This window comes from Wolbachia endosymbiont (group B) of Aricia artaxerxes (genome assembly GCF_964026975.1).
Lineage (GTDB): Bacteria > Pseudomonadota > Alphaproteobacteria > Rickettsiales > Anaplasmataceae > Wolbachia.
The window spans coordinates 288,357-346,027 of sequence record NZ_OZ034718.1 but is presented as its reverse complement, the minus strand read 5'-3'; the positions used below and the strand labels follow the sequence as shown (position 1 = coordinate 346,027).

The 57,671-nt window shown below is 35.0% G+C and carries 59 protein-coding genes and 6 pseudogenes (2 of these 65 cut by a window edge); 19 read left to right on the top strand and 46 right to left on the bottom strand.

Annotated features, from left to right (window positions below; all coding sequences use genetic code 11):
- Window positions 1-922: the 3' portion of an IS5 family transposase gene (locus tag AAGE00_RS01610; protein ID WP_341815149.1), read on the top strand. Its footprint begins 38 nt before the window's first position; only the last 922 of its 960 coding nucleotides appear in the window; its start codon lies off the left edge, out of view; it ends in the stop codon at window positions 920-922.
- Between the two features lie 12 nt (window positions 923-934).
- On the opposite strand, the gene AAGE00_RS01605 is transcribed toward AAGE00_RS01610, so the two are convergent.
- The 3 genes from AAGE00_RS01605 to AAGE00_RS01595 all read right to left on the bottom strand — a co-directional run bounded on the left by AAGE00_RS01605 (window position 935) and on the right by AAGE00_RS01595 (window position 2,662).
- The gene (locus AAGE00_RS01605; RefSeq protein ID WP_341815295.1) at window positions 935-1,240 is read right to left on the bottom strand and encodes a hypothetical protein; all 306 of its coding nucleotides are present in this window, start codon (window positions 1,238-1,240) and stop codon (window positions 935-937) included.
- Window positions 1,241-1,535: 295 nt separating this feature from the next.
- A complete protein-coding gene (locus AAGE00_RS01600; protein ID WP_265034245.1) occupies window positions 1,536-2,441 on the bottom strand; it encodes a patatin-like phospholipase family protein in 906 nt (301 codons plus the stop codon).
- Window positions 2,438-2,662: a hypothetical protein gene (locus tag AAGE00_RS01595; RefSeq protein ID WP_264377157.1), complete on the bottom strand. Its 225-nt coding sequence runs from the start codon at window positions 2,660-2,662 to the stop codon at window positions 2,438-2,440. Before AAGE00_RS01595 ends, AAGE00_RS01600 begins: the two co-directional genes overlap by 4 nt.
- A gap of 128 nt (window positions 2,663-2,790) precedes the next feature.
- Between AAGE00_RS01595 and AAGE00_RS01590 the strand changes: the two genes are divergently transcribed.
- A complete protein-coding gene (locus AAGE00_RS01590; protein ID WP_265015341.1) occupies window positions 2,791-3,339 on the top strand; it encodes an ankyrin repeat domain-containing protein in 549 nt (182 codons plus the stop codon).
- On the opposite strand, the gene AAGE00_RS01585 is transcribed toward AAGE00_RS01590, so the two are convergent.
- The 14 genes from AAGE00_RS01585 to AAGE00_RS01520 form a co-directional block, all read right to left on the bottom strand.
- Window positions 3,276-4,271 carry a phage late control D family protein gene (locus AAGE00_RS01585; RefSeq protein WP_265034246.1) on the bottom strand — a complete coding sequence of 332 codons (996 nt, stop codon included), beginning with the start codon at window positions 4,269-4,271 and terminating at the stop codon, window positions 3,276-3,278. The genes AAGE00_RS01590 and AAGE00_RS01585 overlap by 64 nt on opposite strands.
- A 1-nt stretch (window position 4,272) precedes the next feature.
- Window positions 4,273-4,476, bottom strand: coding sequence for a tail protein X (locus AAGE00_RS01580; RefSeq protein WP_341815294.1), 204 nt, complete (start codon window positions 4,474-4,476; stop codon window positions 4,273-4,275).
- Entirely contained in the window at window positions 4,457-4,882 is a 426-nt protein-coding gene (locus AAGE00_RS01575) for a phage tail protein (RefSeq protein ID WP_265034248.1), read from the bottom strand. The genes AAGE00_RS01580 and AAGE00_RS01575 overlap by 20 nt, the downstream gene beginning before the upstream one ends.
- Before the next feature lie 3 nt (window positions 4,883-4,885).
- On the bottom strand, window positions 4,886-7,051 hold the full coding sequence (locus AAGE00_RS01570) for a phage tail tape measure protein (protein ID WP_265034249.1): 2,166 nt from the start codon (window positions 7,049-7,051) through the stop codon (window positions 4,886-4,888).
- 112 nt (window positions 7,052-7,163) lie between these two features.
- Window positions 7,164-7,415: a phage tail assembly protein gene (locus tag AAGE00_RS01565; protein ID WP_265034250.1), complete on the bottom strand. Its 252-nt coding sequence runs from the start codon at window positions 7,413-7,415 to the stop codon at window positions 7,164-7,166.
- 16 nt (window positions 7,416-7,431) lie between these two features.
- Window positions 7,432-7,935, bottom strand: a complete 504-nt coding sequence (locus AAGE00_RS01560; protein ID WP_265034251.1) for a phage major tail tube protein — start codon at window positions 7,933-7,935, stop codon at window positions 7,432-7,434.
- A 17-nt stretch (window positions 7,936-7,952) separates the two neighbouring features.
- A complete protein-coding gene (locus AAGE00_RS01555; protein ID WP_341815293.1) occupies window positions 7,953-9,116 on the bottom strand; it encodes a phage tail sheath subtilisin-like domain-containing protein in 1,164 nt (387 codons plus the stop codon).
- The gene (locus tag AAGE00_RS01550; RefSeq protein WP_265034252.1) at window positions 9,109-9,660 is read right to left on the bottom strand and encodes a hypothetical protein; all 552 of its coding nucleotides are present in this window, start codon (window positions 9,658-9,660) and stop codon (window positions 9,109-9,111) included. Before AAGE00_RS01550 ends, AAGE00_RS01555 begins: the two co-directional genes overlap by 8 nt.
- 10 nt (window positions 9,661-9,670) lie before the next feature.
- Window positions 9,671-11,110: a hypothetical protein gene (locus AAGE00_RS01545; RefSeq protein ID WP_265034253.1), complete on the bottom strand. Its 1,440-nt coding sequence runs from the start codon at window positions 11,108-11,110 to the stop codon at window positions 9,671-9,673.
- Window positions 11,097-11,300 carry a hypothetical protein gene (locus AAGE00_RS01540; protein ID WP_264687101.1) on the bottom strand — a complete coding sequence of 68 codons (204 nt, stop codon included), beginning with the start codon at window positions 11,298-11,300 and terminating at the stop codon, window positions 11,097-11,099. The genes AAGE00_RS01545 and AAGE00_RS01540 overlap by 14 nt, the downstream gene beginning before the upstream one ends.
- Before the next feature lie 7 nt (window positions 11,301-11,307).
- Window positions 11,308-12,498 carry a hypothetical protein gene (locus tag AAGE00_RS01535; protein ID WP_265034254.1) on the bottom strand — a complete coding sequence of 397 codons (1,191 nt, stop codon included), beginning with the start codon at window positions 12,496-12,498 and terminating at the stop codon, window positions 11,308-11,310.
- Window positions 12,499-12,505: 7 nt separating this feature from the next.
- A complete protein-coding gene (locus AAGE00_RS01530) occupies window positions 12,506-14,434 on the bottom strand; it encodes a DUF4815 domain-containing protein (protein WP_265034255.1) in 1,929 nt (642 codons plus the stop codon).
- Window positions 14,435-14,440: 6 nt separating this feature from the next.
- Window positions 14,441-15,127: a hypothetical protein gene (locus AAGE00_RS01525; protein ID WP_264378050.1), complete on the bottom strand. Its 687-nt coding sequence runs from the start codon at window positions 15,125-15,127 to the stop codon at window positions 14,441-14,443.
- A 20-nt stretch (window positions 15,128-15,147) separates the two neighbouring features.
- Window positions 15,148-15,351 carry a hypothetical protein gene (locus AAGE00_RS01520; protein WP_341815292.1) on the bottom strand — a complete coding sequence of 68 codons (204 nt, stop codon included), beginning with the start codon at window positions 15,349-15,351 and terminating at the stop codon, window positions 15,148-15,150.
- A gap of 424 nt (window positions 15,352-15,775) precedes the next feature.
- Between AAGE00_RS01520 and AAGE00_RS01515 the strand changes: the two are divergent.
- Window positions 15,776-16,720: pseudogene (locus tag AAGE00_RS01515) on the top strand (IS110 family transposase).
- 246 nt (window positions 16,721-16,966) lie between these two features.
- Here the strand turns inward: AAGE00_RS01515 and AAGE00_RS01510 are convergent.
- The 7 genes and pseudogenes from AAGE00_RS01510 to AAGE00_RS01480 all read right to left on the bottom strand — a co-directional run.
- Window positions 16,967-17,881, bottom strand: a pseudogene (locus AAGE00_RS01510) (phage portal protein); the annotation flags it as partial.
- Window positions 17,881-18,912 carry a YhcG family protein gene (locus AAGE00_RS01505; protein WP_012482036.1) on the bottom strand — a complete coding sequence of 344 codons (1,032 nt, stop codon included), beginning with the start codon at window positions 18,910-18,912 and terminating at the stop codon, window positions 17,881-17,883. The pseudogene AAGE00_RS01510 and the gene AAGE00_RS01505, both read right to left, overlap by 1 nt.
- Window positions 18,913-18,938: 26 nt before the next feature.
- Window positions 18,939-19,163 carry a hypothetical protein gene (locus AAGE00_RS01500; protein WP_211908700.1) on the bottom strand — a complete coding sequence of 75 codons (225 nt, stop codon included), beginning with the start codon at window positions 19,161-19,163 and terminating at the stop codon, window positions 18,939-18,941.
- A gap of 1 nt (window position 19,164) precedes the next feature.
- Window positions 19,165-20,997, bottom strand: a complete 1,833-nt coding sequence (locus AAGE00_RS01495; protein ID WP_264376791.1) for a phage terminase large subunit family protein — start codon at window positions 20,995-20,997, stop codon at window positions 19,165-19,167.
- Window positions 20,997-22,505 carry an ankyrin repeat domain-containing protein gene (locus AAGE00_RS01490; RefSeq protein ID WP_341815291.1) on the bottom strand — a complete coding sequence of 503 codons (1,509 nt, stop codon included), beginning with the start codon at window positions 22,503-22,505 and terminating at the stop codon, window positions 20,997-20,999. The genes AAGE00_RS01495 and AAGE00_RS01490 overlap by 1 nt, the downstream gene beginning before the upstream one ends.
- An 18-nt stretch (window positions 22,506-22,523) precedes the next feature.
- Window positions 22,524-22,994, bottom strand: coding sequence for a hypothetical protein (locus AAGE00_RS01485; protein WP_264376886.1), 471 nt, complete (start codon window positions 22,992-22,994; stop codon window positions 22,524-22,526).
- Window positions 22,995-23,125: 131 nt separating this feature from the next.
- Window positions 23,126-23,596: a Holliday junction resolvase gene (locus tag AAGE00_RS01480; RefSeq protein WP_265015122.1), complete on the bottom strand. Its 471-nt coding sequence runs from the start codon at window positions 23,594-23,596 to the stop codon at window positions 23,126-23,128.
- Between the two features lie 762 nt (window positions 23,597-24,358).
- On the opposite strand from AAGE00_RS01480, the gene AAGE00_RS01475 reads away from it, so the two are divergent.
- From AAGE00_RS01475 to AAGE00_RS01455, 5 genes are read left to right on the top strand one after another with little or no spacing between them, the layout of a single operon-like run.
- On the top strand, window positions 24,359-24,850 hold the full coding sequence (locus AAGE00_RS01475) for a sigma-70 family RNA polymerase sigma factor (RefSeq protein ID WP_341815290.1): 492 nt from the start codon (window positions 24,359-24,361) through the stop codon (window positions 24,848-24,850).
- Between the two features lie 49 nt (window positions 24,851-24,899).
- Window positions 24,900-25,697, top strand: coding sequence for an ATP-binding protein (locus tag AAGE00_RS01470; RefSeq protein ID WP_265015120.1), 798 nt, complete (start codon window positions 24,900-24,902; stop codon window positions 25,695-25,697).
- 23 nt (window positions 25,698-25,720) lie between these two features.
- A complete protein-coding gene (locus tag AAGE00_RS01465; protein ID WP_265015119.1) occupies window positions 25,721-26,209 on the top strand; it encodes a hypothetical protein in 489 nt (162 codons plus the stop codon).
- A complete protein-coding gene (locus AAGE00_RS01460) occupies window positions 26,206-27,438 on the top strand; it encodes an AAA family ATPase (RefSeq protein WP_341815289.1) in 1,233 nt (410 codons plus the stop codon). Before AAGE00_RS01465 ends, AAGE00_RS01460 begins: the two co-directional genes overlap by 4 nt.
- Window positions 27,439-27,460: 22 nt before the next feature.
- Entirely contained in the window at window positions 27,461-29,476 is a 2,016-nt protein-coding gene (locus AAGE00_RS01455) for an AAA family ATPase (protein WP_341815288.1), read from the top strand.
- A gap of 12 nt (window positions 29,477-29,488) precedes the next feature.
- Here AAGE00_RS01455 and AAGE00_RS01450 read toward each other — a convergent pair whose 3' ends face one another.
- Window positions 29,489-30,598 (bottom strand): hypothetical protein, encoded by a 1,110-nt coding sequence (locus AAGE00_RS01450; RefSeq protein ID WP_341815287.1) that lies wholly within the window; start codon window positions 30,596-30,598, stop codon window positions 29,489-29,491.
- On the bottom strand, window positions 30,564-31,760 hold the full coding sequence (locus tag AAGE00_RS01445; protein WP_264377181.1) for a hypothetical protein: 1,197 nt from the start codon (window positions 31,758-31,760) through the stop codon (window positions 30,564-30,566). Before AAGE00_RS01445 ends, AAGE00_RS01450 begins: the two co-directional genes overlap by 35 nt.
- Before the next feature lie 344 nt (window positions 31,761-32,104).
- Between AAGE00_RS01445 and AAGE00_RS01440 the strand changes: the two genes are divergently transcribed.
- Together AAGE00_RS01440 and AAGE00_RS01435 are read left to right on the top strand one after the other, a co-directional pair.
- Window positions 32,105-33,835, top strand: coding sequence for a recombinase family protein (locus AAGE00_RS01440; protein WP_341815299.1), 1,731 nt, complete (start codon window positions 32,105-32,107; stop codon window positions 33,833-33,835).
- Complete coding sequence (locus tag AAGE00_RS01435; protein WP_341815298.1) at window positions 33,828-34,442, top strand: RadC family protein; 615 nt, start codon at window positions 33,828-33,830, stop codon at window positions 34,440-34,442. Before AAGE00_RS01440 ends, AAGE00_RS01435 begins: the two co-directional genes overlap by 8 nt.
- On the opposite strand, the gene AAGE00_RS01430 is transcribed toward AAGE00_RS01435, so the two are convergent.
- The 4 genes from AAGE00_RS01430 to AAGE00_RS01415 all read right to left on the bottom strand — a co-directional run bounded on the left by AAGE00_RS01430 (window position 34,359) and on the right by AAGE00_RS01415 (window position 38,241).
- Window positions 34,359-35,693, bottom strand: coding sequence for a recombinase family protein (locus tag AAGE00_RS01430; protein ID WP_341815297.1), 1,335 nt, complete (start codon window positions 35,691-35,693; stop codon window positions 34,359-34,361). The two genes, AAGE00_RS01435 and AAGE00_RS01430, sit on opposite strands and share 84 nt — an antisense overlap.
- Before the next feature lie 31 nt (window positions 35,694-35,724).
- The gene (locus AAGE00_RS01425; protein WP_341815149.1) at window positions 35,725-36,684 is read right to left on the bottom strand and encodes an IS5 family transposase; all 960 of its coding nucleotides are present in this window, start codon (window positions 36,682-36,684) and stop codon (window positions 35,725-35,727) included.
- Window positions 36,685-36,770: 86 nt separating this feature from the next.
- Entirely contained in the window at window positions 36,771-37,169 is a 399-nt protein-coding gene (locus AAGE00_RS01420) for a recombinase family protein (protein WP_341815178.1), read from the bottom strand.
- Between the two features lie 325 nt (window positions 37,170-37,494).
- The gene (locus AAGE00_RS01415; RefSeq protein ID WP_341815161.1) at window positions 37,495-38,241 is read right to left on the bottom strand and encodes a hypothetical protein; all 747 of its coding nucleotides are present in this window, start codon (window positions 38,239-38,241) and stop codon (window positions 37,495-37,497) included.
- Between the two features lie 177 nt (window positions 38,242-38,418).
- Between AAGE00_RS01415 and AAGE00_RS01410 the strand changes: the two genes are divergently transcribed.
- The 6 genes and pseudogenes from AAGE00_RS01410 to AAGE00_RS01385 all read left to right on the top strand — a co-directional run bounded on the left by AAGE00_RS01410 (window position 38,419) and on the right by AAGE00_RS01385 (window position 44,528).
- A complete protein-coding gene (locus tag AAGE00_RS01410) occupies window positions 38,419-39,372 on the top strand; it encodes a hypothetical protein (RefSeq protein WP_341815296.1) in 954 nt (317 codons plus the stop codon).
- 44 nt (window positions 39,373-39,416) lie between these two features.
- Window positions 39,417-39,755, top strand: a complete 339-nt coding sequence (locus tag AAGE00_RS01405; protein ID WP_265014711.1) for a helix-turn-helix domain-containing protein — start codon at window positions 39,417-39,419, stop codon at window positions 39,753-39,755.
- A gap of 22 nt (window positions 39,756-39,777) precedes the next feature.
- The gene (locus tag AAGE00_RS01400) at window positions 39,778-40,179 is read left to right on the top strand and encodes a helix-turn-helix domain-containing protein (protein WP_213864023.1); all 402 of its coding nucleotides are present in this window, start codon (window positions 39,778-39,780) and stop codon (window positions 40,177-40,179) included.
- A 323-nt stretch (window positions 40,180-40,502) separates the two neighbouring features.
- Window positions 40,503-43,139, top strand: a complete 2,637-nt coding sequence (locus tag AAGE00_RS01395) for an ankyrin repeat domain-containing protein (RefSeq protein ID WP_213864024.1) — start codon at window positions 40,503-40,505, stop codon at window positions 43,137-43,139.
- A gap of 154 nt (window positions 43,140-43,293) precedes the next feature.
- Window positions 43,294-44,264 (top strand): annotated as a pseudogene (locus AAGE00_RS01390) (IS481 family transposase).
- A gap of 102 nt (window positions 44,265-44,366) precedes the next feature.
- Complete coding sequence (locus tag AAGE00_RS01385; RefSeq protein ID WP_265014714.1) at window positions 44,367-44,528, top strand: ankyrin repeat domain-containing protein; 162 nt, start codon at window positions 44,367-44,369, stop codon at window positions 44,526-44,528.
- Here AAGE00_RS01385 and AAGE00_RS01380 read toward each other — a convergent pair.
- Window positions 44,523-44,702 (bottom strand): annotated as a pseudogene (locus AAGE00_RS01380) (transposase); the annotation flags it as partial. The gene AAGE00_RS01385 and the pseudogene AAGE00_RS01380 sit on opposite strands and share 6 nt — an antisense overlap.
- 60 nt (window positions 44,703-44,762) lie before the next feature.
- Between AAGE00_RS01380 and AAGE00_RS01375 the strand changes: the two are divergent.
- A pseudogene (locus AAGE00_RS01375) lies at window positions 44,763-45,599 on the top strand (IS630 family transposase).
- Window positions 45,600-45,710: 111 nt separating this feature from the next.
- Here the strand turns inward: AAGE00_RS01375 and AAGE00_RS01370 are convergent.
- From AAGE00_RS01370 to AAGE00_RS01360, 3 genes and pseudogenes are all read right to left on the bottom strand, one after another.
- Window positions 45,711-46,193 (bottom strand): IS630 family transposase, encoded by a 483-nt coding sequence (locus tag AAGE00_RS01370; protein ID WP_265015457.1) that lies wholly within the window; start codon window positions 46,191-46,193, stop codon window positions 45,711-45,713.
- Window positions 46,194-46,221: 28 nt separating this feature from the next.
- Window positions 46,222-46,557: an IS630 transposase-related protein gene (locus tag AAGE00_RS01365; RefSeq protein WP_341813349.1), complete on the bottom strand. Its 336-nt coding sequence runs from the start codon at window positions 46,555-46,557 to the stop codon at window positions 46,222-46,224.
- A 151-nt stretch (window positions 46,558-46,708) separates the two neighbouring features.
- Window positions 46,709-46,849: pseudogene (locus AAGE00_RS01360) on the bottom strand (IS110 family transposase); the annotation flags it as partial.
- 111 nt (window positions 46,850-46,960) lie between these two features.
- Here AAGE00_RS01360 and AAGE00_RS01355 point away from each other — a divergent pair.
- Window positions 46,961-47,920 carry an IS5 family transposase gene (locus AAGE00_RS01355; RefSeq protein WP_341815149.1) on the top strand — a complete coding sequence of 320 codons (960 nt, stop codon included), beginning with the start codon at window positions 46,961-46,963 and terminating at the stop codon, window positions 47,918-47,920.
- Window positions 47,921-47,932: 12 nt separating this feature from the next.
- Here AAGE00_RS01355 and AAGE00_RS01350 read toward each other — a convergent pair whose 3' ends face one another.
- The 3 genes from AAGE00_RS01350 to AAGE00_RS01340 form a co-directional block, all read right to left on the bottom strand.
- On the bottom strand, window positions 47,933-48,238 hold the full coding sequence (locus tag AAGE00_RS01350) for a hypothetical protein (RefSeq protein ID WP_341815295.1): 306 nt from the start codon (window positions 48,236-48,238) through the stop codon (window positions 47,933-47,935).
- Window positions 48,239-48,533: 295 nt separating this feature from the next.
- Window positions 48,534-49,439, bottom strand: coding sequence for a patatin-like phospholipase family protein (locus tag AAGE00_RS01345; protein WP_265034245.1), 906 nt, complete (start codon window positions 49,437-49,439; stop codon window positions 48,534-48,536).
- Window positions 49,436-49,660, bottom strand: a complete 225-nt coding sequence (locus AAGE00_RS01340) for a hypothetical protein (RefSeq protein ID WP_264377157.1) — start codon at window positions 49,658-49,660, stop codon at window positions 49,436-49,438. Before AAGE00_RS01340 ends, AAGE00_RS01345 begins: the two co-directional genes overlap by 4 nt.
- 128 nt (window positions 49,661-49,788) lie before the next feature.
- On the opposite strand from AAGE00_RS01340, the gene AAGE00_RS01335 reads away from it, so the two are divergent.
- Window positions 49,789-50,337, top strand: coding sequence for an ankyrin repeat domain-containing protein (locus AAGE00_RS01335; RefSeq protein WP_265015341.1), 549 nt, complete (start codon window positions 49,789-49,791; stop codon window positions 50,335-50,337).
- On the opposite strand, the gene AAGE00_RS01330 is transcribed toward AAGE00_RS01335, so the two are convergent.
- The 9 genes from AAGE00_RS01330 to AAGE00_RS01290 form a co-directional block, all read right to left on the bottom strand.
- Window positions 50,274-51,269 carry a phage late control D family protein gene (locus AAGE00_RS01330; RefSeq protein ID WP_265034246.1) on the bottom strand — a complete coding sequence of 332 codons (996 nt, stop codon included), beginning with the start codon at window positions 51,267-51,269 and terminating at the stop codon, window positions 50,274-50,276. The two genes, AAGE00_RS01335 and AAGE00_RS01330, sit on opposite strands and share 64 nt — an antisense overlap.
- A gap of 1 nt (window position 51,270) precedes the next feature.
- Window positions 51,271-51,474 carry a tail protein X gene (locus AAGE00_RS01325; protein WP_341815294.1) on the bottom strand — a complete coding sequence of 68 codons (204 nt, stop codon included), beginning with the start codon at window positions 51,472-51,474 and terminating at the stop codon, window positions 51,271-51,273.
- Window positions 51,455-51,880: a phage tail protein gene (locus AAGE00_RS01320; protein ID WP_265034248.1), complete on the bottom strand. Its 426-nt coding sequence runs from the start codon at window positions 51,878-51,880 to the stop codon at window positions 51,455-51,457. Before AAGE00_RS01320 ends, AAGE00_RS01325 begins: the two co-directional genes overlap by 20 nt.
- A gap of 3 nt (window positions 51,881-51,883) precedes the next feature.
- On the bottom strand, window positions 51,884-54,049 hold the full coding sequence (locus tag AAGE00_RS01315; protein ID WP_265034249.1) for a phage tail tape measure protein: 2,166 nt from the start codon (window positions 54,047-54,049) through the stop codon (window positions 51,884-51,886).
- A 112-nt stretch (window positions 54,050-54,161) separates the two neighbouring features.
- Window positions 54,162-54,413 carry a phage tail assembly protein gene (locus AAGE00_RS01310; RefSeq protein WP_265034250.1) on the bottom strand — a complete coding sequence of 84 codons (252 nt, stop codon included), beginning with the start codon at window positions 54,411-54,413 and terminating at the stop codon, window positions 54,162-54,164.
- A 16-nt stretch (window positions 54,414-54,429) separates the two neighbouring features.
- Window positions 54,430-54,933, bottom strand: coding sequence for a phage major tail tube protein (locus AAGE00_RS01305; protein ID WP_265034251.1), 504 nt, complete (start codon window positions 54,931-54,933; stop codon window positions 54,430-54,432).
- Window positions 54,934-54,950: 17 nt separating this feature from the next.
- The gene (locus AAGE00_RS01300; RefSeq protein WP_341815293.1) at window positions 54,951-56,114 is read right to left on the bottom strand and encodes a phage tail sheath subtilisin-like domain-containing protein; all 1,164 of its coding nucleotides are present in this window, start codon (window positions 56,112-56,114) and stop codon (window positions 54,951-54,953) included.
- Window positions 56,107-56,658 carry a hypothetical protein gene (locus AAGE00_RS01295; protein WP_265034252.1) on the bottom strand — a complete coding sequence of 184 codons (552 nt, stop codon included), beginning with the start codon at window positions 56,656-56,658 and terminating at the stop codon, window positions 56,107-56,109. Before AAGE00_RS01295 ends, AAGE00_RS01300 begins: the two co-directional genes overlap by 8 nt.
- Window positions 56,659-56,668: 10 nt before the next feature.
- Window positions 56,669-57,671, bottom strand: partial view of a hypothetical protein gene (locus tag AAGE00_RS01290; RefSeq protein ID WP_265034253.1) — the 3' portion only. The gene runs 437 nt beyond the window's last position; 1,003 of the gene's 1,440 nt are visible here — the last part of the coding sequence; its start codon lies off the right edge, out of view; the stop codon is at window positions 56,669-56,671.

Below are 57,671 nucleotides of genomic sequence, written 5' to 3'. Positions count from 1 at the left end.
TAACGAGTTTCTCAAAAAAAGAGGAAATGTTTTTCATTTTGTTAATCAAGCCATAGAAAATTGGTATGAAAATAGTCCAAAAGTTGCAGGTGGCAATAACACTTATAGTGATAAAGTTGTAATTTTAATACACATAATAGTTCATCTTTTTAGAATTGGCTTGAGACAAGCTGTAGGTTTTGTAAAAGGTTATATGGTACAAATAGGCAAAAAACTTAAGATTATCAGCTATACACAAGCTTCCAGAAGATTTAAAAAGCTTAATTTGAAGATTGATGACCATAGAAGCAATAAAGATGATCTGGAAAATGTTGAAATTGCCGTAGATAGCACTAGAGTTAGTATCTACAATAATAACGGTGGGCATAGTAAGCTTAATATTCGAAAAAGAAAATACAGTGGTTATGGTCAAGTAAGAAAATTACATGTTGTTTTAAACATAAATGATAAGAAAGCAATAAGCATGAACTACACTAGTGGTGTTGCTGTAGACTATTTGCCGGTCTGCGATATGTTAGAAGAAGTCAGTGATAAATATAACATTTGTTCTATTCGAGCAGATGCGGCTTATGATATAAAAAGTGTGTATAAAGAATGCAGAAAATACAATATTGTGCCTATTATTCGCCCTAGGAAGGATACTAAAATTTGTTTAGCTGACTACTTATCAGAAAGAAACAAGTATATTAGTAGAATTAGGTCATATGAGAATTATGAAGATGGTATTAATGAATGGAAGAAAAAAGTTAAGTATGGAGCACGGTCTTATATTGAAGTCTTTTTCTATAGGTTGAAGCAAATATTTGGGTTTGGCTTGAAAAATAAATCAGAGGTAAATCGTGAAAAAGAGCTGTTAATTAAGTGCTACTTATTGAACAAATTTACTGATATAGGTATGGCTGAATTTAAATTAGCTGCGTAAATTCACTGTGATTTACATGCCTATCAGTGCTATGCAACAAAGCCATCCAGTATTCCAAATATATTCCTGAACGCCTACGTCTGAGTTAGGCTCAAGGTCAAACCCTCCAAAGCAAATCTGTAATCGATTGCCGGCCGGACTAGACAATTGACTAGAAATATCTCCAATATTTCCAGCTTCTTGAATGGCTAAAATGTCTAATCCATAATTCATCAACGCTTGCACAACATTCCAGCGCGGGCCGTTGGTATTCCATGTGGCTGATGTGAACTCATGTACGTTATTTTTTTGAGGTGGCTGAGCGTTACATATTGTCATAATAAAGCATGCAAGTAACATTGTGAAAAAACATTTCGACATTTTACTTTTGTATAATAAAGATTTCACGTTTTTTAACATATTACATCCTTTTTTTGATTAGAAGATTTTTTACTATCTTTGTTCTCTTAAAGCTGAATTTTCTTTTGTAGTTCCTGCGCTTCAAGTTTATGTTATATATATACAAGATTGGTAAAAAAAACGTCCAAATTATTTTTTAAAATTCTATCTTTTTCAAAAAAGCTTTGAATTTTATAACTCTCTCATCAGAAAAAAAGTTTTTCATAAACTTATATCATGTTGATAGCATATCAATTACTCTTTGGTGACTTTCTATCATTGCCTTTGCTTCTTGCTGCAAGCATTTAATATTTTGAGGTGTTATATCATCCATTTCAGCTGATGCTACTTTCAATTGTGATTGTATTCGCATATATTTATCATCTATTACTTGCTCTAGTTGATAATCAACACAATCCAATCCAGAGGCAAACATCACATTCAGTAGTGGCTTGACCCACCCTATTTTTCCAAATCTTCTTGAATTAACATACTCTATGCTCCTATCTGTTCTGCCAGTACCTATTGATACCAGTACAATATCATCATTTGGAAATAACCTCTTAGCACTTGCATATGCACAAGCAGCTGGATTATTGGCAAACACTCCGCCATCTATCAACACTCTCTCTGTTTGGCTAATTTTCAGACGTTTTGGTGTAAAGTACGTTGGAGCAGCTGTTGTAGCTCTGAGTGCATCTTTCAACTTAATGTTTTCTTCTTTCCAACTTTTGAAGAAAAATTCACAATTGTTGTGAATGTCATAACTAGTGAGCAGTAGATTACTCGCAACATCGGCCATAGTGCTTTCGCCGAAGTATTTGTTGAGAATAAATTCCATATTTTTATATGAGTACTGAGAACCACTCAGCCAAGAAGCGATTGATTTTCTCCAAAGTGATGCTTGAAAGATATATGCTCCATACTCTTGGTAAAGTTCAACCAAATCATTGGCAGAGTATTGAAGTTTATTGCTTTTACAAAGTCCAGCAACAATAATTCCACCGGTTGAGGTACCTGCCATTAAATCAAAGATCTGAGAAATTGGCTTTTTTATCCTAGATTCAATTTCTGCTAGAATAATTGCAGGAATTATTCCTCTAATTCCTCCTCCATCAACCGATAAAATGTACTTTGTCATTTTTGTCTCTGCTCAAGCTCGTTAACTTCTTCAGCAAGGTTTTTGACTCTTTCTTCAAGACGATAGATGATTTCTGTAGTCCTTTGATTTTGCTCTATAAACCTGTCATGTATCTGCACTCTTAAGTCAAGTTTGGCCAGCCACCAGATAAATGCTATTGTTTGTATTACCATAGTAGCAATTACTGCTACAGGGATCTTTCCTGTACTTTGGTTTTTCATGTTTTTGTACAAAAAGCTGTATACTAATATATACAAGATTTGTCAAAAATACGTCCAAAAAAATCTTAAGAATTTTTCTTAAAGCTAACTCATTGCATTAAGCAAGTAATGTAAATAATATCATAGATATGAAATTCAGCATTTTTCGAAAACTATTAGTAAATTCGATAATACCAATAATATGTGTTATCTTTTTGTTTCAGCATTGTAAACCATCAAAAATTATACCAATAGAAAGTAAAACAACTAGTGAAGATAGAATAGCATTACGTATTGCAGCTGAAAGCTGCAATTTGGATAACATAAAATCCTTAATAAAAAATGCAGTAAATATCAATGACACCTACTATTTTGGTGCAACATCATTACACTATGCTACAAGTGGAGGCTGTTTAGAAGTTATAAAATTTCTGGTTGAAGAAGGCATTGATATAAATACTACTGATGCTTTTGGCTGGACAGCTTTGCATTATGCTGCACGAAAAGGACATCTAGAAATCACTAAATTTCTACTGGAAAACGGAGCAAATCCTCTTGCTAAAAACAAAGATAAAAAAACTCCTTTAGATCTTGCTGTAGAGGAATTAAATAATAATAAAGAAAAAAAAGATATCTATGAGGAAATTATCAATTTACTTTCCCGTGCCTCCGTAACAGCTGTTATCATACTACGATAGCCCAGGTTATCAATTACATGCTCAGCTTTATTTATTATCCAACCACCATAAACTCCTTTGCGAAATCCCAAAAGGTTGATCTTTGCTTCGGTAAATAATTCAGGATTTCCTGCCATTGTAATGTTGAGTGTTGCTGTACTGCTCATCAGCTGATTTAATTTTGCAGATGCTGCACTTTGCGCCAAATCACTGCTTGCATAAACATCTCGCAGAATATAGCTTGGTTCTTGATCACCTATTTTTTCTGTTATAGTCTCTGCTTTTTCATAATCATACCAATAGGCAATAACCGAGCCATATTGATTACGCTCATTAAATCTTACTTGCCAACTTGTAATATCTCTAGGTGTTAAAGTAATAGTGCTTAAAGTTTTTCCGGTAACTGATTTTGCTTTCCCTTTTGAAACAAAAAGTAAATATCCTCCTGCAGGTTTTGCTATTGCTCCATAAATTTGAGCAAGCCTGGTTAAAAAATGCATATCGCTCTCTGCAGTCTGATCAATATGCGATATCATGATATTTGCAAACTCTGCAGCAACTTTAGCTTGATAGCCATGTTTGTTTGCAATTTTTTCCACTAAATCATTTAAAGTAATTTGATGCCACTCATTAAACACTTGTTCCTTTAAAGACTGTTTTAAATCTGCTGCATAACTCTTAATCTTTAGCACCTGTGGTGGACCTTGTAGCGTAATTTCATTCACTATGTAATCTCCCATTGGCACAATACCAGTTTCCTTATACCCGAGTAAAATATTTAGCTTTGCCCCAGTTCTAGGAATCTCAAATAATGAATCACGGTCATCAAGATGAATTACAGCAGTATCACTTATTACTCCAGCTTCATCAGTAATATGCATTGATACTAATCGACTCTTTATTAGCTCAGTAATTAAAATTCCTTCTACTGAAATACTAAAGTCTGGTGTCATTTTAATCCCATAGTTTTACTACTTGCTTTTGTATCGCTTTTTGAATAACAGGAAGTTTAATGACTAATCCTGCAGGAAGAAGCTCGTACTCTGCAAGCCCAGGATTAGCTTTTAATACAACTTCAACTGTGCCAGAGCTGAATCCATAGTGTCTCCAACAAATAAAATCCAACATGTCATTTTCTTTAGTCTTGTAGTACATCATTGTCAGTTACAGTAAAGTCAGTAGTGCTATTTCGTGATGATAAATTGCTATCTAGTAATACGTTATCATAACGTTTTAAACTTAAATGAAACTCAATCTTCCTTGGTTCGCCATTTGGAAAAAAGAATTTCTGTGTTTCTTCTATTTTCACAATAACAAAATGGCCTAAAATATTACCTTGGCCATCAATTAGCAAGAAAGGTTTTTCTGAATTTCGCATATTATTTATTTGCTCCAGTCCTCCTGAATAAATTACTCCTGCAAGCTCAATAATATCCTCCCCAGGGCCAATACTTTGAAGCAATGGCTTTTCTCCAATGCGCTCAAGCGCGGGCCAACGATATTCATTTCTACGTGTGAAACCTTGCTCAGTTAATGAAAATCTATATGGACCAAGAGACAGCATAATTCAGTTTACATCGTAAAGTGCACCACTAAATTGCTCTCTAATTCGCTCCATCACTTCATCAGCAATACTGCGTGCATCTTGGCTTGAGTGAATATTAATACTAAGGTGATTATTTTGCGTTCTATTCTCTACAGTTTTACTGTGCGCTGCAATTGGGTGTTTAAGAGAATCTCTTATAACGTTATTTACAGACTTAACTTCTAGTTTAGACTCATTCCTTTTATTCCACAGATTACTGATTGTTCTAAAGGGCTGAGTAATATTATTCCAAAATTTTCCTACCCAATCAGAAAAAGACTTCCATACAATTTTCACTGATTCCCAGATAGTAACAAAAAAGTTCTTTACTGCTTGCCATTTGGTAATTATCAAAGTTGCAGCAACAGCAATACCACCAATAATCAGCCCCATAGGGTTGCTCATCACAGCAATTGTTAATGCTTTAAATCCAGCAATAATTGCTGGAAAAACTGCAGAAAGACCTATTTTTACCAAAGTAATAACAGATCCAAACACTTTCCAAGTAGATAAAAGAGCCAATAAAGAACCTTTTACAAAAGTCCAAGCATAGCCAAGAGATATAGCTGCTATTTTAATGCTAATCAACGCTGTAGTAGTACTCATGATTACTGTAGTCAATACTGGATATTCCTTGGCATAAAGTGCTACTTGTGTAGTTGCTGACCTCAGAAGATTAACAGTAAAATTTAAAGGTGGTAATAATACATAACCAAGATTCATTCCTACTTCTGCTATTGAGTTTTTAAGTAACTGAAGGTTATTTGCTGTAGTATTTGCTCTATTTTCAAACTCTCTTTGCATTGAGCCATGATATTCTTCGTTTATTAATCGCAAAGATTTTCTATATTCATCTAGACTACCAGTAAGTAGCGCTATATCATCCTGATATTCAAGACCAAAGAGGTCAAAGAGAACGCTAGAACGTTCTTGCTTATCTAATTTTGCAACTGTTTCTAAAAACTTAAGTAATGTACCTTGTGCATTCTTACCGATTGCTTTCTCAAACTCCTGAGCATTTATTTTTAGCACTTGAAACGCTTTTTGAAAATTGCCACCTTGTTTACTCGCTGTTTGCAGCTTGCTGAGCATTGCATTAATTGCGGTGCCTGCTTTTTCAGGAGTCTTACCAAGACTAATAAAGCTACTTGCTAAAGCTCCTGCTTCTACTGCAGTTAAGCCAAATTGCCTTGCTGTACCACCGATTCTGTTTAGTGTAGGAATAATGTCTTTAGCTTTTGCTGCAGTGTTATCAGAGATATGATTGATAGCATCGCCAATGTTTGCCATTTCACCAATTTCAATTTGATAAATATTAGAAAGTTTAGCAATAGCGTCTCCTGCCTCTTCTGCTGACATATCAAACGCAGTTGCCATTTTAGCTACAGTGTCTGTAAAAACCGTAAGATCTTTAGCTTCAATACCAAGCTGACCACCACTTGCAGTAATTTGTGCAAGTTCTGCCGCAGATAGCGGAATTGTCCGTGACATTTCCTTTAATGTTTCACCAAGTTTCGTTAAACCATTTACATCTCTATCTTCAAATTTTACAACTTTCTTTATATCAGCCATGGCGCTCTCAAAGCTAATTGCAGCCTTAAGTGGTGCTGCAAGGGTGAGGCCAAGTGCCATGGTATCCATGATTTGAGCTCTAAAATTTGCTCTTTGCGCTAAAACTCCTTTACGTTTTTGCATTACAGAATTTAAAGCTGTATAGTTATTTTTAAGCTTTTGAGTAGAAGAGCCAAGTTTAACTTGATCTCCAATAAGAGATTTTATATCTCTACCACTTTTACTGAACTCTGTGCGTAATAGGTGGAGAGCACTTCTTTTTTGTAAATAAGCTGTTTTAGCTTTCAGTGCTGCAGTTTTAGACCTTGTAAACTCATTTTGCAGGCTCTTACTTGGTCCTTCTGCGTTTTTTATCTGCTGAGCAAGAGATTTTGTTTTTATTTCTAGTTCATTCCAAGAACGCCGAGCAAGCAGAGCATCGTGGCTGAGCTCTTTAAACTTAGACACTGATTTACTTGATGATTCAAGTTGTTTTATCGTACTACCAATACGAGAAAGTTGCTTCGTGCTACCTGCTATCGTACTATTAAAACTGCTTTGCAGTGTTGCTCCAATTACTATAGAAATTGCCTTCATTTGTATAATTTTCCGCTACTTTCAAACCAAGTAATAAATTCTTCAATATCCATATCAAGCCACTGATTGATTCCACCACCAACCATTGAGCTAAGTGATAATATGCTCAGCCTTAAATCTTCTGCTGAGACAAAAAATCTTGTAACGCTGCTTGAATCTTACTGTAATCTGCAAGATCAAGTTCTTCTACTGCTTCTCTTGAAATACTTGCAAGATTTGCAATCAGTGCTACTTCTTTTTCTGCATCATTATTACTCATACGTTCAACAGCTAGGCGATCTCGAACTTTTGGACGGCGTAGAGTTATCTCTGAAACTAAAATTCCATCAATTTTTATTGGTTCAGTTAATTTAATGTTTTGCATTGTTTTACCTCCTCATTTAAATTCCTAGAGCTGTGCGCATAGAAGCCATTTGATCAACACCATCGATCTTGCGAATCATGTTTTCTGCATCAATTTCAATTAATTCTCTGCTATCAATAGTGAGCTTATAATAGTTGGCAGCAACCATACATTTTAGTGTTGCTTTTTCAGCAGGTTTCCAGCTACCAAAATCAAGTTCTTTAAAGAGCCCTCTTAAGTTAACTACTACCGATTCAGCTTCACTATTACTTCCTTGTAATCCTCCACGTAAAGTAAGAGAGACTGCATTATTATTTATCAAGCCGAAAAGCCTAAAGAGCTCAGAGTCATATTCAGCAAAAGTGAGCTCTGCTTCTAATTTCTCCATGCCCATGTCAATGCTGACTGGTATATCCATTCCACCTGCGCGATATTCTTCAGTTTTTATCGCAAGTTTTGGTAGGCTAATTTCATCGATACGACCAGCATAACCTCGACCATCAACGAATACGTTAAAATTCTTTAGGATCTTTGGTAACACCTCTCTTTCTCTCCTTTTTACAATATTACGCCACTCACAAGGTGTGACCTGAAAGTAACCTGTTCAGCTGGATATGGTGGCGTGAACTCAAAATCAAAAAACACTTTTCCACTTGCAATATTTATTGGTGTATTGAGTTCAGGTGTTGCATAACATTTTCCGCTAATAATCGCCCCTTGTGCTTTTAAACTTGCCAGGTAGAAATTCACCCCCTCAATCACATCATCTATATAAGTTTTGGTGATATTGCGATCAACTGCCCATAAATGAGCTCTAAGTAGACTGTCGTTAATTAAGTCTGCAGTTCTTCTCACTGACAGAAAAGCCCATTTTGAATCATCTGAACATGTTCTATTGCCCCAAAGCCTATAGCCATTTTGATGAATTATCGTTGTTACTTCACTTTCATTTAAATGGTTTGCTCTACAATTTGTATTACCGAGCGTAAAATCAATAGGCCTGCTTGTGCCAACAATACCGTTTATCTCTTTATTTGAAGGTGAGTGCCAGAAGCCTTGCTCGCTATCTACTTTCGCTATTAAACCAGCTACAAATGGGCTAGACGGTAAAATTTCTTCTTTTCCTTCAATAAATACCTTAACCCATGGATCAACTACGTAAACTCTTGAGCTGCCTACACTTTTTCTCCCCTTGATTGCTTCTTCATCATTGGTATTTGGTCCATCTGCTACTATTATAGCTCTTAATTTTTCTGCTACAGAAATTAATGCTGCAACTACTGCATCTTCTGGTAGTTGGTGAGTAAACTGAGGTGCAATTAGTATTCTAGGTAGCACATGAACTATACTTTCACTACTAAGAAATGCCTCAATTCCCTGATATTCTCCCGTTTCTTTGTCAACACCGCCAATTATATTCTTCAGCGTCTCTTCTTCTTTTAATTTTGGATCACTTTCTTTAACTCGAATAACTACTACTGTTGCCCCAATTTGGGAAAATATTCCATTTACTGCAGAAGGTAGTGTTCCACTCTTTCCAAGCTTTGCTGCTTCCTTTAAGCTTCCTGAAATTAACACTGGTTTATTTAGCGGAAATTTTTGCTCATCAGCTTCAGGTGCAGTACCAATTACACCTATCACTGATGATTTAGTTGTACGTACTGTCTTTGCTCCTGAGGTTACCTCAATAACATTTACTCCGTGTAAAAATTCTTCAGCCATTTCTTTGTATCTTTTGTTTAAAATCGTTTAGTAAGTTCTCTACACTTTTGGCTTCTGCAATTTTCTTCTTGGCAATGTCTTCCAACTCTTCACATTTAATTATTTCTTTTACTGCTTTTTTTGCTTTTTCTTCAATTATTCTTGCCATTTCAATAACTGTAATACCACGGACTTTTGCTAATGGCTCTATAATTTCCGCATCCTTTTCATTCATAGATTCTGGTGCTGCTAAAATGTTCTCTGCGGCTTTCGCTTGAATCTCATAAGATTTAGCTTTTTGGTGAGAATGACCTGCGTATTGGTGAGTATAGTTATCATAATAAGCACGAAGATTAGAAAGTGCAGAAAACTTCGCATTTTGCAGTAACTCCAATTCAATGTCTTCTTGATTTCGCTGAGCAATTTTGCCTCCTTCTGTTAAACAATAGCTTTTTTGCCAATCAAAATCTTCTGGTGCTTCATACCAATCATTTCCAGTTGGCTTGTTTTCAAGTGTTGTTGTTTCAATCTGCTTGTGGTTTTCAAAACGTATATAAATAGTCACAAATTCCTCCTCATTGCCATATTTGATCAGTTCGTTCTAATCCTGGACATTGCCAAGCTTTTAGCGTTCTCTCTACGTCCACCTCAAGCCCTGTAGTTAGAACATTGCTACGTATGTTATAAATCCCCCACTGAATAAATTGACCATAGTTGTGTACATAATTTGATGCAAGCATACCTTGACTAACTTGTGTTCTGGAATACAGATAAGATGATGTGTAAAGTAATATTGCAACTGTTTTTCCTGCTGGAATCTTCACATTACCAGATCCGGCTAACTTGCTATCAGAACTTGTGTATTGGTAAACATTTTTCCATACTATTTTTGAAATACTTGATTTATTAGAATTAGTGTTATCAGGAGTTCCCACAAATAATCCTGCTCCCCCATACTCCGTACTCGAATACGATGATCCAACAAATTCTATTGTTTTATTTATGTTCACATTGGTTGTATTTTTTACAAATACTACTCCAAGTGCAGCATACGGGTAATAGTATATCTCATCATAACTACCAGAAAAACTTTTTGTGCATAACTCTCCGTAAATAAATGTTCCTTTACTTCCCTCTATAAAACTTAGTTGTCTTGGCCGATAAAAACTAACGTAATCTGTATTGTACGTATGGCTACCTGCTAGTAGTTGTAACATATAGTCAGTTTTTGTTATATCACTACTCCACTTTCCAAGCTCTGTCGTAAAAGTTCCGTGGCCAAAATAATTATTTTTTCTGCCAAGTACACCAAATAAGAAAGGTAATGACCCTGGTTCAACCATGTTGCGCTTTCTTATTTCATTTATGAGAGACACTTTTAACTGTTCATCCCGAGTTTTTACCTCATTAGAGATGTTTTCAATTCGAGTTTCTATTTCTCCTATAATTGATGAGCCAGATGGTACATTATTAACAGCACGAAAATCTTCTACTAAACCTTTAAGACCATCTTTATGACTATTACTAATGCTATTTATTGCTGCAATATTGGCATTCTTTCTCGTATCAAGTAGTGATAAATTTGTTGTTCCTTTTTCATCAATTCTCTTTAATAACTGCTTCTCTGATTCAGAGATCACTGCTAAAGAACTAGCTTTTTTATTATCCAGATCAGTTAAGTGTTTTTTTGCACTATCAAGAAGTTCTTTTAGCTTACCATCTGTCATCTGCACAATTTCAGAAACCGCACTTTTGTCGATTATTGATTCCAGTGCTTTAGCAAGATATGCTAATTGATCTGGTGTACTATTTGCTGCTAAATCCTTAAGCCTTTCTTGTAGTGCATCAATTATTTCTTTTACTTTAGTCATTTGCGCAATATCAGAAATAGCTTTTTTACCTATCATCGATTCCAATGATTTAGCAAGGTACGCTAATTGATCAGGTGTGCTATTTGCTGCTAAATCTTTAATTCTTTGATGCAATGCATCTATGGCTTCGTTAGCAATGGTCATTCCAAAAATTCAAAAAAGTCTCAAAATTCAGTCGTTCAAATGCTTTTTTAAGCTGATTGTGCTCATTTTCTCTTTTAGCGATATCTTCATCTATTTTCTTAATTGTGGTACGGATACGAACAACATCTTCTACTGCAATATTTTCTGGATGTGGCAATGGATATCCTCGTTTGGTTTGATCAAAAGTCATTTAAATTTTATGTTACTATTACTCTGAGATTTTTGACTTTAGGACGATAAACAACCGTTCCACTTAAAACTAATTTTACTCTAGTCTCATTAGCATTAAAATTTGATAGCACATGAGTTCTCTCCACCCAATTTTCCCCTATTGGTTTTCCTGATGTTAAATTGACTAATTGCCATTCTCCCATGTTTTTCTCTACATAAGTTTTAATGTCTGCAGTGCCAGGTATCAGCGCATCATAGGTAATTGTTATCTTAGTGTTAGAACCTGCTGTAATACTTCTTGTAACATAATCTCCGAACTCTGAAAGATTACCCATAACTAGCTGTAACCCAGGATAGAGAACAGGACTTTTTTCTCGCCCTCCTTTTAGGCTTGCTTTTACCGTTAGCTCTCCAGATAATCTTTCACGCAATGCAAGTGGCAAATTATCAGACAAAAAGTTTTCTCTTCCCTCTTCATCTGTTAAGATAAATTCTACATTAGTATCAAATGCTACTTTTTCGACGTTCGTCAAAACAATTAAATCTGAAGTATTGGTTGCTGTAACTTTGCCAAGATCAATAACATGAGAATTTTCGCTAAATTTTGCAGCTAGTAGTCGAAACGTTAAATCTAAATTTTGATGTGGAGTCCACGTACTTGCATTGCTTGATGACAGTAATACTCCTACTTGATATGGCTGGCTTGTTACCCAACGGCTATTTACCGCATCATATTTGCCAAGTTCTGCTATTTTTACTGCAGTACCAGGATCATCAGTAAGTAGCACTATTGCATACTCTTGTTCTGCATGGCAAAACACTGGTGACCACTCTATACGTGTTGCTGTGCCATCTACTTTTATATCTTTCGGCTCAATATAGCTTTCAGCAATAACAGTCTGCGATGGCATTCCCACTGCTGTTTCTCTAATCTGCACAACAACACGTTTTTTGCCTTTATTTATGAACCATAGCTCTACACCTCCTATGTGTCTGCTTTCATTTAGAGTAAATGTTTGGGCTAAAGGGTCAACTCGTCTTGCTGCGATAACTCTTCTTCTTTCTTCTATGGTAATTGTTTTTTTACCAGTATAAGTTGCTTCTCCATAGCTTCCTTTATTCCCATAAAATTGCACTAATTTAGTACCGGCTGGAATGTTTGCTGGTACTTTCACCTTTCCCTTTAATTTTCCCTGGTTGTTAGCTCTTTTTTCCACTTGCCTTCTATGCTATTGGTTGAATACTTAGGCCATCAAATTTTACTTCCTTAAGCTTTTCATCTGGTTCAAAACCTTCGATCTCAAAATTCTGTATTGCTTCTCTCATAAATTCAGTTTCGTATGAAGTACTTGACAGCAGCTCTGTCGTTTCTTTAACATTAAATACTCTTGTTACTGGACTTTTCCAATTCGTGGTAACCTCTGTCCAGTGGTCAATGTTTTTATTTAGAGTAATTTGTGCCGGTACTGGATCAAAAGCTTGGTATGGATTGATCTTTTCTCCTTTAGTCTGTAAAAGCTGCTCCAGTACCGGTTCAAGTTCATACGGCAAAAGATATCTTTCCCCACCTTTTTCAATATCTGCAACTTCTACATCTATTGGCAGAACTAGCTCTCTATTTACTATTGCTGCAGACTGCGAAATTCCTTGATCACGCATATCATCATCAAAGAATGGGTCAACAAATACTCCTTTTTTGGTAGTAGGTTCTCTTGAATTTGCATCACTGCGTAGACGTTCCTCTGCAATAAGTAGCATAAGATCATTTATTCCCCTTTTCATTGCTTCAAGCTCATTCATTGGTACAGCATGAATAGCATTATTCACTATTTTCACCCCTTCTCCGTTTTTCCATGTTTGGTGAATGTAGCAGAGCAAAAGTTGTCCAGAGGGTGCTTTAGGCATTGACGGTCTCCAGGGATGGGCAATTCCCTTGATTCTTCTCACCACTCCTTTTGCATCTATAGTGATTAAATCATAGCGGGGCATTTTCCAGGTGTAATCAACCAGAACCAAGCTATTATCAACTGCTCCTTTTACTTTGCATCCCTCTTCACTTATATCTTCAGGGCTTACGTGGGTACGGCAACGATAGGTTATTTGATAACTACTTCCAGGAGCTGGCTCTTTACCTGGTAACGACCAATCAACATTTCCTGCGTTTAGTTTGTAATCTGTACTATTTTCATAGATAACATTACCTTGTTTAACTTGAATAATCTCAAGTACCGCAGAGTCAGGTATTGGATCAACAGCTCCTGAATATGAACCATGAGTAATGGTAACGGTTTTTTGAACAGTTATATCTACTTTTTTGATTTCACTTATTGGAAAATCATTAACCTTCAGTTCCATTACCCTTTGGCTATTTGGCTGAAAAGTATGTGGTTCTGATTCAACTGATTTTATATCCGGATCTTCATCAAAAGAAACACGAATACTGTGAGGAAGTTCAATCTCATAGCCATCAACATGAGCTTTGCCCTCATTAATCACAAATATTTTTTTTCCTCTTTCTCCCTCTTCCTTTTGCAGGAACATTACTTCAAGACCATTTACGACGTAGGAACCATTTGCTTCTTTGTCATAACGAGCAAGAGCAGTAGTTACTATATTTGCTTGTGGTGGCGGTGAATGTTCTATCAATACTCCATTTTCAATATGGTAAATTGGGTAAAATTCGCCATTTGTAGAGTTAACAGTAACACTTTCTATTTGGTATCCCCAAATGGTGGAAACTTTAAGCCTTGCAGCCCCTACTTCTTGATAATTTCTTGTACCAACAGCAGGATCACGAAGATCCTCATCCTCAAGTTCTGTAATAGTAGATAGGGTGAAAAAAACACCTATACGAACTGTGGTACTCAGTGGAATAATAAATTCTTCTTTTTCGACTTTTCTAACTGCTCCACGAAGATAGATTTTTCCTGATTCAAGCGTAACTTTACCAGTTTCTCTATCTATAATACAATTGCTTCCTGTTATAACATCACCATCACGAAATATTGCATCACCTATGTCTTTAAGCTTAGAAAGAGCATACTCCTGAGTCTCGTTTAATTCTGCAGATTGCAAACCTCTTCCTGCAAGAAATAAGCTTTTCTCATATTCTTTGTCAGGATTAAAGCGGTTATAATAACTATTTAAGGTCATTTTGTTTCAAAAAGTTACAACAAATGAAAAAGTTTCCCGAGTTGCAGATGTTCTGATAAGTGGCACGGTGTGTTCTAAAACTAACAAAATTCCAGGATTTTCCACGTCTTTTGGCTCAAAATATCTCTGCCCAGATGACACTTTTTCCTTTACCTTTGTACCAACCATAACCCCGAGCTCCCTTATTACTTGATTTGCTGCGTCCGTGAAATCGAAAGTAAATTTAAGATAGAGATTATTAGTTGGTACATTAGAGGGTTTAAACCTACCTGTGGGAGTTAGAAGCTCTCCATCATCATCACCAGTACAAAAGAGTATCTCATCAACAACACGACGTCCAACTTCCTTAATTAATGTTGCAGAAGTAATTAGTTCCGGTGGTGTGTCTTGAGTGTACTCTATAGTGATTACGCTATCTGCTATAATTGCACCATTTTCTACACGCTCAATAGTGCCTGAGCTACTATCAACTATATAATCTATGCTTGACTGATAAATTGTTTGCCCTGTATAAACTTTTACATCTTTAATAGTGTGGTGATCTAAACTTATCTTGCCGCCTGCTGCAAAAGTTTTTTCAACTTTGTAGCTGCTTTCCCAGGTAGAATCTCCAGATCCCCAAGCAAGATGTATCGGTTGCTCTTTTATGCTCGCAGCAATAGCTGCTCTGCCTGATTGTGTGAGTACTGACATAGTTGATTGTGCAGTTGATATTATGTATATACAAGATCCGTAGAAAAAACGTCCAATTTTTTTGCAATAATAGGATCAAAATCTTTCCAAGGGCGATTTAAGTGGCGATGTTCATGCCAAGTAACCATACCTAGATAGAATGCTGCTACGTAATTTTCTAGCTCATGAATGGGATCTTTCTGTTTTGAATCTGAATCATTTTTACAATCAACGTGATATTCCACTAAATTAGACTCTATTATTTTTTGATCAGTAAAATTCTTCGCTTCATAGTAATAAGTTATACTAAATCGCTCTAAAATTGGTGTACGTTGAAAATTCCAAATCTGCTCAGAAAGTTTATCTTCACTTAAGTGAAGTGTATGCTCTATTTCTTCATAAGTAGTTGATGCAAAACAAGCATTTATATCCCCTAAGTTCCAACTATTGTAAGTTAAAAATATGATATAAAGGAGATAAGAGGGAGATAACCCTACTCACTATAGGAATAGAGTTATCACGGGCGTGTGCGACCGACCAACTGTTGGTATTATAACCGTTCGGATCAAGGTACACTAGCCCATCTCTCGATACGTTTGAATAGTTGCATGGGACATATGTATGCACCCGTTTACAATCTTAAATTAATTAAAACTAATCGAGGTTATTATGATTACATCTTATCAAAATTTTATTGGCATTGATATTGGAAAATTTAAAAATGTTGTTGCAGTTCACAAACAGAAGAACGCTGTCGAATTCGACAATGATACTGCTGGCTGGCAACAATTGTTTCAAGATTTTTCAAATATCTTACCTAATTCTTTAGTAACTCTGGAAAACACTGGAAAATATGAGCTTGGCTTAGCACATTTTCTTGTTGATAAAGATATTGCTGTACATCGAGCTAATACTCGCAAAGTAAAAAGCTTTGTTCTATCTCATGGAACTTTAGCAAAGTCTGATCAATCAGATGCAAGAGCCCTTGCTCAGTAAGGGTTTGAACGCTATAGTACTCTATCTCTATTTGCACCTATGTCAAAAGAACAAACAACCTTAGTTGCACTTTGTCAACGTCGTGATGACATTACAAAAATGAGAGCTCAAGAGAAATCTAGGCTTGCAGCACCTGAAAACGACCATATAAAAGAAAGCTGTCAGAAAACTATTGAATTCTTTAATAGCCAGATAGATGAGCTCAACAATACCATACAAAAAATTATTGATGAGAATCCAGAGTTACAAAAGCGCCAAAAAATCCTTAAAACAGTTCCAGGAATAGGTGCAAAATTATCTCAAGATTTTCTGTGTCTAATGCCAGAACTTGGTTATGTAAGTAGGGGAGAAATTGCAAGTCTTGCTGGAGTTGCACCTCATCCGAAAGAAAGTGGTAAAACTATTGGTTATCGCAGAATAAGTGGTGGCAGAAGCAACGTTCGTGAAAAGCTTTTTACAGCTGCGATGTCTGCTTCAAGGTCTAAGTCTGCGCTTGGTGCCTTCTATTCAAGGCTTGTTGGTAAAGGTAAAAAGAAGATGGTGGCTATGACAGCTCTAATGCGTAAAATCATAGTAATTTCCAATGCGAGGCTTAAAGAAGCAGTCAATGTGAATTAAAAAAATCTGCATAGAAAATAGGTTAACGAATATGTGGATAAATACGTCTACACACATTTAAAGTATTTATACACATATTCGTTAACCATAAGATCTAAGCAGTAACTGTTGTTTGATACAAAATTTTTCTATGATTAAGTTAGGGTTTTTATTGTCAAAAATGCACTTTTTACTCGAATAAAAAACAAAATTACAAACAAAAGTTGTAATGAAACTAAATTCAAAAAATTTTAAAAAACATAGTTGATCTGACGGTTCTGAAAATTTTATGTCTTCTCCTGGGTCTAAAAGCTGCATTGTTCCTGGCTCTAAACCTGATAGTGCCACTCCTTGCTCATTACTTTCACTTTCTCCCATGATATTTGCTTCTGGATCGAGTCTCGTAATAAATCCAGCAAACATTGCTGCAGTTTTCTTTCTCACCAGCTCTGCATCATCATATTGATCAAGTTCGTAGAGCTTTAGCAGTATATTAGAAAGCCAAGGCTCCCCTCTGATTTGCCCAGGTCTTAATGGTCTATAAATATGTAAAACATCATTTGCTGGCACTCTCACTGATTCTCCAAACATACTTTCACCAGGGTGTTCTTTAAATAGGTAGTATGCTTCTCTTTGCCCAAGCCTGTTAAACTCAATCCCGTTTCTTATTACATTACCATTTCCTAAAGTTTGATTTGTTTTATTATCTAAATGTTCAGACTCAAGTACTTGTAGTTGTAATGGTACAGAAAATCTATCTTCCAGCTTTCTCGTTCTTAAACGTACAAAACATTCTCCTCCCTCTATCATACTTCTGCACACTAGAGCTTGTAATCCATAAAAATCACTTACTCCGTTACTGTCTGCTTCATCTGTCCATTTTAGCCATAATTCTTGCACCTTCTTTCGAAATTCTCCATCTCTTGCTTTTGATTGTGGTTTTATTCCTGTTCCAATAGAGTTACTTACTATCGTATCAATTATATTTGCAGCGTAAGGATTTTTTCTCACCATATCACGTGATCTACTACGTAAAGTTTCAAGGCTTTGAGACAGCAAATTGTTTATACTTCCTAACTCTGGTTGAAAGTGAAAAAATCTTCTTCCTGATCCTGCTGCATCCCAGGCTGAGCTTTTGATTTTTGGCTTACTAAATAGTTGTTTGAATGATTTGAGTAGCATTACTTCTCTTTATCTGAAACTTTAGATAACTCAGCTTCTAATTCCTCTATCGTTGGTAAAGCTGTCTTTATATTCTCTGGTAGACTTTCAGTTATTCGATATTCTGCTAGTCCTATTGGTTTTGTCATATCTTTTAGAGTGTATTTTGCTAGTACATCATTTTTAGATTTACATAAAATCAACCCTACAGATGGTTGATCTGTCTCGTGTTTTAGCAAGTCATCTACTGCTGAAAGGTAGAAATTCATTTTACCGGCGTATTCTGGTTTAAACTTATTATCTTTCAATTCAATTACTATAAAACAACGTAATTTTAGATGGTAGAATAATAGATCGACAAAGAAGTCTTCATCACCAACATCTAAATGAAATTGTCTACCTACAAATGCAAAGCCTTCACCAAGTTCTAACAAAAACTTCTCCATATGTCCTACAAGACCTTTTTCTACTTCTCTTTCATGAGCATCCTTTCCTATACTTAAAAAATCAAAAATATATGGATCTTTTAACGTGTAATGCGCTAGATCTGATTGAGGTGAAGGTAACTTCTCTTTAAAATTAGTGATAGCCTTTCCTTGACGTTTATGTAACCCAAGTTCAATCTGCATTACCATGATGTTTCTTGACCAGCCATGTTCTATAGCTTCTTTTATGTAGAATAGCCTCGCTTCTTTGTCCCGAACTAAGTCCATCAGAAATACATTATGTCCCCATGGCAATTGGGCAACAAGTTGTTGCACAAATTCAATATCTTGATATTCCCCTGCAAACTGCCTCATATATTTTAGATTTCTTGTGCTAAAACCTTTCATTTCTGGAAACTCAGCCTTTAAGTCTCTACTTAACTGCTCAATTACTTTGGATCCCCAACCTTGGCTCTTTTGTTTTTCTAGAATCTGTGTTCCAATATAATGATAAAGTAGTAGTAGCTCTTTATTTACTGTTCTTGCTGCTTTATAACGACTAATAGCAATCTGTTCTTTCAGCTGCTCTAAAAATTCTGTATATTCTTTTGCTATAATTTTTGTCATACGGTTCCTTTCAACGATTTTCATCATTATATGATCCCCTTACTCGTTGAAAAAACAATTTTCCTCTTTGGCTTCATGCCCGCAACTTTTAACCCCGCTTTTATTCGTTGCCTGAGCTCCAATAAATCCTTTATTTGAACTTCCCCGTACCGTACAATATGGTCACCATATGCAATTGATACTACTCTCTCTCCATTTTGTAGTTTCTTTATCGCTTCTTCGACTTGAATTAAATATTCTTCGTTATACATTTCACTTCTCATTCAACCATTGGCTTTGCCTTACTTTTTTAGGCTTTTTGCTTTCCATTTTTCCACTCAAACTATTCCATTTACTCTCTGGCCAACGATCGATTCCAAGCGCAATAGATGCTGCTCTCGCATAAATTCGGCAATCTAGTACTTCATTTCTTTCTCTTACCTTTTGCCACTCTTGTTTGGTGTATCCTTTTACTACTTTGCTGACTAATTGCTCTGCTGTTAGCTGCTTAAAATACTCAGGTGCATACTCGGGAAAATGACAATACCCTGCTGGCACTTCTTCTTTTTCCCCGTTTTTTAAAACATTAAGTAGCTGAAAAAGCTCTGATTTTAATATCGATACTCCCACTGGCCAGAGCTTTATTCCTCTTTTCAGCTTTTGACCACCAACTGTTATATCTACTCTGCTTGGACTGCTAAGTGGTACTAGAGCTTTATTTACACCTTTGACTGCCATTACTCTTCCACAGCCTTGATGACCTCTTATCCAATTGTATACTTCTTGCGTTGCATATCCAGCATCTACTGCCATCATACTTATCATATATTCAAGCCCATTTTCACCGATAAAATGATGATTTAACAGCTCTGAAAGCTTTTTCCATACTTCTCCACTTCCTGTATCTCCTTCAAATACTCGGTAGTCTATTGACCAATTTTCTCTGCCTTTTCCCCAGGCTACAACTTCTACTTCCAAGCGATCTTTTTGAACATCTACTCCTGCTGTGAGAACTACTTCGCCTTTTGGTACTGTGCCAATCTGAAAAAATTCTCTCCTGTTAAATAATTGCTTCCAGTCCGGTACTTCTCCTTTATCTACCCAGGTTTCTCCAAGCGTGGTATTTATCCAAACTTTCAGTAATTGTTCACTTTCCTTTGCATGGAGAAAGTCCTCTACTGCTTGTTGCCAACTATACCAGCCAACTGGACTATAAAGACTTGAAAGATGAAATCCTTTTTTCTCACCTTCTTTTGCCTCTGTAGCTCTCCATTCTCCACGTTCTAGCATCTCTGTCTTTTGATGATTTTCTATTTTGCCGCTACATTCAGTGCAGACATAATGTGCTGTTCTTGAGTCGTTATTTTCCCATTTTATTTGTGACCATTTTAGAACTTGATAGTAATTACAATGCGGACATGGTACAAAAAAATATCTCTTATCTGTTGCTTCAAACTCCTTCTCAATTCTGCTTATTCCATGAATCGTTGGTGTTGATACTAAAAAAATCTTTCGACGTGCAAATGTATTAGTTCGAGCAATACTGAGCAGTACTGGATCACCTTCTCCTCCTGAATCTCCTGGATAGGCATCTATTTCATCAAGAAAGAGATATTTTACTGGCATGGATCTAAGTCCTACACTGCTGTTTGCTCCGGTTATTACTACTATTCCACCTGGAAATTCCTTACTTTGTACAGTATTGCCTGAATCTCTTGATCTTGGGTCTTTTACTTTACTTTTTAAACATGGTGTACTTTCAATCAGTGGCGCAAATCTTCCTTTTGACCAACGCTTTCCCATTTCAACTGTTGGCTGTACTACTAGCATTGGTCCTGGTGTTTGATCGATGATATAGCCAATCCAATTGTTGCCAGCTTCTGTTCCTCCAATCTGCGCTCCCTTCATAAATACTACTTTTTCTGCTGGTGAGGACGGAGAAAGTGAATCCATGATTTCTTTTAAATAAGGAGTTCTTTCCGTTCTCCACTTTCCTGGCTCTGATGCTGCAGTTGGTGCTAGAACTCGATACTCATTCGCCCACTCTGATACTTTAAGCTGGGGATCTGGCTTTAATCCTGAACAAAAACTGGCACTGTAGATCATTATGCTCCACTCAAACAACTGTTGTGTAAACTTTCTACTTCAACACTATCAATTTCTGATCTGACACTTTCTGTGCCTCTTTGCCCTTCTAATTCCATAAACATCTTTTTCTGAAATTCCTTTTCTATATATCTTTTGCTCATCTCACTTATAATTATTGCTACAACAAGCGCAAATATCCCTGTTATTGTTGCAAAAATGATCGCACTGCTTATTGTTGTTGTTATCAACCCTATATATACTGCTACTGCTATTGCGCTGACTGTAGTATAGATGCAGATAATATTATTATGTTTTTTCGTCCTTTTGTCTGCTATTTCTCTTTGTGCTATATATTTATTATGAAGGATTGGAAAATTAACAACGGTATCTCTGCAGAGCAATGCCCCATTTTTTTCAGTAAATAAAACTTTAAGTAACTCCAAATTATTTGATTTGATTGCTAAGTGCAAAACAGGTGTATAATTTGCTCCTTTTTTCAGCAATAACTTTACTACATGTAAATGCCCTTTTTCCGCAGCAAGGTAAATCGGTGATAAACCTTTATTATTTACAATATCAATATCGATTTCTTCCTTTAAAATTGCATCTACAAGCTCAATTTCTCCCGTTTGTGCAGCTAAATGGAGTAGACTATTCTTTTCAGAACCGTATTTATTACTCATCAAAGCCTTCTTTATCTCAGGTTTAGCGTAATCAAATGGTGTCTTGCCGCTATCGTCTCTTACCAGAGGGTCTATATCTTCTCGCGTTAGTAAAACTTCTATTGTTTTCAGTCTTTCAGCATAATGTAGTGGTGTTTTATTTTCATAGTCTTGCAAATTGACTTGAGCATTAGGCTCCTTTATTAAGGATTTGAGGATATCAAGACATAAGTCTCTTTCATCGTAATTAGTATTACTTACAGCTATATGCACAGGTGACAATTTCATTGAGTTTTGTCCCATGCGTGCACTATTCACATCTGCTCCAAGCTTCAGCAGTAACTTTACTATCTCCAACTTTTTATTATTAACTGCATAGTGCATTGGTGTCTGATTTCGTGCATCAAAGACATCTATTTCAGCTTTTCCTTCTCTTATCAAAATCTTTACAACTTCTGCATGTCCTATCCCTGCCGCTAGATGTAATGGAGTATGATGCAAAGCATTTCGTACATTAACGTCAATACCTTTTCTGATCAAATATCTCACTGCATTAATTTCACCTATCATTGCAGCTAAATGAAGTAAACTATCTTGTTCTGACCCGTATTTGTTATTAATTAGCGCTTGTAATATCTCTGCTTTTTTCCCTTCTTTGGCGTAATCAAGAGATGTTTTACCATCATTATCTTCTACAAAAGGATTGATATTCTTTTTTGTGAGTAGCAGATCTACCATGCTTAATTCGTCAAACTCTATAGCGCAATGTAGTGGTGTCTTTCCATTTAATCCTCTAACATTAACATCTAATCCAGGTTGATTGATGAGACACTTTATTAACTCTAAACTTAAGTTATCAGTCATTTTATATTCAAAATCTTTTTATATTTGAAATTTAGTGTTAGATAATTCTTCGAGTGAGTTTGTAATCTCTTCAGTTAGCGCCATATGAATCTTTTCAGTGTCACTCAGTGATGCAAGCAGCGCTGAAACTCTATTTGGAATATTAAGCAAATTATTACGAACAACTCTAGCGACGTTAAATGCTTCAGTTTTTACCTCTTCAATTGACACAAATTTGCCTACTTCAGCTTTCACTTTAGCTTCCAAAAGTTTACCACGCTCGGTTTCATTTTTTATTCGCGTTTTTAGCAATATCGTTGAAAGTGTTTCTCCGCGCTCTTTTCTCCTCAGTGGTTGACTTGGATCTCTTATTGCTGCTACCGCTTCATTTGCTTGTTCTCGGTCAATAAGTCCATCTTCCAGCTCAACTATTCCTTTTTTTACTAAAGAACAGACATATTGCCTCGAAAACCCTTTTTCCCTTGCCCATTCTGCTTGCGTAATTCTCACTTTTTTTCTCCTTTTTAGCACTGCTCAGCTATAATTTCGTAAGTAGTTAACATTTGAAATATGTCTAACGCTAAAGAAGGCCCGAGGTCGGGACCACCAAATCCTTCAGCCTGGCCGAAAGGACCCACTTTTTATGATACTTTTAATGTATTAAAATCTTTACTGAAATTCATAACATAGAACATTAAAGCTAAAGAATCTGCTTCATTATCATCTGTTGGACAGAAACCCTTTTCCTGTACTGCTTCAATTACATCAGCTTTACTTGCATTGCCTTTGCCTGTTATAAAGCGTTTGATAGTTTTCACAGATACACCTTTGTATGGCATATGATGTTCTTCACACCAAGCAGAAAGATGTGCTAAAAACCCTCCATAGATATGTGAAGCATCAGTTCCCAAGTGTCTTCTCACTTCTTCAAAGTACACAACTTCAATACCTGGAAATTTATACTTAAGTGCATTAAGCCAATTACGAAAATTTAAAAACTGCATTCCACCACCACTAAACCTGCTAACATGAAAACTCTTACTTCCACTTTGTACTATTCCATCATGTAAAATAGTCCAACCAGTTTGTTTGCCAAGATCTAGGGTGAGCATTTCCTTTCAATTGCTGAGTACATATATATACAAGATTTGGAAAATTTTCGTCCAAAAAATCTTCAATTTTTGAAAAATTTTTTATAATTAACTCTTTCTTGAAGATGTTTATTTAAAAACCTTACTTACCCTAAATATGATTTTTCTACTTTTAGAGTTTTTTTTATTATTCTAAATCTTATATTTTATATGTTTTTATATATGTGTATATTTTTATATATGTATTATATATATATTATATATAAGGGTTTTAGGAAGCTGGAACCCTCCATATTGGCGGACTTCAGATATGCCGTTCCTAGGAACGGTTTTAGGAACGCATGGTGAAAACCCACCATACAGGCTAATTCTAGATTCCTAATTCCTGATTTAGGAAGCCAGTAATTAGGAACGGAACTTAAGGTTATAGAGAGCATACTTTTCAAGTATTTTCCTCTTAAAAATTTAAGCTATTCTTTTAATAGCGAAATCCACATTTTTAGCTCTTTAGGTGATATTGAATTTCAAAATATGAAATTCTTATATATTTTTAATATAATTTTAGGAAGTCTGAGCTACCCATTCTTTGAAATCCATTCAAAATAGGTTCCAAAAACCTGAACTGTATTATTTTAAATTGCACCGGTATTATTCTCAAAAAAAAATAACAGAATATCAATAGATTAAAAATCGCATCAGTATTATTTATTTTTGCTCCTGTCCTACATAACGGCATTAATAACTCTCATCCTTAAAAGCATCAATTTGTTTTTAAGGAAAGTTATGAAATTACAAAACTACCATATAGTTATTAAAAATGTAAAATATCAAGCTTATAGACTGAAACTTGCTAAGTGCTTTATTAATGAAGCTCACGAAGATCTTGAGCAAGAACTCTTCTGTGAAATTTGGCCATGTCTTGATCAATATGATGAAGATAAAAGTAGCTTTAACACTTTCGTAGCAAGATTAACTGAAAACAAAGCTATTAACTTGCTAAAGAAACAGCGATGTGCAAAACGCGATATCAATAACTATATTAGTATCGATGTAACAGAGCTACTTGAGAGTGAAATAACAAAACGCATTGATGTAGACTATATGATCTCGGTTTTACCAAAGGAATGGCAAAATATATGTGAGCAACTTAAATTTTTCAACTTACATGAAGTTGCCAAAATGAACAACGTTTCAAGAACCACTTTAAACAATATTATCAAGAAGATACGTGCCAAACTTTCTTCTATTTACTACGAAGGCAAAAAGAAAAATTGAACAAAATTTTTGCCTTTCTTGTATATATACATCGTAGCATGGATAAATAATGATTCTTAAAATTTTGAATAATAATGAAAGATTGCAAACAATATCAAGTGTAAAGATGGTCATCTTTGGTCCTTATGGTATTGGTAAAACAAGTCTACTAAAGACTATAGATGAACCAACACTTTGCCTTGATTTTGAAGCAGGGCTTCTTGCTGTTCAAGATTGGCAGGGAGATTCAATTAGTCTTCGCACTTGGAATGAAGCTAGAGATATTGCTTGTCTTATAGGGGGATCTAATCCTGCGCTGAAGTCTGATCAAGCATATAGCCAAAGACACCATGAACATGTATCTCGTAAGTACAAAGATCTTTTTTCTGAGTTTTCTAAATACCGATGCATTTTTGTAGATAGTATAACCGTTGCTTCACGTTTATGTCTTTTATGGGCAAAAATGCAACCTGAAGCTTTTTCTGAGAGATCAGGAAAACAGGACATGAGAGCTGCCTATGGATTACTTGCTCAGGAGATGATGGCTTGGCTCAATCAGTTTCAACACATCAGAGACAAAGACATCATCATAGTTGGCACTTTAGGTCAATATCTCGATGACTGCAATCGTCCAACTTGGCTACCTCAATGCGAAGGGGCTAAAACTGCTAGTGAAATTCCTGGAATAGTTGACGAAGTAATCAGTATGGTTGGAATCAAGAAAGATGATGGAACGGAGAAACGCTCTTTTGTTTGCCACACTTTAAACCCTTGGGGATACCCAGCTAAAGACCGTAGTGGACGCCTGAGTATGGTTGAAGAACCGCATTTAGGCAAGCTGCTTACAAAGATTAAAAGCAAGTTTTAAAATTTAAACATGGAGAGTGATATATGTTACAAAACCTATTAACTGATTTTAACACTGTAAAACCGCAAAGTAGACTAATACCTAAAGGTACAATAGTAAAGGTAAAAATGACAATCAAGCCTGGAGGTTATGAGCATTGGTTTACTAAAAGCCCTACTACCGGTAGCATTTATTTAAATACAGAATTTACCGTTATTGAAGGTCTATATGAAAAGCACAAGATTTACCAAATAATTGGTATTAAAAGTAATAAAGCAGAAGATACTTGGGGAGAAATGGGTCGCTCTATGCTTCGCAGTATCTTGGAATCAGCACGTGACATTCATCCACATGATAACTCAGAAGGTGCAATCCTTGCTCGTAAGCTAAATTCAGTTGCAGAATTAAATGGGTTAGAGTTTACAGTAAAGGTAGGTGTTATAACTGATGAATATGGAGAAAAGAACAAAATTGCTTCAATAGTTACTCCGGAATACCGTAAAAATTATGAAATTGACAGAATACCATTTTGAAGTACGACGAGGAAAAGCTTTGGTCTGCTGTCGTTACTAGAGGTATTCAGGACGCAGTAGGAAAAAACCCAAAGCTAAGAGAAGAAGCAATTAATTGGCTGAATTCAAAATCTTTTGAAACTGTTTGTGAGCTAGCTAATCTCAACTTTACACGTATGGAAAATATGTATGGGAGTTTTATGTCTAAAAAGCAAGAAAAGATAAAAGCATTATTAATTGATAATATCAAGGAGTGCCTTTCTTACCTACTTCCAAATGGTGAGTTTTACCGAGAAAAAACTTATATTGGAGACTTAAATGGAAATACAATTACAGTTAAAATAGTAGGTAAGGAAGCTGGTGATTGGCGTAATTTTACTGAAGGAACTGGTGGTGATATTATTGATCTTTGGATTTTAATTAAGGGTGATATATATTCTGCTAGAAAGTGGCTCAATAAAAAATCAAAGAGTGGAGAAAAAAAAGGGGGGAAAAGAGAAGAAAAAATATTTTCTGTAAAGCAGTACTTAAATGATCAATCACCAATACCAGAAGATATAATAGCTCCACGAATTCTCACTCCAGGTGGTCTTTTAGTCATTGGTGGTACTCCAAAGGTTGGCAAAAGTTATTTTCTTCTCTCTTTGCTTGCACATCTTGCAGCAGGAGTGTCGTTTCTTAAGATGAAGTCAGCAAGGCCACTAAAAATAGTCTATCTGCAAAATGAGATGGAGTACAATTATATCAGGGAACGCATACAACAAATCATAACTAATCAAAGACTGCCAAATCTAGCAGAAGAAAACTTGATTATTACTACAAAGATGAGATTAATTTTAAATGATGAAGGTATAGAGAAAATAAAAGATATTATAAAAGAAAAGTTTGATATCAAAATGATAGACCTTATCGTTTTGGATTCTCTTGACTATGAAAATATATTTTCTGGCCTGCAAAGCAGAATAGAAAAATTACGTTCTATAATTAATCCTATGGCTGGAATAATTATTACACGTCATACCAGAAAAGTATCCACAGCTACACTCGCAAAAAGTCCTTTTCAAGCTTTAATTGGTGCTAATGCTTTAAGAAGTTTTTATACATCTGGTATGGTAATGTTTCAACCAAATAAACGTGCAAATATCTTGCAAGTAGTATATGAGCTAAGAAACGGTAAATCAATACCAGCAAAATTCATTAGCAGAGTAAATGGGCGTTGGCAGAACTCTAAAATTATAGCTACGGCTTAATTTATCCACAAAAACCGACACTATGCTAGAGCTAAAAACTCAGCTTTTGCAAAACATCAGATCTTGTCTTTTTCATCTTTTACCAAGAGGGACATTTCGTGGTGATAAGTTTTATGTAGGTGATGTACAGGGTAACAAGGGCAAAAGTACTGTAATAGAGTTAACAGGCGAAAGAGCCGGATTATGGAAAGATTTTGCAACGGGAGAAGGTGGTGACATTATTGATCTTTGGGCAACGGTACACGGGAAGAATGCGAGAATAGAGTTTCCTGAAGTAATGCTCTCAATAAGTGAATGGCTTGGAAAAACCAACTTCAAAGAACAGAGAAATTTAGAACAGTACTTAACTTGTAGTTGGAACTACTACGATGAAAATAACCAATTGATTGTAATAGTCTATCGTTATGATCCTCCTTTAGAGAAAAAACAATTTAAACCATTTGATGTTAAAAAACAAAGGTTCAAAGAGCCAGAAATAAGGCCACTATACAACATTCCAGGTATTTTAAGGTCCGATAAAGTTGTTCTGGTTGAAGGAGAAAAATGCGCAGAAGCACTTATAGAGAAAGGAATAACTGCAACAACAGCAATGTTTGGAGCAAATGCGCCTATTGATAGAACAGATTGGACTCCGCTTAGAGGTAAACATGTTATCATTTGGCCAGACAACGATGAAGCAGGTAATAAATATACCAAAAACGCTGAAAAGAGACTTTTAGAACTTGGTGTTGCATCACTTGCTACGCTTAAGATTCCACCGGATAAGCCAAGGAGTTGGGATGCTGCTGATGCTGTACAAGAGAATATAGATATTTTTGACTTCATAGAAAAAAACTCAAGAAAAATAATTATTAAACCACCGCTCGATATTTTCAGCTGGAGTGTAGAGCGTTTTGTAGGTCCAGTACCAAAGCAAAGATTTCTTGTTGAAGGGTTATTTCCTTTGGGTGTAACATCTATTTTGGCTGCAATGGGTGATACTGGTAAAGGTATGCTACTTCTTGACCTAGCCCTCAAGGTTGCGGGTAGCATAGATCAGGTATGCGGATTTGGTCCACTTGTTACTGAACATGGATCTGTGGTGGTATTTTCTGCAGAAGATGATACAAATGAAATACATCGTCGCTTAGAACGACTTGATCCCAAATGTGAAAGATTAAAATATAAAGATAGGCTATTTATTGTACCACTGCCAAATATAGGAGGATCTTTTGCCATACTTAAGAATGTTCGCGGTAAAGTTGTAGAAATATCTCCAGAATTTGAGTCTGTAATGAAGCAGCTGAGCAGGATAAAGGATTTAAAGCTCATTATATTTGATCCCCTTGCTTCTTTCATTCATGCAGATTTAAATGCTGACCCAGCAGTAGGGGATTATCTCATGTGTTTATTATCTGATTTAGCATGTAGCACTGGAGCTTCAATAATTACTGCACATCATATGAGAAAGCTGAAGGGAGAAAAGCCTATATCAACAGTAGAGCAAGCACGAGATGCTATTCGAGGTACTTCTGCTCTCGTAAATGGAGTCAGGTGTTCTTTTGCTTTTTGGCCTGTTGAGGATATAACTAAACCGATGATTTTTAGGTCAATTGGAAAAATCCCAAGACAAAATGCACTATTTTATGGAGCAGTTGTTAAAGCAAATGGCCTTGCTGATCGTACCATACGCACTTACCTAAGAAATGAAGAAACAGGACTATTGGAAGACATTACTGAACAATTAAAAGCTCAAAATACTAGTAATAAGGATCTTAAAATATATCTTATTGATTCAATTGCGCGAGCTGCTATTTCAGGACATCCATTTACTCATACAGGAAGTGCAGGAATACATAAACAACGGCATAGACTGCCTGAAGTTTTTCATAGTATGGGAAGGGATAGACTAGAGCGTATAGTTCAAGAGCTTTTACAAGCAAAGCAAATAGTTAAAGGAATGGCTAATGGTTCAAAAGAAGATAAATGGCTTGATGTAAAAACAGGACCATTTGCACGTGGAGTTGGAAAATTTACTCATGGAGCTGAAAATTTTTAAAATCAGGAAATTCTATTTTTTTATAGTCAAAGTAAAAGGGTTAATACGATAACCATATGATGATCTTTGCCAACCAAGGGTTTGTATTACATCATCACGTTCAATACTTAATCCTAATTTCTCAGCAAGCGTAGCTTTGATTGTTCTTTGCATTTTATTTAATGGTTTTCTGATTTGATGTTCTAAATCTGCTTCTAAACTAAGTCCCAAGAGTTTTTCTAACTGATTAATATTGAGAAGTGTATGTTTTTCAGGTGGTAATTCTTTCTCACAGTCATGTAAAAATTGCCTAAATAATATTCGAAAAATATTAAGACATGATGCAGCTTTTTTATTTATAACTTCAATACTATTAACATATACCATACCTTTAACTACCTGTAACTCCAAAAGCTTTGTTGGTATAATTGGTTCAACACGTTTAAGCGAAATATATGAAGCTGGTAAAACTTGCAAAGAAGTATTTTCTACTACCTTTGCTACTCCTCTTTTAGCTGCCTCTCGGAATATCTCAGTTACAGTCTTAAGCTGACAAAACAGTTTCACCATTGGCACTACATATAGATTCAGTAATAGATTTGGTATATCTTTTTTTAGAGTGATGAGAACTGTAGGGTGGACTCTAAGTTTATCTATAGTTAAAAATATCGCATCAGTACAAAAATCAAGGATTATTAGATTTACAATACGACCTTGATTACAAATATAATAAACTCCTTGTTCCACTTTTTCCCACATAAGTCTTGAATCATTCAACTTTGTTTCAAACCAGTCTATGACCTTTTCTGTATTTAAGTATATGGATAAGAGATGAAATCTCTGTTTTTGATAAGTGTTAGGTAAAATATGACGAGAACAGTTTTCACAAATAGCGTCATCACATGCTTCATCAAAGTCTGAATCAATAAAAATCTCATTACTACAACTTGGATCAACTACATTTGGCCAATCAAGACGATCTTCCTCACGAGAACAAACAATATAATACCTTTCTTGCATTTTTATCCATCCAAGATCAAATAAGTATCTTGCTGCTTTAATATGATTTTGGCTTGGATTTACCCAAGAACTATTTGAACTTAAAAGATCAGCAATTTGCTCGTGAAAGAATTTTAAGACCATAAGATTGTTCCATATGTTTCTTCAGGTCCTCTCTTTCTTTTTTATTGAGTGGATGCTCTGAATAATAAACTTCCCCACTTATTTTGAAAGAAAATGTTACCTTTTTGTTTTGGAACATTACTTTAGCTGATTGAATAGATTGTAGTATGTTGCCAATAGCTGGCTTTAAAATATGTAACTCTGGTGCAATAGGATCATATGGCTTTACACTCAAAGTAAGATATGTATTACTATTTTTAAAATAATCTGACTTAAAATTTAACTCAAATATACAAATGTCAGAGTCAGAACCATCTATACATGCTTGAAGAAATTTGTTCACTTGTAATGGAAAGTTCTTATCTTGTATACTTACAAAAGTACATTCGCAGTCAAAATACCCACTTACAATGCTATTTGCTATTTCCACAGCCTTGTTAGTATTTTTAGCACAGAGATTAACCTGAGTGCCATCAAGAGAAAAGTCTAAAATCATCCACTCAGGTTTATGACCATGAACAACTTTGTTTGAATTAAGCAGTAAATCCATGTCACTTCCTCGACGTACAAACATATATATTCGATCTTGATGATGGAAAAAACCCTGCAACTGGTCATCATCCTTAAGTATCTGCTCTACGGCTTCTCGTGACATAAATTCCTTAAATGAAGTATGTATTTGTCTTGGTGATTTCTGTAAAGCAAATGATACGAAACCTTTCTTTTGTACTTTATCAAAATGATAGACAGATTTTAGAAGTTCACAATTTATGTGAAATAGTAAAAACAATAAGGATCTTTTATCATACTTGGTATTGTTTTTTACCAGGTACGATCTCATTAACTTCTCAGTCAGAGCAAATCTTGCTACTTCACTAACTGTAGCCTCAAGTTTTGTACGATCAAAGTAGCTAATGAGATAATAGTCAAAAAGAGAGTCAGAGTAACTGGTAAGTATCTTACGTTTTTGTTGAGTGGATCTATCGTCATAATTTCCGTCCTGAAAAAGTTGCCCATTTAAATGATTTTTAAAGCAATGCTGAAAAATGATGCTAAGTTGTTTACCAGAAAGGGAATCTAACCAAGATTGACGTACATTAGAATCCTGAAAACGTTCTAGTAAGAGGTTAACAGGAACTTCTAAATCACTCTCCCAGAATTCATTACTTGGATAAACATTCATGATACTTTAAATAAGCTATATCATAATATATAATATGATAATTTAAGCAAAGATTTTTTGGACATAATTTTTTCAAATCTTGTATATTTATTAGGGAGAATTTGTGTGAACTAGACAGCTACCTTGAATAAGGTATCCATTGGTTTAGTCTAAAATGGTAAAAGTTTTCTTTTAGCTGTTGATAAGAATTCTCCCAACCTATTGGAAAATTCACAGGAAGAAAAACATGCAAAAAGGGGATTTAACTATTTATTGCCGTTATGAACCTCATAGGTTAGCGGGTACATATTTGGCAGATGCTTATGAACAATTATTGAAATATAGAACTAAGGAGGTGAAAGAAAATGACAACCGTAAGCTTGTATGCAAGAGTTTCATCAAGACAACAAGCACAAGAGAATACGATAGAGAGTCAGATTGTAGAATTGGAGCGTCGCATTAGTAGCGATGGACATGAGTTATTAGATGAGCATAGGTTCATCGATAATGGCTACAGTGGATCAAACTTAGAACGTCCTGGCTTAGAGAGTTTACGTGATAGAGTAGCAGAAGGTAAGATTGATAAGATATACATTCATTCACCTGATCGGCTATCACGTAAATTTTCATATCAAATGATCTTACTCGAAGAGTTTAAAAAGGCTGGATCTGAAATAGTATTTTTGAATCATAAGTTTGATGATAATCCTGATTCCCATTTATTTCTACAGATTCAGGGAGCAATAGCAGAGTATGAACGTGCAAAGATTATGGAACGAAACCGTAGAGGTAAACTTCATGCGGCCAAAGCTGGGTGTATAAGTGTGATGGGTAGGGCGCCTTACGGTTATCGCTACATAGCAAAACACGTAGGTGAAGGAAGTGCTAAATTTGAGGTTGATGAAGAAGAGGCAAATATAGTGCGTAAAATATTTAGTTGGGTTGGCCAAGAAAGAGCAAGTATAGGAGAAGTTGTACATAAACTGAATAAGATACCGGTAATAACACGAACAGGAAAAAGGTATTGGAAAAGGAGCACTATTTGGAACATGTTAAAAAATCCTGCTTATATAGGACAAGCAGCTTATGGTAAAACTAGGACATGCTCAAAACCACAAGTAAAAAAGTCAAAAAAAGGAACTTGTGGTAAACTTAAAAGTGGTCGCTTTAACAGTGATAAAGAGAATTGGACTTATATTCCAGTACCAAAAATAATCAATGAAAATTTATTTGATTCAGTGCAAACACAATTAGCTGAAAATAGACAAAGAGCAAGAGTAAGGCAAAGAAGAGAAACATATTTATTACAAGGTTTAATGGTATGCCAACGTTGTCAATATACTTATTGTGGTACAAACCACGTTCATAAAAAGTCGACATATTATTACTATCGTTGCTCTGGTACAAACTCTAGCAAATTCAATGGCAATAAAATCTGCGATAATAAATCAATACGCACTGATGTATTAGATGGAGTTATATGGGAAGAAGTCAAGAGTATCTTGAAAGAGCCAGATAGGATTGCAAATGAATATCAACGTAGATTGTCAGAGAACAAAAAACCTTTACATAATCAAACACGTGAAAAGCAAGAAAGTAAGCTAAGATTAAGTATCAAAAAATTTATTGATAGCTATGCCAAAGGGTTTATAAGCCAAGAAGAATTTGAACCAAGAATCACAACAATGAAACAACATTTGAAAGAAATTGAAGAAGAGAAAGAAAGAACACTCGATCAAAAGAAGTTACAACAAGAATTGAGCCTTGTTACAGATAGCTTGAAAAACTTTTCCTCAAGCGTTGAGTCAAAACTTGATCTGGTAGATTGGCAGACTAAGCAAAATATTATTAGAATGTTAATTCATCAAATTGAAATCAACCACAATCACCTATATATAGTATTTCGCATAAAAAATCTTGCAAATTTTGATCAAAATAGCCATAATAGAATTATGCAATGTTGTACTAGCAGTCAAAGCAACAAGGACAACATTGCAAATTTAGAGTTCAAAAGGGTTATTCCTCGAGAACTACTGCGTCAGAAAGCTGGCGTTGAATTTGTATATAATGTTGATCTTGGAGGTTTTTATGAATAATAGTGAGAGAAAAGAGAAATTAGAAACTCGTATTCTATCAAGCAGAGGTAGGTCTTTGCTTGACCATGAGCTACTGGAACGTAATCTATCTGCATACACAGAAGGAAGAGAAGTTGCCAAAAAGTTAATGGAGCTCTTTAGTAGTTTAGGAAGGGTAATTAATGCTGACTTTCATGAACTAAAAAATGTTACAGGAATGAATGATGGAGCAATAGCAAATATCTTTTGTCTGAAAGAGATTTTTGATAGGATATTGAAAGGTAAGTTAAAAAAGCTGTCGATTCTTGATAATAGAGAAGAGCTATTAAAATACTTTAAAGCAGCAATAGGGCAGTCACGAAAAGAAAGCTTACGAGTGGTATACTTAGATCGAAGTGGTCATTTAATATATGAGTATATTCAAGATTGTGGAACTATAGATAGAGTACCTCTATATGTGAGGGCAATAATAAAACAGGGATTACTGATTGACGCATCATCTGTTGCAATTTCACATAATCATCCAAGCGGAGATATAGAACCATCAAAGGAGGATGAGGATAATACACCTACGACAATGTTGCAAATTTTTATTTTCCTTTCCATTATGTCCAGAAGAGTTCGGTAGCTCTTTTACGCGAAATACCACATTTACGTCCTCAAGGTTAATTTCAATTCTCTTGACCAATGTTCTGATAATATCACGTTTAGTTAACCAGTCTGCGTTATCAAGGTTTAACGTAATATTGGAAGAAAAGTCTTCTAAATTGGCCACAACCAGAGTTACCTCCTGTTCTAATTCCTTTTGATAAAATATCTTTTTCTTCTCTTCTTTAATTGTTTTTAAGCTTTGTTTCATTGCTTTAATTCGTGGTTCAAATTCCTCTTGATTGATATATTCTTGAGCATAACTATCGATAAGTCTAGCAATACCACGTTTTAATTTATTTTCTTGTTTCTCTAGCAGGTCACTTTTTTGATCCAATGATGATTTTTTTAGTTCTGAAAGCCTACGCTTGTATTCTTCTAAAATCCTGTTTGGATTTTTCAATAACTGCTTAACCTCTTCCCACACAGCTGTTTCTAATGCATCTGAGCGAATGGGTTTATTGTCACAAATCTTATTACCACCAAAACGGTAAGAATCTTTACCACTACAACGGTAATATGCATAATGACCACCTTCTTCTTCTCGTCTACTTCTCATGCAAGTTCCGTAACATCCGTAATTACAACGCTTACATATGACTAAACCTTGTAGTAAGTACTTTGCTCCTCTTTTTCTTGTCCTTGCTACTTTTCTATTTTCAGCTAATTGTTCTTGAACAATATCAAATATATCTTCATCTACTATATTTGGCACTTTAATATAAATCCAATTTGCTTTTTCAACAGGATAGACAGAGTGGTTACTTTTTGGCTGCTCACAAGAGCCTTTCTGTGGTCTTACTTGCTTTAATCTTACTCCTAACCTTCTTCTACCAAAAGCTGCTTGTCCTTTGTAAGCAGGGTTTTTCAACATACTCCAAATTGTACCTTTATTCCAGCGTTCTTTTCCTTTTTGTGTCTTAATGGACATAGTATTTAGCCGACGACATACTTCCCCAATACTTGTTCTTTCTCTGCCTATCCACAAAAATACTTTACGAACGACATCAGCTTCTTTTTCGTTAATCTCAAATAAAGCTTGTCCTCCTCCCATATGCTTATCTATATAACGATAACCATAAGGAGCTCCTCCCATTACATTTACATAGCCTTTGTTAGCTGCATAGATTTTACCACGACGACTTCGTTCCATAATTTTCGCACGTTCATATTCTGCTATCATACCTTGCATTTGTAACAGTAATTGAGATTCTGGGTGGCTTTGTTGCATAGCACTGATAGGCATGTAAATCACAGTGAATTTACGCAGCTAATTTAAATTCAGCCATACCTATATCAGTAAATTTGTTCAATAAGTAGCACTTAATTAACAGCTCTTTTTCACGATTTACCTCTGATTTATTTTTCAAGCCAAACCCAAATATTTGCTTCAACCTATAGAAAAAGACTTCAATATAAGACCGTGCTCCATACTTAACTTTTTTCTTCCATTCATTAATACCATCTTCATAATTCTCATATGACCTAATTCTACTAATATACTTGTTTCTTTCTGATAAGTAGTCAGCTAAACAAATTTTAGTATCCTTCCTAGGGCGAATAATAGGCACAATATTGTATTTTCTGCATTCTTTATACACACTTTTTATATCATAAGCCGCATCTGCTCGAATAGAACAAATGTTATATTTATCACTGACTTCTTCTAACATATCGCAGACCGGCAAATAGTCTACAGCAACACCACTAGTGTAGTTCATGCTTATTGCTTTCTTATCATTTATGTTTAAAACAACATGTAATTTTCTTACTTGACCATAACCACTGTATTTTCTTTTTCGAATATTAAGCTTACTATGCCCACCGTTATTATTGTAGATACTAACTCTAGTGCTATCTACGGCAATTTCAACATTTTCCAGATCATCTTTATTGCTTCTATGGTCATCAATCTTCAAATTAAGCTTTTTAAATCTTCTGGAAGCTTGTGTATAGCTGATAATCTTAAGTTTTTTGCCTATTTGTACCATATAACCTTTTACAAAACCTACAGCTTGTCTCAAGCCAATTCTAAAAAGATGAACTATTATGTGTATTAAAATTACAACTTTATCACTATAAGTGTTATTGCCACCTGCAACTTTTGGACTATTTTCATACCAATTTTCTATGGCTTGATTAACAAAATGAAAAACATTTCCTCTTTTTTTGAGAAACTCGTTATATTCTCTTTGGTTACTTACTCTCATTTTTTGTGGCATAAGTTGTACTTGTTTGAAAAATGCCTATTTTACAACAAAATTCGTTAGTAGCCATATATTAAAAAGCTTTTCTTCTTACAATAACCTCAACCAACACTAGCTATGCAACAAAGCCATTCTGGGTTACCGTTAATCTCATAATTTAAAAAAACCACTTTTGCTCCTGCTTTTTCAAATTCTTCAATCAGCACCATTTGATATGCATATTTTCTAGATAAACGATCAGGAGAATGAATGTAAATCTTATCAATTTTACCTTCTGTTACTTTATCACGTAATTTTTCTAAATCAGGGCGGACTAAATGAGATCCACTGTAGCCGTTATCAATAAATTTATACTCACTTAACAATCTGTATCCGTCCAGATTAATTTGCTTCTCTAAAGCTGCAATTTGACTTTCTATCGTATTTCCTTCTACTTGTTTCCCCGAAGAAACTCTCGCATATAAACATACTGTTACCATTTGACCCTCCTTGAATCCCATTTTTATGTTTTAAGTTTTTTTGACTTATTTCCTTTGACACTACCTTTTCATAAGCATCTGATAAGCATTGTTCTGCTAACCGATTAGGTTCATAGCTACAGCTAATTTGGATAGCTAATCTCTTGTTTCTCATGACTTTTCCTTGAAATAATATGTTCATATCATTCCTTAAAGCCGATGGTTAATTGATTATTAGCGCTATAAGTAAATCGGACTCTTGGTTCTGGACACAGAAGTTTTCGAGAAATGGTTTTCTCTAGTTTTATTTTTATGTTTTTTGCAACATTGTCGGTAGTGTAAAAGCGCTGTTATCCGATATATCCACTTAGTCTCTTTTTCCATCTTTTCCAGTTTTCACTTCAACTTCACCATCACCTATTTTTAGGATATTGCCACCAAGATTTAAATCTCCCTTGCTCAGGCCCAAGTTTTTTGCACCTTCTATAACTTTTGCAACATCAACTATGCAGCTATGTGAAAATTCAATATAGAAGGTCTTATTATCGATTTCTACATTTTCAACAGTCCCTTCTATAGTAGCGTTCTCTCCAACTTCCCTGAGCTTTTTGAGTAGATTATATATTTGTGGCTCAATTTCTTTTTGCACTTTTTCAGTTATTTTCTTATCAACTTGTACATTAAATTCTGCTCCATTTAAGGCTAACTTCCTGATTATATCTTCTTGTTTATTTCCTTTGAATTCATCACGATAAATCTTAAACATTGTAACGTTAGCGAAGCTAAAGCCATCTTCATTGGCAGCATTTATTCTTATTCCTAAGTCCAAAGCTTCATCGATAACTTTACTTAACTCGTTTATATTTTTAGCTGCAATAGCTTTTTCCAGGAATTCATTTAGTTTCATATTTTCATATTCACTTAGTCTTGTCCTGCATAAAGCTGATCGAAATGGATTGAGCTTCTCAGGATATGTTAAGACAGGTAATTTACTAATCTTTTTATTCGCTGTTGGAGCAGCTTTTATTAAATTAGGCAATAATCCTTCTTTTGCTATTCGCTCTACCGCTTTTAACATTTTACTAGACAATCTTTTACTATTTATTTTTTTCATTGTAACTCTCACTTAATCTAATTACTATTCGATCATATCGTGATAAATATTATTTAATTGTTAATATTATACGACTTATTAATTTACTGTATATTATAATAACAAGTTTTACGGGCATTTACACTAGAAAAACACATCTTGTAAAAATTATTTCAATTTCAATCAAAGTTGGGTATTATGATTGTAAAACTGAAAGAAATGGATCTCTTGTCTTACTCCACTGAAAAGTTGAAGAAGCATTGTCAGCTACTTGATAATGAAGAAAAAATAATTCTATATGAGCAGCTGCTAGACAAGGCTAAAGACATACTTGAAAATTCAAGAGATAATGTTTCTGAACTGAAAAAGATCAGTAAAGCTGCTTTAGCAATAGAGGAAACTACCGATAAGCAGTTACTAGAAAAGTTTAATGATGACCACCCGCTAAGAGAATTGGATATTCTGATCTATTCTCCTCAAGGAAACACTGACGTAGCAAACTATTTATTCAGTATAGATAACTCATCAGAGCTTTATGATTTAAAAAAAGATAAGGATAAAGCTCTTTATAATGCAGTTAAGTCAAATGATGTTGAGCTCATAAAAAAGCTGCTCATGATTCTTGTACCTGAAAAAGTAAGTAATTTTGATACGAAATATTTGGAAGAATTAAAAATATCGTTATCAGGAATTCACAAAGAATTGCAATTATCACAAGATATGAAAAATTATCTTGTGAAGACGATAAAGTTCTATAGTTTTTTATGTAGTAATTTTAGCTTATTAGTTGCAAATCCTACTGATGTAAAAGCTATGATCAATCTATTTGCTGATCAACCAAATATTGATTACCAAATAGATAAGCTTCTCCTTTCTTTTATTGTGAGAGATATTGAGGAAAAAAAGCTAAATTCTGAAATCAGTCACATGATAGAACTCCTTGAAAAACATGAAAAATTTGCTGAGCTCGAATATAAGGTTAGGAGATTAAGATCAGAGTTTACAGGTGGCAAAAGTAGATATTCAGCTGAAGTAATAAGAAATAGCATTGCAGAGCGAGAAAAAGAGATGAGGGAAATTGAGAAAAAATACGTAAGGCCAAGCGATTTAATTAGCGAGAGGCAGAAATTATTAAAGCAATTACTTTGCTAGCTTTTTCATAAAATTTGTTGTAAATTGAATAGCTAAAATTAAAGGTGGATCGCATACAATTAGGTAAAAAAATAAAACAACTTAGGTTAGATCGTGGTTTGACACAGACCGAATTAGGAAAGAGAATAGGTGTTTCATACAGACAGATACAAAAATACGAAAATGGTTCAAATTGTGTTTTAGCCAGTAGGATATATGACTTAGCAAAAGCTCTATCTATTGATGTTGCTAACTTTTTTACTGATATGCATGCTGACTCACATGAAGCTTATGATGAAGAGGTGTTAAAGTTAGTTAAAGGATATAACGAAATTAAGAGCAAAAGGTTACGTAGTGCAGTTTATATATTGGTAAAATCTTTTTCTCAAAGTGATAATACATAGTTAATATTACCTGATACGTAAAATGACTATACAACATCCTATCGATAAACAAATAGGGGAAAGAATAAGGAAAAGAAGGTTAATGTGTGGTTTTAGTCAAAGAGACTTAGGAAAGAAGCTTGGAATTTCATTTCAGCATATACAAGGATATGAAACTGGAGAGGTAAGGCTTGTAGTTGATAGATTGTATAATTTGGCAGAAGCTTTGTCAGTTGATATGTCATATTTTTTTACCAAAGCCTCTGAAGATTTGCATGATAAGGCCTTTCGTAGCGATGTGGGCAGCGAAGAAATATCCCGATTAGTAAGGGAATATAGAAAAATTAAGGATGAAGCATTGCGCGATATTGTTCATTTAGTGATTAAAGCTCTTGCTAACACAGGCTTCAAATGGGATGTTAAATGCACGTCAATCTCAGAGTAGAGAAGTTAAGGTATTGTTTCAGTATTCTTTCCTCAAGCCACCTAATCAGTTATTTGTACTTTATACTATAGAAAGACAGCAATTCCATTTTTTTAATTCTTTAACATGGATAGCGCTGTTTCGCGCAGGAAATTACTTTATTCCAGAAGACTGTATTCTATTTTGTAATTATTGAGTTTACTCTACTTTCCGGTCTTTTCTGTTTTCCTTTAATCCAAAACTTGCATTTTTAAAATAAATATTGCACTGTAAAATGTTTATACATAACCTATTAATGCAAAGAGCTTTTTGGTGAGGATTTTGTCAATTTTAGAGAGGGTTAGATGCCATCAGAGCAGTTTGAAAATATAAAACAAGCTATAAGAAATAATAATAACAGAAAAGTTGTAGAACTTATAAACGATAATGTGACTATTGCTGGGCATTCTGACGTAGATGGGTGGAATTTGCTACACTATACTGCTCAGTATGGCAACTTAAACGCTACAGAATTTTTAGCAAACTTAACAGGTATAAACCTTATCGATGGTAAAACCAATGCTCAGCAGAAGCCTATACATATTGCTGCAGATAATGGACATACAAAAATCGTAGAGTTTTTTATTAATGAGAAAAAAATGGATGTTAATGATCCAGGAAAAGATTACGTGACGCCACTTCACTATGCCGCTAAAAAAGGTGAACTTGAGATGGCAAAGTTTTTAGTAGGAAAAAACGCAACGATTGATGCTCTAGCTAATGGTGCTTGGACACCATTGCATTACGCTTCTGAAGAAGGTAAGTACTCAGTTGTGGTATTCCTCGTAGAAAATGGAGCAGATATTAGCAAAAAAAATCCTGTTGGTAAAACACCATTACAGCTTGCTGAGGAAAAGAGGTTTCAATCTATTACAGAATTTTTGAGGGGAAAAGAATCAGAAAGGGAAAAGTTACGACAAAATAAAGCATTGCTTGATGCTGCAAAGGAAGGAAGTAGTAAAAAAGTTCAGGAATGTCTTGAAAAAGGAGAAATTGATTATAAAGATCAGAATGGTTGGACAGCCTTACATTATGCTTCTAATAGAACAGTAGATGATTTGGAATTTGTAAGGTTTTTAGTAGATAAAAATGCAGACATTAATTCTAGAAATTCTGATAATAATAAGCCCTTGCACATTGCTGCAAGAAACGGACATGAAAATATTGTAAAGTTCTTTTTGGATGAAAAAAAACTAAGTGTTAATGATCAAGGAAAGGATAATTGGACACCCCTACATTATGCTGCTGAAAGTAATCGCGTTGATGTCGTTAGGTACTTAGTAGAGAAAAAGGGAGCAAATATCAATGCTAAAAATTATGGCAATAAAACTCCATTTGACCTCATTAAAGACAAGGACTATGAAAAAGTGAAAGAAATACTGCTAGGTAAGGCATTAATTGATGCTGTAAAGCAGAATGATATTACAGAAGTCTCAAATCTTATTGAGAGGAAAGCTAAAGTTAGTTATCTGTATGAAAGTAATAAGTGGACTCCATTACACTATGCTGCAAGTTTAGGTTATAAATCTTCAGCAGAAGTGCTCATAGCAGAGGATTTAAGTGTTATTAATGCTAAAGACTATGAGAGAAATACGCCTTTACATATTGCTGCTGATCAAGGTCATAAAAATATTGTAGAGCTTCTTCTTGAAAAGGAAGCAAATATTGAAGCTATAAATTCTGGTAACAAGACACCGTTACAATTAGCTAAAGAAAAAGACCATCAGGCAACAACACGGTTATTATTGAGTAGAGCATTGCTTAATTCAATAGAAGAAGGAAATATTAATAAGATCAAAAAATGCCTTGAGGAAGGAGCTGAAATTAACCGTGAAGATAACAACCGATGGACCCCGTTACATTATATTGCTAATAAAAAAACAGAAGCTCAAGAGCTGGTAAAGCTACTAGTGGAAAGAGGAGCAAACATTAATGCTACAACTAATGATGGAGATAAACCCTTACATATTGCGTCCAGCCATGCACATACAAAAATTGTAAAATTCTTCATTGATGAGAAGGGACTAGATATTAATGATCAAGGAAAGGATAATTGGACACCGCTACATCATGCTGTTAACAAAGGTAGCAGCGATTTAGTAAAGTTTTTGATAAAAAAAGAAGCAGATATTTATGCTGAAAATTCTAATAGTGTAACTCCACTTGACCTTGCTCAACAGCTTTCCCAAGGTGAAAGTAATCGGCAAGAAGTTAAAGCAATGTTGCAGGGCAAGGCGTTGATTGATGCTATAAGGAAAAATGATGTATCAAAGGTCAGAAAATATATTCAAAATCTTAATTATTCATACGAGAAAAATGGATGGCAGCCGTTACATTACGCTGCTAGCTTAGGGTATAAAACGCTAGCAACAGAACTTATCAATAAAGATCCAAATGTTGTTAACGCTAAAGATTCTGACGGAAATACACCTTTACATCTTGCTGCTACTTATGGCAAAGGTGACGTGGTAGAGCTTTTTCTGAGTAAGCAAGCAAATATTGATGAAGTAGGAAAAAATAACTGGACACCGCTTCACTATGCCGTTTATAAAAATCGATTACCGGTAGTAAAATTTCTTATAGAAAAAGGAGCAAATATTGGCGCTACGGGTTTAAGTGGAGAAACGCCGTTGCAACTTGCTGTTGAAAAAGGAGATAGTCACAGGGAGGTGGCAAAGTTATTGCGGAGTAGAGAGCTATTCAATGCTGTAAGAGGAGATAACTTTGGTGATGACATTAATAAGATTAAAGGTCTTTTTGCAAATGAGATTGATGTTAACTATTCAGATCTGAATAACTGGACACCACTCCATTATGCTGCTTGCAACGGTTATACAAAAGCAGCAGAATTTCTGGTAGAAAAAAAAGCAAATGTAAACGCAAGAGCAGATAGTAGGGAAAAACCTTTGCACATTGCTGCAAAAAATGGGCATAAGGTATAATAGTTTAGACTTGATCTGACAGACTAATAAAGTAAGATAAAAATATAAATAAATTTTAAAGGAGTGTCAGATATGAGTATAACACAAGAAAAAATACTAAAACCAAAGTTGGGTTGCAAAACAATTAGGGAATGTATCACAGGCATGTAAAGTGATGGGATATTCGAGAGATACATTTTACCGTTTTAAAGAACTGTATGAAGCAGGAGGAGAAAAAGCATTATATGAGATAAACAAAAGCAAACCATTACTTGCCAATAGAGTACCAAAGGATACAGAAGAAGCAGTAGTTAGTAGAGTTTCCAGCATATGGACAAGAAAGAGCAGCTAATGAATTAAAGAAAAAAGGAATTCTAATATCTGCTAGCGGCATAAGGTCAATATGGCAATCTCGAAAATTTTAAAAAGAGATTGAAAGCACTGGAAGCGAAGGTGATCCAAGACGGTATAATTTTGACAGAGGAGCAAGTTGCTGCTTTAGAAAAAACCAAGGAACAAAAAGAGGCCAATGGCGAAATTGAGACACAACACCCTGGATACTTAGGTAGTCAAGATACCTATTATGTAGGTAATATCAAAGGTATTGGACGAATTTATCAACAAACTTTTATTGATACCTACTCTAGAGTGGCCTTTGCTAAACTTTATACGGAGAAAACTGCTATCACAGCTGCAGATCTTCTCAATGATAGAGTTATACCATTTTTTGACGAACAGAAAGTTCCATTGCTACGCATTTTAACTGATCGTGGTACAGAGTATTGTGGCAAGCCAGGAAATCATGCTTACCAGTTATATTTGGGAGTAGAAAATATTGATCATTCTAGAACCAAAGCTTACTCTCCACAGACTAATGGTATATGTGAAAGGTTTCATAGAACTATGCAAGATGAATGTTATAATATTATTTTTAGGAAAAAGATTTATAGTACTTTGGAGGAGCTTCAGTTAGATTGGTTGCATTCTTACAACAGAACTAGACCTCATTCCGGTAAGTATTGCTATGGTAAGACTCCTATGCAGACCTTTTTTGATAGTATGCATATTGCTTACCAAAAAAATATTGATAACATTAAAACAGATTCTGATATCGGTTTTGACTTCGTCGATTCTTCTGTCAGATAATTCATGACTGTCAGATCAAGTCTAAACTATTACACATAAGGATATTGTAGAATTTTTTATCGATCAACAAGGATTAAGTGTTAATGAACAAGGGGAAAATAAGTGGATGCTGCTGCAAGCAATAGCCTTAATGTTGTACAATACTTGATTGAAGAAAAAGAAGCTACTATTGATAGCAAAGATAGAAATAATTGGACAGCTTTACATCATGCTTCTAAAGGAGGTCATATTGAGATTGTAAAGTTTCTTAGAGCCTGTTCATAATCTTTTCAGAAGCAAAGCAGCGAAAGCAAGAAAGACCATTTGTAGGCTAGTGTTGAGTTTCCGCTCGCAATTTTTCCACAATCGCCTACATTTTTGCAACCAAGCAAAAGATCTCTCAACAACCCATCTTTTCGGCAATACGACAAAGGTGTGTAATTCGTTTCGCTTTATTATAGCGCTTCCCATAATAGTCCAAAAAGAGTAAGATGTAGATTTATAGTAGTGAAGGTAAGGATGCCAGTAGCATATAGTTATGACTTAAGGAAAAAGGTAATGGAAGCGTTGGATGAAGGGGAGAGTGGAGAAACTGTTGCCAAGAGATTTAAGATCGGAAAAACAACTTTATATGAGTGGAAGAAAAGACGTGAGAAAACGGGAGATTTTCAGTCAAAAAAGCCTGGAAGCGTGGCATAAAATTACCGACTGGAATGCATTTGCCGAATTTGCAAATGAGCAAGGTGGCAAAACTCAGTCAGAGATGCTGGGGCAATATTAGTAGACAAACAATTCATCGAGCACTTAAAAATATAGGATTCACAAGAAAAAAAAGACCTACGGATATAAAGAAAGAAATGAAGAAAAGCGAGCTCAATTTTCAAAGGTTATAGCAACAAAAGAACCTAAAGAATTAGTGTATATAGATGAGTCTGGCATTGATAACACTGAACCTATGGGTATTGCCAGAAAGGACAGCGGTTTTATGCCCTAAAATCTGGGAAGAAAACTCAACGAATTAGCATGGTTGCAGCCTTAAGTGGAAGAAAAATAATTGCTCCGTTAACCTTTGAAGGCCACTGCAATATGGATATCTTTAATAAATGGTTTGAGCAGTTTCTGACACCGATTTTGGAACCTGGACAAACTGTTATCCTTGATAATGCTACTTTTCATAAGTCTAATAAGATTACCGAACTTGCTAAAGGGGTTGGTGCAGAAATTTTATATCTGCCTCCGTATTCTCCAGATTTTAACAAAATTGAGCATAATTGGTTTGCTATAAAAAACAGAATCAGGAAAAACATTCCTCTATTCAAATCTTTTCGTCATGCTGTCGATTCTTCCTTCTTATGACCTTTTTGGACTATTATGGGAAGGGCTATACTTCAACGGTAGCGCCAATAGTTGCTTTTATTTGTGTTGCAAAATTTTCTCCTGTGTAGCCAGCATCAACTATAGTATTTTCTAAAATGGATGATAAAGTTCCATTATGGTATTACCAACCAAAAGCTGTAAGTCTGTATATTTATACATGAGAGGTCTGAGGCGGCTTTTGATGGTATGCCAACAGTATTCTATAGGATTCAAATCTGGTGAATATGTTGGAAGATACAGCAAATGACAGCCAAAAGACTCTATTAATGATTTTGTTTTAGTGGTCTTATGAAATGTAGCATTATCCATAACTATAGTTGTGCCAAGTGGCAATGTAGGTAATAACATCTTCTCCAACCATGTATTGAATACCTCTTTGTCACACCCACCTTTGAAAGTCATTGGTGCAATAAATCTCTTTCCAATCCACCCGGCTACTATACTGATTCTCTCTCGAGTTCTCCCTGGAATATCTGCATAAATTTTCTTTCCTCTTGGAGCGCGTCCATATTCTCGGTATAACTTATTATCAACTCCTGCTTCATCTATATATAAGATGCTGGAATGGTCTATTTTTGAGATTTTATCAATAAATTGCTCCCTATCTTCTTGATTGCGCTCTTGATATAGTGTGACTTTTTTTTAAAGTAATTTTTAGCTGTTTTAGTCTATACCAAATTGAGTTTATTCCAAATCCAAGATTTTGTTTCATCTCTGCCAGAGTATGATCTGGATTCTTTGTAACATATTCTTCGAGTATTTTGGGGTCTATTTTTCGAATAAAGCTACCGTTTTTAGATGGCTTGAGGCTTTCACCAGCAGCTTTCTTTTTTAACCAACGGTACAGAGTTGCTATTCCTATCTCCATAAGCTCTGCTACCTCAACCTTTGTCTTACCTTTTTCTATCATCAATACTGCCTTTTCCCTTAAATCCACACTATATGCCATTATAACTCAAATACTTTATTATACCTTTATCATTTACTTTAGGAAATACTATACCTTGCTTAAACCAATGAATATGTGCGTTTAGTGTGTGTGGACGCACATATTCATTAACTAATTTTAATTATTGCCATGTAAATTTCTAAACATGCAAATTAATTGCTTCTTTAAGTCTGGCATTGGCGATGACTATAATTTTACGCATAAGTGCAGTGAGTGCTACCATCTTTCTTTTACCACTATCAATAAGCTTACAATAAAAAGCAGCAAGTTCTGACTGGCTTTGTTGCATAGCTAGTGTTGGTTGAGGTTATTGTAAGAAGAAAAGCTTTTTAATATATGGCTACTAACGAATTTTGTTGTAAAATAGGCATTTTTCAAACAAGTACAACTTATGCCACAAAAAATGAGAGTAAGTAACCAAAGAGAATATAACGAGTTTCTCAAAAAAAGAGGAAATGTTTTTCATTTTGTTAATCAAGCCATAGAAAATTGGTATGAAAATAGTCCAAAAGTTGCAGGTGGCAATAACACTTATAGTGATAAAGTTGTAATTTTAATACACATAATAGTTCATCTTTTTAGAATTGGCTTGAGACAAGCTGTAGGTTTTGTAAAAGGTTATATGGTACAAATAGGCAAAAAACTTAAGATTATCAGCTATACACAAGCTTCCAGAAGATTTAAAAAGCTTAATTTGAAGATTGATGACCATAGAAGCAATAAAGATGATCTGGAAAATGTTGAAATTGCCGTAGATAGCACTAGAGTTAGTATCTACAATAATAACGGTGGGCATAGTAAGCTTAATATTCGAAAAAGAAAATACAGTGGTTATGGTCAAGTAAGAAAATTACATGTTGTTTTAAACATAAATGATAAGAAAGCAATAAGCATGAACTACACTAGTGGTGTTGCTGTAGACTATTTGCCGGTCTGCGATATGTTAGAAGAAGTCAGTGATAAATATAACATTTGTTCTATTCGAGCAGATGCGGCTTATGATATAAAAAGTGTGTATAAAGAATGCAGAAAATACAATATTGTGCCTATTATTCGCCCTAGGAAGGATACTAAAATTTGTTTAGCTGACTACTTATCAGAAAGAAACAAGTATATTAGTAGAATTAGGTCATATGAGAATTATGAAGATGGTATTAATGAATGGAAGAAAAAAGTTAAGTATGGAGCACGGTCTTATATTGAAGTCTTTTTCTATAGGTTGAAGCAAATATTTGGGTTTGGCTTGAAAAATAAATCAGAGGTAAATCGTGAAAAAGAGCTGTTAATTAAGTGCTACTTATTGAACAAATTTACTGATATAGGTATGGCTGAATTTAAATTAGCTGCGTAAATTCACTGTGATTTACATGCCTATCAGTGCTATGCAACAAAGCCATCCAGTATTCCAAATATATTCCTGAACGCCTACGTCTGAGTTAGGCTCAAGGTCAAACCCTCCAAAGCAAATCTGTAATCGATTGCCGGCCGGACTAGACAATTGACTAGAAATATCTCCAATATTTCCAGCTTCTTGAATGGCTAAAATGTCTAATCCATAATTCATCAACGCTTGCACAACATTCCAGCGCGGGCCGTTGGTATTCCATGTGGCTGATGTGAACTCATGTACGTTATTTTTTTGAGGTGGCTGAGCGTTACATATTGTCATAATAAAGCATGCAAGTAACATTGTGAAAAAACATTTCGACATTTTACTTTTGTATAATAAAGATTTCACGTTTTTTAACATATTACATCCTTTTTTTGATTAGAAGATTTTTTACTATCTTTGTTCTCTTAAAGCTGAATTTTCTTTTGTAGTTCCTGCGCTTCAAGTTTATGTTATATATATACAAGATTGGTAAAAAAAACGTCCAAATTATTTTTTAAAATTCTATCTTTTTCAAAAAAGCTTTGAATTTTATAACTCTCTCATCAGAAAAAAAGTTTTTCATAAACTTATATCATGTTGATAGCATATCAATTACTCTTTGGTGACTTTCTATCATTGCCTTTGCTTCTTGCTGCAAGCATTTAATATTTTGAGGTGTTATATCATCCATTTCAGCTGATGCTACTTTCAATTGTGATTGTATTCGCATATATTTATCATCTATTACTTGCTCTAGTTGATAATCAACACAATCCAATCCAGAGGCAAACATCACATTCAGTAGTGGCTTGACCCACCCTATTTTTCCAAATCTTCTTGAATTAACATACTCTATGCTCCTATCTGTTCTGCCAGTACCTATTGATACCAGTACAATATCATCATTTGGAAATAACCTCTTAGCACTTGCATATGCACAAGCAGCTGGATTATTGGCAAACACTCCGCCATCTATCAACACTCTCTCTGTTTGGCTAATTTTCAGACGTTTTGGTGTAAAGTACGTTGGAGCAGCTGTTGTAGCTCTGAGTGCATCTTTCAACTTAATGTTTTCTTCTTTCCAACTTTTGAAGAAAAATTCACAATTGTTGTGAATGTCATAACTAGTGAGCAGTAGATTACTCGCAACATCGGCCATAGTGCTTTCGCCGAAGTATTTGTTGAGAATAAATTCCATATTTTTATATGAGTACTGAGAACCACTCAGCCAAGAAGCGATTGATTTTCTCCAAAGTGATGCTTGAAAGATATATGCTCCATACTCTTGGTAAAGTTCAACCAAATCATTGGCAGAGTATTGAAGTTTATTGCTTTTACAAAGTCCAGCAACAATAATTCCACCGGTTGAGGTACCTGCCATTAAATCAAAGATCTGAGAAATTGGCTTTTTTATCCTAGATTCAATTTCTGCTAGAATAATTGCAGGAATTATTCCTCTAATTCCTCCTCCATCAACCGATAAAATGTACTTTGTCATTTTTGTCTCTGCTCAAGCTCGTTAACTTCTTCAGCAAGGTTTTTGACTCTTTCTTCAAGACGATAGATGATTTCTGTAGTCCTTTGATTTTGCTCTATAAACCTGTCATGTATCTGCACTCTTAAGTCAAGTTTGGCCAGCCACCAGATAAATGCTATTGTTTGTATTACCATAGTAGCAATTACTGCTACAGGGATCTTTCCTGTACTTTGGTTTTTCATGTTTTTGTACAAAAAGCTGTATACTAATATATACAAGATTTGTCAAAAATACGTCCAAAAAAATCTTAAGAATTTTTCTTAAAGCTAACTCATTGCATTAAGCAAGTAATGTAAATAATATCATAGATATGAAATTCAGCATTTTTCGAAAACTATTAGTAAATTCGATAATACCAATAATATGTGTTATCTTTTTGTTTCAGCATTGTAAACCATCAAAAATTATACCAATAGAAAGTAAAACAACTAGTGAAGATAGAATAGCATTACGTATTGCAGCTGAAAGCTGCAATTTGGATAACATAAAATCCTTAATAAAAAATGCAGTAAATATCAATGACACCTACTATTTTGGTGCAACATCATTACACTATGCTACAAGTGGAGGCTGTTTAGAAGTTATAAAATTTCTGGTTGAAGAAGGCATTGATATAAATACTACTGATGCTTTTGGCTGGACAGCTTTGCATTATGCTGCACGAAAAGGACATCTAGAAATCACTAAATTTCTACTGGAAAACGGAGCAAATCCTCTTGCTAAAAACAAAGATAAAAAAACTCCTTTAGATCTTGCTGTAGAGGAATTAAATAATAATAAAGAAAAAAAAGATATCTATGAGGAAATTATCAATTTACTTTCCCGTGCCTCCGTAACAGCTGTTATCATACTACGATAGCCCAGGTTATCAATTACATGCTCAGCTTTATTTATTATCCAACCACCATAAACTCCTTTGCGAAATCCCAAAAGGTTGATCTTTGCTTCGGTAAATAATTCAGGATTTCCTGCCATTGTAATGTTGAGTGTTGCTGTACTGCTCATCAGCTGATTTAATTTTGCAGATGCTGCACTTTGCGCCAAATCACTGCTTGCATAAACATCTCGCAGAATATAGCTTGGTTCTTGATCACCTATTTTTTCTGTTATAGTCTCTGCTTTTTCATAATCATACCAATAGGCAATAACCGAGCCATATTGATTACGCTCATTAAATCTTACTTGCCAACTTGTAATATCTCTAGGTGTTAAAGTAATAGTGCTTAAAGTTTTTCCGGTAACTGATTTTGCTTTCCCTTTTGAAACAAAAAGTAAATATCCTCCTGCAGGTTTTGCTATTGCTCCATAAATTTGAGCAAGCCTGGTTAAAAAATGCATATCGCTCTCTGCAGTCTGATCAATATGCGATATCATGATATTTGCAAACTCTGCAGCAACTTTAGCTTGATAGCCATGTTTGTTTGCAATTTTTTCCACTAAATCATTTAAAGTAATTTGATGCCACTCATTAAACACTTGTTCCTTTAAAGACTGTTTTAAATCTGCTGCATAACTCTTAATCTTTAGCACCTGTGGTGGACCTTGTAGCGTAATTTCATTCACTATGTAATCTCCCATTGGCACAATACCAGTTTCCTTATACCCGAGTAAAATATTTAGCTTTGCCCCAGTTCTAGGAATCTCAAATAATGAATCACGGTCATCAAGATGAATTACAGCAGTATCACTTATTACTCCAGCTTCATCAGTAATATGCATTGATACTAATCGACTCTTTATTAGCTCAGTAATTAAAATTCCTTCTACTGAAATACTAAAGTCTGGTGTCATTTTAATCCCATAGTTTTACTACTTGCTTTTGTATCGCTTTTTGAATAACAGGAAGTTTAATGACTAATCCTGCAGGAAGAAGCTCGTACTCTGCAAGCCCAGGATTAGCTTTTAATACAACTTCAACTGTGCCAGAGCTGAATCCATAGTGTCTCCAACAAATAAAATCCAACATGTCATTTTCTTTAGTCTTGTAGTACATCATTGTCAGTTACAGTAAAGTCAGTAGTGCTATTTCGTGATGATAAATTGCTATCTAGTAATACGTTATCATAACGTTTTAAACTTAAATGAAACTCAATCTTCCTTGGTTCGCCATTTGGAAAAAAGAATTTCTGTGTTTCTTCTATTTTCACAATAACAAAATGGCCTAAAATATTACCTTGGCCATCAATTAGCAAGAAAGGTTTTTCTGAATTTCGCATATTATTTATTTGCTCCAGTCCTCCTGAATAAATTACTCCTGCAAGCTCAATAATATCCTCCCCAGGGCCAATACTTTGAAGCAATGGCTTTTCTCCAATGCGCTCAAGCGCGGGCCAACGATATTCATTTCTACGTGTGAAACCTTGCTCAGTTAATGAAAATCTATATGGACCAAGAGACAGCATAATTCAGTTTACATCGTAAAGTGCACCACTAAATTGCTCTCTAATTCGCTCCATCACTTCATCAGCAATACTGCGTGCATCTTGGCTTGAGTGAATATTAATACTAAGGTGATTATTTTGCGTTCTATTCTCTACAGTTTTACTGTGCGCTGCAATTGGGTGTTTAAGAGAATCTCTTATAACGTTATTTACAGACTTAACTTCTAGTTTAGACTCATTCCTTTTATTCCACAGATTACTGATTGTTCTAAAGGGCTGAGTAATATTATTCCAAAATTTTCCTACCCAATCAGAAAAAGACTTCCATACAATTTTCACTGATTCCCAGATAGTAACAAAAAAGTTCTTTACTGCTTGCCATTTGGTAATTATCAAAGTTGCAGCAACAGCAATACCACCAATAATCAGCCCCATAGGGTTGCTCATCACAGCAATTGTTAATGCTTTAAATCCAGCAATAATTGCTGGAAAAACTGCAGAAAGACCTATTTTTACCAAAGTAATAACAGATCCAAACACTTTCCAAGTAGATAAAAGAGCCAATAAAGAACCTTTTACAAAAGTCCAAGCATAGCCAAGAGATATAGCTGCTATTTTAATGCTAATCAACGCTGTAGTAGTACTCATGATTACTGTAGTCAATACTGGATATTCCTTGGCATAAAGTGCTACTTGTGTAGTTGCTGACCTCAGAAGATTAACAGTAAAATTTAAAGGTGGTAATAATACATAACCAAGATTCATTCCTACTTCTGCTATTGAGTTTTTAAGTAACTGAAGGTTATTTGCTGTAGTATTTGCTCTATTTTCAAACTCTCTTTGCATTGAGCCATGATATTCTTCGTTTATTAATCGCAAAGATTTTCTATATTCATCTAGACTACCAGTAAGTAGCGCTATATCATCCTGATATTCAAGACCAAAGAGGTCAAAGAGAACGCTAGAACGTTCTTGCTTATCTAATTTTGCAACTGTTTCTAAAAACTTAAGTAATGTACCTTGTGCATTCTTACCGATTGCTTTCTCAAACTCCTGAGCATTTATTTTTAGCACTTGAAACGCTTTTTGAAAATTGCCACCTTGTTTACTCGCTGTTTGCAGCTTGCTGAGCATTGCATTAATTGCGGTGCCTGCTTTTTCAGGAGTCTTACCAAGACTAATAAAGCTACTTGCTAAAGCTCCTGCTTCTACTGCAGTTAAGCCAAATTGCCTTGCTGTACCACCGATTCTGTTTAGTGTAGGAATAATGTCTTTAGCTTTTGCTGCAGTGTTATCAGAGATATGATTGATAGCATCGCCAATGTTTGCCATTTCACCAATTTCAATTTGATAAATATTAGAAAGTTTAGCAATAGCGTCTCCTGCCTCTTCTGCTGACATATCAAACGCAGTTGCCATTTTAGCTACAGTGTCTGTAAAAACCGTAAGATCTTTAGCTTCAATACCAAGCTGACCACCACTTGCAGTAATTTGTGCAAGTTCTGCCGCAGATAGCGGAATTGTCCGTGACATTTCCTTTAATGTTTCACCAAGTTTCGTTAAACCATTTACATCTCTATCTTCAAATTTTACAACTTTCTTTATATCAGCCATGGCGCTCTCAAAGCTAATTGCAGCCTTAAGTGGTGCTGCAAGGGTGAGGCCAAGTGCCATGGTATCCATGATTTGAGCTCTAAAATTTGCTCTTTGCGCTAAAACTCCTTTACGTTTTTGCATTACAGAATTTAAAGCTGTATAGTTATTTTTAAGCTTTTGAGTAGAAGAGCCAAGTTTAACTTGATCTCCAATAAGAGATTTTATATCTCTACCACTTTTACTGAACTCTGTGCGTAATAGGTGGAGAGCACTTCTTTTTTGTAAATAAGCTGTTTTAGCTTTCAGTGCTGCAGTTTTAGACCTTGTAAACTCATTTTGCAGGCTCTTACTTGGTCCTTCTGCGTTTTTTATCTGCTGAGCAAGAGATTTTGTTTTTATTTCTAGTTCATTCCAAGAACGCCGAGCAAGCAGAGCATCGTGGCTGAGCTCTTTAAACTTAGACACTGATTTACTTGATGATTCAAGTTGTTTTATCGTACTACCAATACGAGAAAGTTGCTTCGTGCTACCTGCTATCGTACTATTAAAACTGCTTTGCAGTGTTGCTCCAATTACTATAGAAATTGCCTTCATTTGTATAATTTTCCGCTACTTTCAAACCAAGTAATAAATTCTTCAATATCCATATCAAGCCACTGATTGATTCCACCACCAACCATTGAGCTAAGTGATAATATGCTCAGCCTTAAATCTTCTGCTGAGACAAAAAATCTTGTAACGCTGCTTGAATCTTACTGTAATCTGCAAGATCAAGTTCTTCTACTGCTTCTCTTGAAATACTTGCAAGATTTGCAATCAGTGCTACTTCTTTTTCTGCATCATTATTACTCATACGTTCAACAGCTAGGCGATCTCGAACTTTTGGACGGCGTAGAGTTATCTCTGAAACTAAAATTCCATCAATTTTTATTGGTTCAGTTAATTTAATGTTTTGCATTGTTTTACCTCCTCATTTAAATTCCTAGAGCTGTGCGCATAGAAGCCATTTGATCAACACCATCGATCTTGCGAATCATGTTTTCTGCATCAATTTCAATTAATTCTCTGCTATCAATAGTGAGCTTATAATAGTTGGCAGCAACCATACATTTTAGTGTTGCTTTTTCAGCAGGTTTCCAGCTACCAAAATCAAGTTCTTTAAAGAGCCCTCTTAAGTTAACTACTACCGATTCAGCTTCACTATTACTTCCTTGTAATCCTCCACGTAAAGTAAGAGAGACTGCATTATTATTTATCAAGCCGAAAAGCCTAAAGAGCTCAGAGTCATATTCAGCAAAAGTGAGCTCTGCTTCTAATTTCTCCATGCCCATGTCAATGCTGACTGGTATATCCATTCCACCTGCGCGATATTCTTCAGTTTTTATCGCAAGTTTTGGTAGGCTAATTTCATCGATACGACCAGCATAACCTCGACCATCAACGAATACGTTAAAATTCTTTAGGATCTTTGGTAACACCTCTCTTTCTCTCCTTTTTACAATATTACGCCACTCACAAGGTGTGACCTGAAAGTAACCTGTTCAGCTGGATATGGTGGCGTGAACTCAAAATCAAAAAACACTTTTCCACTTGCAATATTTATTGGTGTATTGAGTTCAGGTGTTGCATAACATTTTCCGCTAATAATCGCCCCTTGTGCTTTTAAACTTGCCAGGTAGAAATTCACCCCCTCAATCACATCATCTATATAAGTTTTGGTGATATTGCGATCAACTGCCCATAAATGAGCTCTAAGTAGACTGTCGTTAATTAAGTCTGCAGTTCTTCTCACTGACAGAAAAGCCCATTTTGAATCATCTGAACATGTTCTATTGCCCCAAAGCCTATAGCCATTTTGATGAATTATCGTTGTTACTTCACTTTCATTTAAATGGTTTGCTCTACAATTTGTATTACCGAGCGTAAAATCAATAGGCCTGCTTGTGCCAACAATACCGTTTATCTCTTTATTTGAAGGTGAGTGCCAGAAGCCTTGCTCGCTATCTACTTTCGCTATTAAACCAGCTACAAATGGGCTAGACGGTAAAATTTCTTCTTTTCCTTCAATAAATACCTTAACCCATGGATCAACTACGTAAACTCTTGAGCTGCCTACACTTTTTCTCCCCTTGATTGCTTCTTCATCATTGGTATTTGGTCCATCTGCTACTATTATAGCTCTTAATTTTTCTGCTACAGAAATTAATGCTGCAACTACTGCATCTTCTGGTAGTTGGTGAGTAAACTGAGGTGCAATTAGTATTCTAGGTAGCACATGAACTATACTTTCACTACTAAGAAATGCCTCAATTCCCTGATATTCTCCCGTTTCTTTGTCAACACCGCCAATTATATTCTTCAGCGTCTCTTCTTCTTTTAATTTTGGATCACTTTCTTTAACTCGAATAACTACTACTGTTGCCCCAATTTGGGAAAATATTCCATTTACTGCAGAAGGTAGTGTTCCACTCTTTCCAAGCTTTGCTGCTTCCTTTAAGCTTCCTGAAATTAACACTGGTTTATTTAGCGGAAATTTTTGCTCATCAGCTTCAGGTGCAGTACCAATTACACCTATCACTGATGATTTAGTTGTACGTACTGTCTTTGCTCCTGAGGTTACCTCAATAACATTTACTCCGTGTAAAAATTCTTCAGCCATTTCTTTGTATCTTTTGTTTAAAATCGTTTAGTAAGTTCTCTACACTTTTGGCTTCTGCAATTTTCTTCTTGGCAATGTCTTCCAACTCTTCACATTTAATTATTTCTTTTACTGCTTTTTTTGCTTTTTCTTCAATTATTCTTGCCATTTCAATAACTGTAATACCACGGACTTTTGCTAATGGCTCTATAATTTCCGCATCCTTTTCATTCATAGATTCTGGTGCTGCTAAAATGTTCTCTGCGGCTTTCGCTTGAATCTCATAAGATTTAGCTTTTTGGTGAGAATGACCTGCGTATTGGTGAGTATAGTTATCATAATAAGCACGAAGATTAGAAAGTGCAGAAAACTTCGCATTTTGCAGTAACTCCAATTCAATGTCTTCTTGATTTCGCTGAGCAATTTTGCCTCCTTCTGTTAAACAATAGCTTTTTTGCCAATCAAAATCTTCTGGTGCTTCATACCAATCATTTCCAGTTGGCTTGTTTTCAAGTGTTGTTGTTTCAATCTGCTTGTGGTTTTCAAAACGTATATAAATAGTCACAAATTCCTCCTCATTGCCATATTTGATCAGTTCGTTCTAATCCTGGACATTGCCAAGCTTTTAGCGTTCTCTCTACGTCCACCTCAAGCCCTGTAGTTAGAACATTGCTACGTATGTTATAAATCCCCCACTGAATAAATTGACCATAGTTGTGTACATAATTTGATGCAAGCATACCTTGACTAACTTGTGTTCTGGAATACAGATAAGATGATGTGTAAAGTAATATTGCAACTGTTTTTCCTGCTGGAATCTTCACATTACCAGATCCGGCTAACTTGCTATCAGAACTTGTGTATTGGTAAACATTTTTCCATACTATTTTTGAAATACTTGATTTATTAGAATTAGTGTTATCAGGAGTTCCCACAAATAATCCTGCTCCCCCATACTCCGTACTCGAATACGATGATCCAACAAATTCTATTGTTTTATTTATGTTCACATTGGTTGTATTTTTTACAAATACTACTCCAAGTGCAGCATACGGGTAATAGTATATCTCATCATAACTACCAGAAAAACTTTTTGTGCATAACTCTCCGTAAATAAATGTTCCTTTACTTCCCTCTATAAAACTTAGTTGTCTTGGCCGATAAAAACTAACGTAATCTGTATTGTACGTATGGCTACCTGCTAGTAGTTGTAACATATAGTCAGTTTTTGTTATATCACTACTCCACTTTCCAAGCTCTGTCGTAAAAGTTCCGTGGCCAAAATAATTATTTTTTCTGCCAAGTACACCAAATAAGAAAGGTAATGACCCTGGTTCAACCATGTTGCGCTTTCTTATTTCATTTATGAGAGACACTTTTAACTGTTCATCCCGAGTTTTTACCTCATTAGAGATGTTTTCAATTCGAGTTTCTATTTCTCCTATAATTGATGAGCCAGATGGTACATTATTAACAGCACGAAAATCTTCTACTAAACCTTTAAGACCATCTTTATGACTATTACTAATGCTATTTATTGCTGCAATATTGGCATTCTTTCTCGTATCAAGTAGTGAT

Bases quoted from the DNA above. Each gene is read 5' to 3' on its own strand.
- AAGE00_RS01605 (WP_341815295.1), bottom strand. From the start codon at position 1,240: ATGACAATATGTAACGCTCAGCCACCTCAAAAAAATAACGTACATGAG.
- AAGE00_RS01600 (WP_265034245.1), bottom strand. From the start codon at position 2,441: ATGACAAAGTACATTTTATCGGTTGATGGAGGAGGAATTAGAGGAATA.
- AAGE00_RS01595 (WP_264377157.1), bottom strand. From the start codon at position 2,662: ATGAAAAACCAAAGTACAGGAAAGATCCCTGTAGCAGTAATTGCTACT.
- AAGE00_RS01590 (WP_265015341.1), top strand. From the start codon at position 2,791: ATGAAATTCAGCATTTTTCGAAAACTATTAGTAAATTCGATAATACCA.
- AAGE00_RS01585 (WP_265034246.1), bottom strand. From the start codon at position 4,271: ATGACACCAGACTTTAGTATTTCAGTAGAAGGAATTTTAATTACTGAG.
- AAGE00_RS01580 (WP_341815294.1), bottom strand. From the start codon at position 4,476: ATGATGTACTACAAGACTAAAGAAAATGACATGTTGGATTTTATTTGT.
- AAGE00_RS01575 (WP_265034248.1), bottom strand. From the start codon at position 4,882: ATGCTGTCTCTTGGTCCATATAGATTTTCATTAACTGAGCAAGGTTTC.
- AAGE00_RS01570 (WP_265034249.1), bottom strand. From the start codon at position 7,051: ATGAAGGCAATTTCTATAGTAATTGGAGCAACACTGCAAAGCAGTTTT.
- AAGE00_RS01565 (WP_265034250.1), bottom strand. From the start codon at position 7,415: ATGCAAAACATTAAATTAACTGAACCAATAAAAATTGATGGAATTTTA.
- AAGE00_RS01555 (WP_341815293.1), bottom strand. From the start codon at position 9,116: ATGGCTGAAGAATTTTTACACGGAGTAAATGTTATTGAGGTAACCTCA.
- AAGE00_RS01545 (WP_265034253.1), bottom strand. From the start codon at position 11,110: ATGACCATTGCTAACGAAGCCATAGATGCATTGCATCAAAGAATTAAA.
- AAGE00_RS01540 (WP_264687101.1), bottom strand. From the start codon at position 11,300: ATGACTTTTGATCAAACCAAACGAGGATATCCATTGCCACATCCAGAA.
- AAGE00_RS01530 (WP_265034255.1), bottom strand. From the start codon at position 14,434: ATGACCTTAAATAGTTATTATAACCGCTTTAATCCTGACAAAGAATAT.
- AAGE00_RS01525 (WP_264378050.1), bottom strand. From the start codon at position 15,127: ATGTCAGTACTCACACAATCAGGCAGAGCAGCTATTGCTGCGAGCATA.
- AAGE00_RS01505 (WP_012482036.1), bottom strand. From the start codon at position 18,912: ATGACAAAAATTATAGCAAAAGAATATACAGAATTTTTAGAGCAGCTG.
- AAGE00_RS01500 (WP_211908700.1), bottom strand. From the start codon at position 19,163: ATGTATAACGAAGAATATTTAATTCAAGTCGAAGAAGCGATAAAGAAA.
- AAGE00_RS01495 (WP_264376791.1), bottom strand. From the start codon at position 20,997: ATGATCTACAGTGCCAGTTTTTGTTCAGGATTAAAGCCAGATCCCCAG.
- AAGE00_RS01490 (WP_341815291.1), bottom strand. From the start codon at position 22,505: ATGACTGATAACTTAAGTTTAGAGTTAATAAAGTGTCTCATCAATCAA.
- AAGE00_RS01480 (WP_265015122.1), bottom strand. From the start codon at position 23,596: ATGCTCACCCTAGATCTTGGCAAACAAACTGGTTGGACTATTTTACAT.
- AAGE00_RS01475 (WP_341815290.1), top strand. From the start codon at position 24,359: ATGAAATTACAAAACTACCATATAGTTATTAAAAATGTAAAATATCAA.
- AAGE00_RS01470 (WP_265015120.1), top strand. From the start codon at position 24,900: ATGATTCTTAAAATTTTGAATAATAATGAAAGATTGCAAACAATATCA.
- AAGE00_RS01465 (WP_265015119.1), top strand. From the start codon at position 25,721: ATGTTACAAAACCTATTAACTGATTTTAACACTGTAAAACCGCAAAGT.
- AAGE00_RS01455 (WP_341815288.1), top strand. From the start codon at position 27,461: ATGCTAGAGCTAAAAACTCAGCTTTTGCAAAACATCAGATCTTGTCTT.
- AAGE00_RS01450 (WP_341815287.1), bottom strand. From the start codon at position 30,598: ATGGTCTTAAAATTCTTTCACGAGCAAATTGCTGATCTTTTAAGTTCA.
- AAGE00_RS01445 (WP_264377181.1), bottom strand. From the start codon at position 31,760: ATGAATGTTTATCCAAGTAATGAATTCTGGGAGAGTGATTTAGAAGTT.
- AAGE00_RS01440 (WP_341815299.1), top strand. From the start codon at position 32,105: ATGACAACCGTAAGCTTGTATGCAAGAGTTTCATCAAGACAACAAGCA.
- AAGE00_RS01435 (WP_341815298.1), top strand. From the start codon at position 33,828: ATGAATAATAGTGAGAGAAAAGAGAAATTAGAAACTCGTATTCTATCA.
- AAGE00_RS01430 (WP_341815297.1), bottom strand. From the start codon at position 35,693: ATGCAACAAAGCCACCCAGAATCTCAATTACTGTTACAAATGCAAGGT.
- AAGE00_RS01425 (WP_341815149.1), bottom strand. From the start codon at position 36,684: ATGCCACAAAAAATGAGAGTAAGTAACCAAAGAGAATATAACGAGTTT.
- AAGE00_RS01420 (WP_341815178.1), bottom strand. From the start codon at position 37,169: ATGGGATTCAAGGAGGGTCAAATGGTAACAGTATGTTTATATGCGAGA.
- AAGE00_RS01415 (WP_341815161.1), bottom strand. From the start codon at position 38,241: ATGAAAAAAATAAATAGTAAAAGATTGTCTAGTAAAATGTTAAAAGCG.
- AAGE00_RS01410 (WP_341815296.1), top strand. From the start codon at position 38,419: ATGATTGTAAAACTGAAAGAAATGGATCTCTTGTCTTACTCCACTGAA.
- AAGE00_RS01400 (WP_213864023.1), top strand. From the start codon at position 39,778: ATGACTATACAACATCCTATCGATAAACAAATAGGGGAAAGAATAAGG.
- AAGE00_RS01395 (WP_213864024.1), top strand. From the start codon at position 40,503: ATGCCATCAGAGCAGTTTGAAAATATAAAACAAGCTATAAGAAATAAT.
- AAGE00_RS01355 (WP_341815149.1), top strand. From the start codon at position 46,961: ATGCCACAAAAAATGAGAGTAAGTAACCAAAGAGAATATAACGAGTTT.
- AAGE00_RS01350 (WP_341815295.1), bottom strand. From the start codon at position 48,238: ATGACAATATGTAACGCTCAGCCACCTCAAAAAAATAACGTACATGAG.
- AAGE00_RS01345 (WP_265034245.1), bottom strand. From the start codon at position 49,439: ATGACAAAGTACATTTTATCGGTTGATGGAGGAGGAATTAGAGGAATA.
- AAGE00_RS01340 (WP_264377157.1), bottom strand. From the start codon at position 49,660: ATGAAAAACCAAAGTACAGGAAAGATCCCTGTAGCAGTAATTGCTACT.
- AAGE00_RS01335 (WP_265015341.1), top strand. From the start codon at position 49,789: ATGAAATTCAGCATTTTTCGAAAACTATTAGTAAATTCGATAATACCA.
- AAGE00_RS01330 (WP_265034246.1), bottom strand. From the start codon at position 51,269: ATGACACCAGACTTTAGTATTTCAGTAGAAGGAATTTTAATTACTGAG.
- AAGE00_RS01325 (WP_341815294.1), bottom strand. From the start codon at position 51,474: ATGATGTACTACAAGACTAAAGAAAATGACATGTTGGATTTTATTTGT.
- AAGE00_RS01320 (WP_265034248.1), bottom strand. From the start codon at position 51,880: ATGCTGTCTCTTGGTCCATATAGATTTTCATTAACTGAGCAAGGTTTC.
- AAGE00_RS01315 (WP_265034249.1), bottom strand. From the start codon at position 54,049: ATGAAGGCAATTTCTATAGTAATTGGAGCAACACTGCAAAGCAGTTTT.
- AAGE00_RS01310 (WP_265034250.1), bottom strand. From the start codon at position 54,413: ATGCAAAACATTAAATTAACTGAACCAATAAAAATTGATGGAATTTTA.
- AAGE00_RS01300 (WP_341815293.1), bottom strand. From the start codon at position 56,114: ATGGCTGAAGAATTTTTACACGGAGTAAATGTTATTGAGGTAACCTCA.